The organism is Solirubrobacter ginsenosidimutans, from assembly GCF_027587205.1.
Map to the genome: position 1 here is coordinate 1 of NZ_JAPDOD010000041.1, position 54581 is coordinate 54581.

Genomic DNA, 54581 nt, shown 5'->3' on the forward strand with positions numbered 1-54581 from the left:
GCCCCGCGACGCCGCCGCGGCCGCGCGCGTGGCTCAGCGCCACGCCGCGCACGGGCCGCACGGCGACGTTGCGTCCCGCGACGCCGCCCACGCGCCCGCCGCGCCACTTCCCGCCGACCTGCTCTACGGCCGTCTGCTCGCCTCCGCCGCCCAGCACCTGCTCGGCGCCGGCCCGCCGCCCACGGCGCGGTTGCGCCTCGCCGACGGGCGCAGCGAGCCGTTGCACGTGGACCGCTGGGTCGCACCCGCCGATGCCGTGGACCTGCAGATCCTCGCCGACGTTGAGGCGCCCGTGCTCGACCTCGGCTGCGGGCCCGGGCGTCATCTGGCCGCGTTGCGGGCGGTCGGGAAGCGCGGGCTCGGCGTCGATCTCTCCCCCGTCGCGGTCCGGCTCGCCCGCGGGCGCGGCGCCGAGGTGATCAACGGGTCGCTGTGGTCGCAGGTCCCGCGCGCGGGCACCTGGAGGACGATCCTGCTGCTGGACGGCAACATCGGCATCGGCGGGGCGCCGATCCTGCTGCTGCGCCGCTCGGGCGAGCTGCTGGCCGCGGGCGGGGCGATCGTCGTCGAGGTCGATCCGCCAGGCGCGCCGACGCACCGTGTCCGCGTCCGGCTGGAAGCCCCCGGCGGCGTCGTGTCGGAGTGGTTCCGCTGGGCGCGGGTCGGTGTGGACGGCATCGCGAACGTCGCGCGGCGGGCCGGCTTCGAAGCCACCGAGACCCGGACGCTCGCGGGCCGCACCTTCGTAACGCTCAGACGCGCGTAGAGGACTCCCTCCAGCATGCCCTCCGCTCCCCCAGGCCCGTTCCGCCCGGGCTTCTGGCGCTCGCCCCTGCGCGGCCCGTGGCTGACGTCGGCGCTCGGATCGATCCTGCTGATCCTGATCGCGATCGTCGCGACCACGGGCTTCCTGTCGCACGCGGCGTACATGCCGGACCTCGGGCACAACGCGATCGTGCCGAAGGACCGGGACCTGCCGTGGATCGCGTCGTTCTTCGACTGGCCGACCAGCCCGAGCTGGCTCTACGGACTCACGCAGGGTCTGCACACGAACGTCGGGCTGATCGCGATCCCGTTCCTGCTGGCGAAGCTGTGGTCGGTCATCCCGCGGCTGTTCTCGTTCCCGCCGGTCACGAGCCCGGCGCAGGCGATCGAGCGGCTGTCGATCGCGCTGCTGGTCTCCAGCAGCGTCTTCGAGCTGGCGACGGGCGTGATGAACGCGCAGTACTGGTACCCGTTCAAGTTCAACTTCGTCGTCGCGCACTACTACGGCGCGATCGTCTTCGTGACGTCGCTGGTGCTGCACGTGGTCGTGAAGCTGCCGGTGATCGCGAAGGCCTACCGCGAGCGTGGCGTGCTCAAGCCGCTGCGCGACGACCTCGCACGCACGAAGCCGGAGCCACGCGACGACGACGGCCTCGTCACGCCGAACCCCGCCGAGCCGACGCTCTCGCGCCGCGGCCTGTTCGCCTTCGCCGGCGCGGGTGCGGCGACGCTGCTGGTCGCCAACGTCGGCCAGTCCGTCGGTGGGCCGCTGCGCAAGCTGGCCTTCCTGGCGCCGCGGCGCGAGATCGTCCCGGGCGACTTCCCGGTCAACAAGACCGCCCGCGCCGCGCGGGTCACCCACGCGATGACCGGCGACGGCTACCAGCTCAAGCTCCGCGTGGGCGATAACGAGATCGCGCTCTCGCGCGAGGACCTCCTGGCGCTCCCCCAGCGGACGGCGAAGCTGCCGATCGCCTGCGTCGAAGGCTGGACGACCCGTCAGGAGTGGACCGGCGTGCCGCTCTCGCTGCTGGCCGAGAAGGCCGGCGCGCCCGGCGCGAGCCAGGTGCTCGTCGAGTCGCTGCAGCCCGCGGGCGTGCTGCGCCGCGCCGCGCTGACCGGCGGGCAGATCGCCGCCGAGGACGCGCTGCTGGCGCTGAAGGTCAACGGCCATGACCTCTCGCTCGACCACGGCTACCCCGCGCGGATCATCGTCCCGGCGCTCCCGGGCGTGCACAACACCAAGTGGGTGGGCGAGCTGACGTTCACGCCGAGGGCCGCCTGATGCGCGCCCGCTACGGCGCATCGCCGGTGCATCTGCTCGCCCACCTGATCCTGCTGCCGATCGTCGCCTGGGCGCTGCTGAGCGTGCTCGACTTCCGTGCCGCGTCCAACGTCGTCCTGTGGTTCATCGCCGCGGTGATCCTGCACGACCTGATCCTGCTGCCGGCGTACTCGACCCTCGACCGGCTCGCCCAGGGCCTCACCCGCGACGCGATCAACTACGTCCGCGTGCCGGCCGGCCTCTCGCTGCTGATGCTGCTGGTGTTCTGGAGCACGATCCGCGGCAAGGGCACCGGCAACTTCCACTACGCCAGCGGCCTCAACTACCACGGCTACTTCTCGCGCTGGCTGGTCGTCACCGCCGCGCTGTTCGCGCTCAGTGGCGCGCTGCTGCTTGCAAGACGGGCCGGCTTGAAGCGACGTACTCCACCGTCCGCCCCGTCTTCGACAGCGTGATCGACAAGCGGCTCTTGTCGAAGCGGATCGCGTACGGTCCGCCGATCACGTGGACGCGGCGGACCAGCTCGAAGCGCGGGCGCAGGTGAAAGACGAGCAGCGCGTCGCCCTTGACGTCGGTCACGTAGGCGAGCTGCGCCCCGTCGGTGGTCAGATCGACCGGCCCGATCCCCGCGCCGGTACGGCCGAGCCGCTTGAGCGTGCGCGCGTCGTAGACCTCGAGCACCCGCTCGCGCCCGCACAGCACCGCGACGCGCATCCCGCCGTCCAGCAGCGCGACGGCCGTCGGCTCGCTCCCGGTCCGCGCCGATTTCCCGTCCGCCCGCCACAGCCGGTCGTGCGCGGGGTCGACCGAGAACTGCCCGGCCTGCTGGGCGCCCTCGACGGCGCCGGCGGGCGCCGGCAGCTGCGCCGCGGCCTCCGAGCCACAGCCGGCCAGGCCGAGTACCGCCAGGATCAGCGCTAGTTGCCGCACGCGTCGAAGATAGTGCCCTGGCTGGGCATGGCGGCGATGGCGGCGACGGTCGTCATCGGATTGTCACTGGATGCGAGCGGGACGCAGCTCGGCGTGCCGCACCCGCCGTTCATCGGCGCGTACGGGCCGCAGGCCGATGTGCTCGAGCTCGTCACGATCCCGTGCTTCGTCGCGGCGGTGCTGCTGGTGCCGTGGCTCCTGAAACGGCGCACCGCCGTCTTCACCGCCGGCCTGTTCGTCTTCACGCTGATCCTGCGCGTGACGCTCAACACCGGCCGCGGCGGGACGCATCAGCTCGACCGGGCGCTGTTCGTCGGCCCCAAGGGCGAGGGCAAGAACGAGTACGTGCCGTCACTGGCGGCGTTCGACTACGGCCCGCGGTTCGTGCTCGATCGCTTCGCCGAGCTCGTGCCGTCGCTCCCGGTGCACTCGGCCGGCCACCCGCCCGGCCTCCTGCTGACGATGTACTACCTCGGCCTGGACACGTCGCCGAAGCTCACCGCGTTCATCATCGGGGTCGGCGCGCTCAGCGCGCCCCTGACCTACGTGCTCGCCAGGCGGCTCTACGACGACCGCGTCGCGCGCATCGCCGGCGTCCTCGCCGCCTTCGCCCCCGCGATGCTGCACTTCGGCGCCACCAGCGCCGACGCCGTGTACCTCACGCTCGGCCTGGTCGCCGCGATCGGGCTCCTCTCCAAGCGTCCCTGGGTCGGCGCGTTGGCGCTCGCCGTCGCGAGCCTGTTCGCCTGGTCGCTGCTGGCGGTCGCCGCGTGGGCGGCGATCCTCGTCCTCGCGCGCGACGGCCTCAAGCCCGCGCTCAAGCTCGGCGCGATGACCGGCGCGATCCTGCTCGCCTTTCACGCGCTTTTCGCCGCCGCCACCGGCTTCGACCCGCTCGGCACGCTGCACGCCACGAGCCGCGTGTATGAGGTCGGGATCGCGTCACGGCGCCCCTACGCCTACTGGCTGTTCGGCTCCCCCACCGCGTTCCTGCTGATCGTCGGCGTCCCGATCGCCTGGCTCGCGCTCAAGCGACTGGGACAGGCCAAGCCCGAGGCGCTCGCGATCTTCGCCGTGCTCGCCATCGCGAGCGTGCTCGGCTTCACCAAGGCCGAGACCGAGCGCATCTGGCTCTTCCTCGCCCCGTTCGTGATCCTCGCCGCCGCCCCGCTCGTCCGCCGCCCGCAGCTGTTCGTCGCGCTGCTGGCGTTTCAGGTCGTGACCTACGAGCTGGTGTTCGACACCTTGTGGTGAGCGACCTTCGGCGAGCGGCCGAAGAGCAGCTGCGCGTCGCGCCAGAGCGTCCAGTGCGCGACGTAGGCGTCGTCGAGGCCGTCGGCCTCGGCCGCGCCGCCGGCCCGGCGCTGTGCCGGCCCGGTCAGGCCCGGCGCCATCAGGCGTCGCGGGCCGGTGTAGCCGGCGCCGGTGCCGGGAGCCAGCGCCCGTGGCCCGACGAAGCTCAGGCGCCCGCGCAGGACCGTCAGCAGCAGCGGCAGCTCACGCGCGCCGACGCGCTCCAGCCCACGCCCGACCGCCCCGCCGGGAAGTGCCCCGAACCGTCGCAGAACGACGGTGCGCCCGTTGCGACCGAGCCGCTCGCGCTTCTCGAACCAGCCGTCGCCCGCCAGCCCCAGCAGCACCAGGACGACGATCAACACCGGCAGCAGCGCGACCAGCATCAGCGTCGCCAGGAGGACGTCGGCAAGCCGTTTGAGCGCAAGCGAAACGCGGGCACGGGGCTTCGCGAGCCGTTGCGCGGCTCGTGCGACGTCCGGTGACCGGTCTTCTTTGCGCTCCATCGCTTGCGTCGACACAGCCCTCTCCCCTCACGGGTTCATCTCGGGTTATCCCAGATCAGCCCTTCTGTAGGAAGCACAAACCGACATATGTTCGGTAGGAACCGGAAATTGGTCTCAGGTCGATTCGAGCGGTCGCAACTCCTCTGCGTAGGAGAGCGAGTGCCGTCGCAGCTCGCCGCCGGGGAGGACCTCATAGGCGCCCATCCGCCACAGGGGTGGGGAATACGCGTGAATTGTGACCGCCGGACGCTCCCCCGTGTGGCGCACGCGATGGATGTCGGCGGCGCTGAAATGGAAGGCGTCGCCCTCGGTGAACGTCCGTGTGACCGGCGGACCACCGAGTGCGAGGCGATCTTCGGCGACCTCGCCCTTGACGACCGCGACCGCCCCACCGGAGAGGTCGTGGTCGTGAAAGCCGGTGTCCTGGTCGTCCATCCAGCAGATCAGCCAGACCGCGACGTCGTCGTCGCGGCGCAGCTCCTCGTAGTGCCGCTGGTCGGGGGAATGCTGCACGAGGTGCTCCCAGACCGCCGGGTCGGCGGCCAGGTCACGGACGAGGGACTCCAGGGCGGAGCCGTCGAGCTCATTCATACGAAGCGCTCCGGGTTGGTGACTGCGATGGCGTGCTCGGCCGCGGCGCCCAGCGCCGCGATGGCGACCGGTTCGATCACCGGCCGGTCCGAGCCGTAGAGCAAGCGGTCCACGCCGACGACGCGGAGCATCGCGTCGAGGGCTCGCGGACCGTAGGACGAGGTGTCGAAGGCCGTCAGCGGGTCGTGCACGGCGTCGACCGGGCCGCCGCGGGCGGCGAGCCGCTCGGCGTGCAGCGGCGCCAGGCCGGCGAGCATCGCGAACACGACGCGCAGCTCGCGGTGCGCGGGCCTCCCCCACTGGGCCCAGGCGTGCCAAGCGGTCGACATCTCGGCGACGTACGCGGTGAGCGCCGGAAACCAGGCGGGCGAGCCGGCGGCCGGGCCGGGATGGACGAAGAGCGGCGCTGCGCTCGCGCTCAGCGCCTCGAGCGCCGGGCCGAGCCGCTCGATCCCCGCGGCCGAGCTGAGCGCCCCCGCCGGCAGGGAGAGACCGACCGCGCCCGCGTCGAGGAGGGCTTCGACGCGGGCCGCGGTCGGATCGCCGAGCACCAGGCCGCCCCACAGCTCAAACGGCGCGCCCGCCTCCAGGACGCCGGTGTGGAACGCGTCGAGCAGCGATTCCGCTTCCCCGACAGGAAGCGATTCGATGCCCAACGGCGCGGACGGTGCGACGACGACGCGTTGCAGCCGGTCGGCCGCGGCGAGTCGTGTCCGTACCCCGACGTCGTGGGTGTGGGGATCGAACGGCGCGGGCGCATCGCCCTCGAGCTCGAGCACCCACGTGCGCCCGTCACGGCGCAGCCGGGGGGCGACCGTGCGCCGCGCCAGGGAGGAGAGCAGGCCATCCGGCCAGAGGTGCTGGTGGATGTCGGCGCGGCGCGCGGTCACGCCGGAGAGGATACACGACTAATTCGGTCGAGTATCAGGTATTTGTCCGGTCGACCATGACCGAGGTGGCTTTGACGGCCGCGGTGGCGGGCACGCCGGGTGCCAATCCGAGCTCCTCGACGGCGTCGCGGGTGACCGCCGCGACGAGCGTGAACGGGCCCGCCTCGATCTCGACCAGCGCCATCACGCCGTCGACCTCGACAGACTTCACGATGCCCGGGAAGCGGTTGCGCGCGCTCAGGTGATGGCCGGTCGGGCGGCGGCGCGGCGTGGCGGAGAGCCGCTCGACCTCCTCGGACGGGACGAGCCGGCGGTTGCGCTCGTCGCGCGTCGTCTTGATCTTCCCCGTGCGGTCCCAGCGGCGCAGCGTGTCCGTGGAGACGCCGATCGCCCGCGCGGCGTCGCCGAGCGTCAGGTCGGCCATGACGGCAGCACGCCCTCGACCCGCTGCGCGCCCTCAGGCGTCAGCTCGACCTTCCAGATCGGCGCCTCGGCCTTGACCCGGTCGATGAGCGCCCGCGCGCCCGCGAACGCCGCGCCCCGGTGGGCCGCGGAGGCAGCGACGATCACCGACGGCTCGCTCAGCGGCACGGTGCCGGTGCGGTGCACGAGCGCGACCGCGCAGAGCCCGTGCCGGGCGGCCTCCTCCTCCCCGATCGCTTGCAGCTTTGCGCGCGCCATCTCGACGTAGGCCTCGTAGTCGAGCGCCTCGACGTCGCGGGTCATGCCCTCGAAGCAGACGACGGCCCCGGCCCGCGGGTCGCGCACCGCGGCGGAGACGGCGCCCAGGTCGAGCGGCCGATCGGTGATCTCCACCAGCCGGACGGGGCCGGCGCCGCCGCTCACCGGCGGGATCAGCGCGACCTCCTGTCCCGCGTGGATGCGCTCGTCGGCGCACGCGTATTCCATGTCGAGCGCGACGATGCATTGCCCCGGGAGCAGGTCCATCGCGGCGAGCACGTCGCTCGCCCGGGCGTCGTCGGGGAGGTCGAGCTCGATGTGGTCCGCACCCGCGCGCTCGCGCAGGCCGGCGAAGAGGCGGACGGTGATGATCACTCCCCGTACCATATGAACTGTGGACGGTGCATTGACTCACCTGGACGCGGCCGGCAACGCGCGCATGGTCGACGTGAGCGACAAGAGCGAGACCTCGCGCTGGGCACGGGCCCGTGCCGTCGTGCGTATGTCGCCCGACGCCGCCGCGCGGGTCGCCGCCGGGGACGCGCCCAAGGGCGACGTGGCCACGGTGGCGCGGATCGCGGCCATCCAGGCGGCCAAGCGCACCGACGAGCTGATCCCGCTCGCCCACTCGCTCCCGCTCACCCACGTCGAGCCGACCGTCACCGTCGATGTCGAACAGGGCACCGTGACGCTGGTCGCCGAGGCGCGCGTCGCCGCCCGCACCGGCGTCGAGATGGAGGCGATGGTCGCCTGCAGCATCGGCGCGCTGGCCGTCTACGACATGGTCAAAGGGATCGAGCCAGGCGTCGTGATCGAGCGCATCGAGCTACTCGACAAAACCGGCGGCAAGTCGGACTTCCACCGATGAGACCTCAGCTCGTCGACGGGCACGGCCGCGACATCGGCGACGTCCGCATCTCGGTCACCGATCGCTGCAACTTCCGCTGCCAGTACTGCATGCCCGCCGAGGGCCTGCCGTGGCTGGACCGCAAGGACATCCTCACCTACGAGGAGATCGCGCGCGTCGCGGGACTGCTGGCCTCGATGGGCGTCCACGACGTGCGCCTCACCGGCGGCGAGCCGCTCGCCCGCCGCGAGCTGTGGAAGCTCGTCGAGATGCTCAGCGCCGACGGGAACATCCACGACCTGTCGCTGACCACCAACGGCTACCTGCTCGAGCGTCAGGTCGAGCAACTCGTGCGCGCCGGCCTGCGCCGCGTGAACGTGTCGCTGGACGCGCTCGCACCGGACCGCTTCTTCCAGCTCACCCGCCGCAACTCCCTGCAGCAGGTGCTGAGCAGTCTCGCCGCGGCCGAGAAGTACCCCGAGCTGCGTCCGATCAAGGTCAACGTCGTCGCGCTCAAGGACTTCACGGAGGACGAGGTCGTCGCCTTCGCCGAGTTCGCCCGCAAGCACCCGTACGAGGTGCGCTTCATCGAGTTCATGCCGCTCGACGGCGATCGCAACTGGTCGCGCGACCGCGTGCTCCCCAACGCCGAAGTCCGGCGGCTGATCCACGCCGCATACCCCTTGAAGGACCTCGGACGCGAGCGCCACGGCACGTCGCGCCGGTGGGAGTTCGCCGATGGGCAGGGCTCGATCGGCTTCATCTCGCCCGTGAGCGAGCCGTTCTGCGGCGATTGCAACCGGATCCGGATCACCGCCGAGGGCGAGCTGCGGACCTGCCTCTTCTCGATGACCGAGACCGACCTGCGCGAGCCGCTGCGCAACGGCGCGTCCGACGCTGAGCTGGAGGCGCTCATCCGCGCCGCCGTGTGGGAGAAGGAGCTCAAGCACCACGTCAACGACGAGGGCTTCGTGCAGCCGCTGCGCACCATGTCGCAGATCGGCGGATGACCCTGGCCAGCGGTCACCGCGGGACCACCCGCGGGTCTCAGGGGCCCCCGTACGGCGGGGGTACGTCATGAAGGATTTCGCCGAGGCGCTGGCGCTCGTCCTCGAGGGGATCGAGCCGCTCGCGAGCGAGCAGGTCGCGCTGCCCGAGGCGATCGGGCGCGTCATGGCGGCCGAGGCGCGCGCCGCGATCGATCTCCCCCCGTTCGACCGCACGGCGATGGACGGCTTCGCGGTGCGAGCGCAGGACACCGCGCCGGGCGCGGAGCTGCGCGTGATCGGCGACCTGGCCGCGGGTGGCGGGACGATCACGCTCGAGCCCGGCACCGCCGCGCGGATCTCGACCGGCGCGGCGATCCCGCCCGGCGCCGACTCCATCCTGCGCGTCGAGGACGCCGAGGTGCGCGACGGCACCGTCGTCGCGGCCGTCGCGGTCCGTCATGGCCTGCACGTGCGCCGCCGCGCCGAGGACGTCCACGCCGGCGACGTGCTCGCCCGCCCCGGCGACGTCCTGACCGTCCCCCGGCTCTCCGCGCTCGCCTCCGCCGGCGTCGCGACGGTCGACGTTCCCCGCACGCCGCGCGTCGACGTGATCGTGACGGGATCTGAGCTGCTCCCCCCGGGCGCGCCGCCTGAGCCGGGCAAGATCTACGAGTCCAACTCGCTGGCGGTCGGCGCGATGCTCGCGGCCGTCGGCTCGCGGCTCGTGCACCACCCGCCGGTGATCGACGAGTTCGACGCGACCCGCGCCGCGATCGAGGCGGGCCTCGAGGGCGACATCCTGATCGTTTCCGGCGGCGTCTCCGTCGGCCCGCACGACCACGTCAAGCCGGCCTTCGAAGCGTGCGGCATCGAGGAGGTCTTCTGGCGGGTGCGGATCAAGCCCGGCAAGCCGCTCTGGTTCGGGCGCCGCGGTTCGACGCTCGTGTTCGGCCTCCCGGGCAACCCGCTGTCGGCGATCGTCTGTACCGCGCTGTTCGTCCTGCCGGCGCTGCGGCGCCTGCGCGGGGAGAGCGACCCCGGGCCGCGCTTCGACCGCGGCCGCCTCGGCGAGTCGGCCGGCCCGTCGGACAACCGCACGACGTTCCTGATCTCCAAGCTGGTCCCGGGCGAGGACGGCATCCCGGTGGCGTGGCCGACGGAGCGCCAAGGCTCGCACATGACCGGCGCGCTGGGCGAGAGCGACGGCTTCGCGGTCGCGCCGCACGGCTCGGGCTCGCTCCCGGCGGGCGCCGAAGTCGACCTCCTGCGCGTCTAACGGGCTTCGAAGACGCTCACGGGACCCGCGGGCGTTTCGCTCACCAACCCGTAGCCGGCGGCCTCCAGCAGGCGCGCGTACTCGTCGCGGGTGCGCTCGCGCCCGCCCGTCGCGACCAGCATGTTCAGGTCGGAGAGCTTCCCCGCGGGCTCGGCGTTGGGCGGGCCGAGCCGGCGCTCCAGGATCAGCACGGCCGAGCCCGCCGGGGCGGCGCGGCGAATGCTCTGAAGGATCGCCACCGAGGTCTCGTCGTCCCAGTCGTGCAGCACGGACTTGAGGATGTAGGCGTCAGCACCACCGGGGACGGCCTCGAAGAAGCTGCCGCCGACGATCCGGCAGCGCTCGCCGAGGTCGACGCCGGCGACGACCCCGGGCCGGTCGAAGAGGATGCCCCGCAGGTGCGGGTGGTGGGCGAGGATCGCGGCCAGGAGCGTGCCGCGGCTCCCGCCGATGTCGGCGACGACCTCGAATTGCCCGAAGTCGTACGCGGCGAGGACCGACGCGGTGACGCGGGCCGCGAGCGCGGTCATCGCGGCGTCGAAGATCCCGGATTCCTCGGGATGCTCGGCGCGGTAGGTCCACACGTCCACGCCATGCACCGCCGCGAACGCGTTCTCGCCGGTCCGGACGCTGTGCAGGAGCTGCGACCAGGCGCTCCAGTGGTAGGGCCGGCCGATGAACGCGGCCCAGCCCGCCGCCGAGTCCGGCACGTCGGTGCGCAGGCCCTCCCCGAGCGGCGTGAGCGCGAACCGGTGGTCGGCGTCCTCGTGCAGGATGCCCACGGCGGCGAGCGCTCGCAGCAGCCGGTACAGCGCGGGAGCGTGGGCGTCGGTCGCCACGGCCAGGTCCTCCGCATCGCGCGCGCCGCCGGCCAGCCGATCGGCGATGCCGAGCGTCGCGGCGACGTGGATCGCCTGGGACAGCTGATAGCCGTTGATCAACCGCAGCAGGTCATCCATGTCACGACCATCCCATGTCCGGCGTTGCGATGCATCGGCTCAAGCGGTTAAGGTCCGCTGACATGGGACGGTTGGGGGACTGGCTGCGCGGGCGGCGGACCAAGGAGACGGCGCCTGCGACGGCGGTCGAAGCGCAGACGAACGGGCATTCGGCCTCCGACGAGCTGGTCGAACACCTCCGCGCCGCGTTCCCGGGCGCCGAGATCACCGTCAGCTCGCACGACCCCAAGCTCTCGGACCTGACGGGAGGCGATCCCGTCGAGCGCCTCGAGCGGCTCGCCGCCCTGCACGCCTCCGGCGCGCTCACCGACGAGGAGTTCGCGGCCGCTAAAGCGCGTCTACTCGGCTGAGCGCGTACTCCTCGACCATCCGGCGTTGGACCGGGGTGAGTGCGGGGAGCGCCTCGCCGCGCTCGAGTCGCGTGGCAGCCTGGGCCAGTGTGAGGCCCGTGCCGGTGAGGATCTGGCCGATCAGCGGCGGGACGTCGCCGCCGCAGACGCCGGTGTCGCAGTCGCTCATCCCGCGGTCGCCTCCGGGTCGGGGTCCGGCGCGGCGGTGAGCGCCGCCTCGGGCGCCGCGTTGCCTGCCTGGAACGCGGCCGCGCTCGGGCCGTCATCCGGCGCGGTCGCCCGCTCCGTGAGCGCCGCCTCTGGCGCGGCCTCGCCCGCGGCGATGGCGGCGCCGCTCGGGCGCTGGTCGAGGCGCGCGAGCTCGTCCGGCGTGTCGACGTCGACCGCGCTGGCCAGCCCGCCCGCCTCCCAGCGGTGGACGTTGAAGCGGGCGAGCAGCTCGCGGGCGCCGGCGTCGCCGCCGAGCTCGGGCACCGCGTCCATCACGGTGCGGCTGAGCACGACCGGGTGGCCGGGCGCGCCGTCGTAGAGCGCGCGGACGGCGTCGTATCCCTCGAGCTGCACGAGCGCGCCGGTGATCACCTCGGGCGTGATGAACGGCTGGTCGCCGAGCGTGATCGCGATCGCGTCGGCGTCCGCGAGCACGGCGACGCCGGCGCGCAGCGAGTAGCCCTGGCCCTGGGCCCACTGCTCGCAGATGACGACCGCGGCGTCGCCGAAGTCGATCGCCGCGCGGATCGCGTCCGCGTCGTGGCCGAGCACGACGACCACGCGCTCCAATGCGGCGTTCATCGTGTCGACGGCGTGTTGCAGGAGCGGCTTGCCGCGCAGGTCGGCGAGCTGCTTGGTCTGCTCACCGAAGCGCGTGCCGGCGCCCGCGGCGAGGATCAGCCCCGCGGCGTTCACGCGGTCCCTGCCTCCATCAGGTCGGCCAGGGTCTCCAGCGACGAGATCGAGTTGCCCGGCAGCAGCCGGTCGACGTGCGGCATCGCGGCCTTCATCCCGCGCGTGAGCGGCTCGTAGCGCGGGTCGGCGGCCAGCGGGTTCAGCCAGATCACCTTGTGGGCGGTGCGGGCGAGGCGCGCCATCTCCTCCGAGAGCTGGTCCGGCTCGCCGCGGTCCCAGCCGTCGGAGAGCAGGATCACCATCGAGCCGCGGCCGATCCGGCGCCCGTGCTCGCGGTTGAGCTCGGCGATCGCCTCGCCGATCCGCGTTCCTCCGGACCAGTCGGTGACCGCGGAAGCCGCGCGCATCAGCGCGCGATCGCTGTCGCGGCCGCGCAGTTCGCGGGTCACGCGGGTCAGCCGGGTGCCGAAGACGAAGGCCTCGACGCGAGCACGCGCCGCCACGCACGCCTGCATGTACTGCAGCAGCATCCGCGAGTGCGGCGCCATCGAGCCCGAGACGTCGCAGATCAGCACCAGCCGCCGAGGCCGCAGCGCCTGCTCGCGGTAGCGGCGCTCCAGCAACTCGCCGCCCGTGCTCAAGGAGACCCGGATCGTGGCCCGGAGGTCGTGCTCGTCGCGCCGGCGTTTCGTCGGCACCGTGCGCCGGGAGCGCCGCTTCGGCCCGCGCAGCGCGATCCGCGCCAGCAGCCGCCGCGCCATCGCCCGCTCGGCGTCGGTGTAGGCGCCGAAGTCCTTCTCGCGCAGCAGCTCCTCCTCGCTCCACGCCGCCGGGGCGGGTGTGAGGTCGGCGGCGGGCGCCTCGTCGCCCTGCGGCGGCACCGCGACCCGCGGCAGCGCCTGCTTGGCGATCTCCCCGAGCTCGTCGAGCGCGTCCGGCGCGGTGTCGGAGCCGAAGACGATCGTGAACGCCGCGGCGAAGGACTGCAGCTCGGCGCGGGTCGAGCACAGCGCGGTGCGCAGGGCGAAGAAGACCTCGGCGCGGTCGGACGCGTCGATCGCGGCCAGTGCGCGCTCGGCCGACAGGACCTCGCCGAGCCCGACCCGCGCGCCCTCGGCCCGCATCACGGCGGCCAGCCGGGCGACCTGTCCGGAGAGATGCTCGCCCATGACCGCCAAGGCGGCCGCGTCTCCCGTCTCGTACTCCGCCAGCGCCAGCGCGGCGGTGCGGATCGACGCCTCGTCGGCCTTCTTCGCCAGGCCGCGCGCGACGACGTTCGCGCGCGCCTTCTCCGCGATCTCCGCGTGGCCGGAGGCGATGCGCGCGTCGTCAGGCACCCTCGAGGACCCGGTCGCGGCGCACCCGGTCGATGTCCTCGCGGACCTTCAAAGCGACGCCCAGCGTGTCATCCAGCGAAGCGGAACCGTTGCCGTCCAGCGCCAGCAGCGCCCGCGCCCAGGTGATCGTCTCCCCCACCCCGGGCAGCTTGTAGAGCTCGCGCTCGCGCAGCGTCGCGACCGCCGCGCACACCCGCGCGGCGACCTCCTCGGGCACGCCCGGGAGCCGCGTCTTGACGATCTCCGCCTCGCGCTCGGGCGTCGGGTAGTCGATCCAGTGATAGAGGCAGCGGCGCTTGAGCGCGTCGTGCAGCTCGCGTGTGCGGTTGGACGTCAGCACGACCAACGGCCGGTGCGCGGCGGTGATCGTGCCCAGCTCCGGGATCGTGATCGCGAAGTCGGCCAGGAACTCGAGCAGGAAGGCCTCGAACTCGTCGTCGGCGCGGTCGATCTCGTCGATCAGCAGCACCGCCGGCCCGCCGTCGTGCTCCAGCGCCTCGAGCAGCGGCCGGCGCAGCAGGAACTCGGGCCCGAACAGCTCACGCGGCGCCGCACCCGCCTCGGCGGCGCGGATCGCGAGCAGCTGGCGCTGGTAGTCCCAGTCGTAGACCGCGTGGTGGAGGTCGATCCCCTCGTGGCACTGCAGGCGGATCAACGACGCGCCCATCGCGGACGCCAGCGCGCGCGCCACCTCGGTCTTGCCCACACCCGCCTCGCCCTCCAGCAGCAGCGGCTGCTCGAGGGCGAACGCGAGATAGGCGGACGTCGCGAGCGCCTGGTCGGCGAGGTACCCCTCGCCCGCCAAGGCCCGCGAAACGTCCTGCGGTGTGGTGAAACTCACCCGTTCATTGTGACGCGGCCGTGATCGCCCGCTTGGTCAGCACGCGCGCCAGGTGGCGCTTGTAGTCCTGCGAGGCGTTGAGGTCGGCGGGCGGCTCGGTGCCGTCGGCCGCGTTCTCGGCGGCCGCGGCGATCGTGTCCGCGGTCAGCGGCTGGCCGCGCAGGGCGTCCTCCACCGCGGTCGCCCGCAGCGGCGTCGAGCCCATGTGGGTCAGGCCGACGCGCACGTCCGCGCAGGACCCGTCGCCGCCCTTCTTGATCAGTGCGGAGACGGCCACCATCGCCCAGTCCTCCTGGCGGCGATTGAACTTCTCGTAGCCATACCCGTAGCCCTCGAGCGCGGGAATTCTGACCTCCGTCAGAATTTCGTCCTCGGCGACGACCGTCGTCAGGTAGTCCTCGAAGAAGTCCGCGGCCGCGACCTCGCGCTCGCCGTCCGGACCCCGCAGGATCACCGAGCCTTCGTGGGCGAGCATGATCGCGGGCAGGTCGGAGGCCGGGTCGCCGTGGGCGAGCGTGCCGCCGATCGTGCCCATGTTGCGGACCTGCTGGTCGGCGATCGTCGCCGCTGCGGCGGACGGGAGGCCGAAGCCGCCGGTCGCCACCGCATGGTGGCGAACCATGGAGCCGAACGTGATGACGCCGCCCGAACGGTTGACGCCCCGCAGCTCCTCGACGCGGCGCAGATCGACCAGCAGCGTGGGCGCCGCCAGCCGGAGCTTCATCAGCGGGATCAGGGAGTGGCCGCCGGCGAGCAGCTTGGCGTCCTCGCCGCCGTCCTTGAGCGCAGCGAGCGCTTCGTCGAGCGTCCCGGGCGCAACGTAGTCGAACTCAGCGGGGATCAAGACTTCGCCTCCTGGATTTCTTCCCAGATCCGCATGGGACTGAGCGGCATGTTCAGGTACGTGACGCCGAGCGGGCGCAGCGCGTCGATCACGGCGTTGGTTACCGCGGGCGACGCGGCGATCGTGCCGGCCTCGCCGATCCCCTTGACCCCGAGCGAGTTCACCGGCGACGGCGTCTCCGTGCGATCCAGGTCGAAGGACGGCACGTCGGCGGCGCTGGGCAGCGCGTAGTCGGCGAAGTTGCTCGTGACGAGCTGGCCGTCCTCGGTGTAGTGGATGCGCTCGAACAGCGCCTGGCCGATCGCGTGAACGATCCCGCCGTGGACCTGACCGTCGATCAGCTTCGGGTTGATCGCCGGGCCGCAGTCGTCGATCGCGACGTACTTGACGACGTCGACGTTGCCGGTCTCCGGGTCCACGTCGACCACGCACGCGTGCGCGCCGAACGGGAACACGAAGTTCTCCGGGTCATAGAACGCGAGCTCCTCGAGCCCCGGCTCCATGCCTTCCGGCAGGTTCTCGGGGATATAGGCGGCGCCGGCGATCTCGCCGAGCGTCATGCCCTTGTCCGGTGAGCCCTTGACGGAGAACTTGCCCTCGGTGAGCTCGATGTCGTCGACCGCGGCCTCGAGCTGGTGGGCGACGATCCGGCGCGCCTTGTCGGCGACCTTGGCGGTGGCGCGGGCGACGGACTCGCCGCCGACCGCGGTCGAGCGCGATCCGTAGGTGCCCAGCCCCTGCGGGCCGGTCCCGGTGTCGCCGTGGATCACCTCGACGTTGGCCGGGTCGGTGCCGAGCCGGTCGGCCACGATCTGGGCCATCGTCGTCTCCAGCCCCTGGCCGTGGGGCGAGGTGCCGGTGTAGACCGTGACCGCGCCCGTGAGGTGCACGCGCACCATCGCGGACTCCCACAGGCCGGTCTGCAGGCCGAAGCCGCTCGGGCCGGTGACCCTTGACGGCGCCAGGCCACAGATCTCCGTGTAGGTGGAGAAGCCGACGCCGCGCAGCTTGCCCGCGGGCGCCTCGGCCTTGATGGCGTCGACGTCGAGGTGGGTGAGCAGGAGGTCCAGCGCGGCCGGGTAGTTGCCGGAGTCGTAGACGACGCCGAGCGCGGTCTCGTGCGGGAAGCTGGCCGGGTCCATGAAGTTCTTCCGGCGGAGGTCGAGCCGGTCCATGCCGAGCTCGGCCGCCAGCTGGTCGATGCAGACCTCGATCATGTGCGTGGCCTCGGGGCGCCCGGCCCCGCGGATCGCGTCGGTCGAGACCTTGTTCGTGAAGACGCCGATGATGTCGGTCTGGACCGCCGGGATGTCGTAGACGCCGCTCATCACGAACGCGCCCAGCGACGGGATCGTCGGCGTCAGCAGCATCAGGTAGGCGCCGAGGTCCTGATAGATCGTGGTGTGGAAGGCGGTGATCTTGCCTTCCTTGGTCGCGCCGATGCGCACGTGGGCGACCTGGTCGCGCCCGTGGTGGGTGGCGAGCATGCCCTCGGTGCGCGACTCGACCCACTTGATCGGCCGCTCGAGCTTGCGCGAGGCCCACGCGAGCGCGATCTCCTCGCCATAGATCTGCAGCTTGGAGCCGAAGCCGCCGCCCACTTCGGGGGCGATGGCGCGCACCTTCTCCTCGCTGATCCCGAGCTGGAGGCCGAGGAAGAGCCGCAGGAAGTGCGGGACCTGCGTGCTCGAGGTGAGCGTGAGCGACCCGGCGCGGTAGTCCGCGAGCACGCCGCGGGGCTCGATCGCCGCGCCCGCGGTGCGGTGATTGACCACCCGGCGCTCGACGATCACGTCGGCGGCCGCGAAGCCCGCCTCGAGGTCCCCGCCGCCGAGCGACCACTCGTGGCACTTGTTGGTGCCGAGCTCCTCGTGCACGAGCGGGGCACCGTCGTCGAGTGCCGTCTCGAGGTTGACGACCACTGGGAGCGGGTCGTATTCGACCAGGACCTGCTCGGCGGCGTCGACGACGGCGTAGCGATCGGAGCCGATCACCAGCGCGACGGGGTCGCCGACGCAGTTGACCTCGTCCTTGGCGATCGACCAGTGCGGCGGGTTGTTGACGTTGATCCCGGGCGGAACCCAGGCCATCGGCAGCGGGGCTTCGAGGTCGAGGTCGTGGCCGGTGAAGACCGCGTGGACGCCGGGATAGTCCTTGGCCGCGGACGTGTCGATCGAGACGATCTTCGCGTGCGCCTCGGGCGAGCGGACGAACGCCGCCCACAGCTGCCCGGTGACGTTGATGTCGTCGATGTAGCGCGCGCGGCCCATGATCAGCCGCGGGTCCTCCTTGCGCTTGATCGCCTGGCCGACCCAGGGCGCCGCCGCGACGGCGCTCATGACTCGGAGGCCGCGAGCACGGCCTTGACGATGTTGTGATAGCCGGTGCAGCGACAGAGATTGCCCGCCAGCGCCTCACGGACTTCGTGCTCGTTCGGCTTCGGGTTGCGCTGGAGCAGATCGGCCGAAGCCATGATCATCCCCGGCGTGCAGTAACCGCACTGCAGGCCGTGGTGCTCCCAGAACGCCTCCTGGAGCGGGTGCAGCGCGCCCTCCTGGCCCATTCCCTCGATCGTCTTGACCTCGGCGCCGTCCGCTTGGACGGCGAGCAGCGTGCACGACTTGACCGCTTCACCGTTGAGATGCACCGTGCACGCGCCGCAGTTGGACGTGTCACAGCCGACGTGGGTGCCGGTGAGGCCGAGCGTTTCACGCAGGAAGTGGACCAGGAGCAGGCGAGGTTCGACGTCGGCGCTCTGCCGAGCACCATTGACGGTCATTGAGACCCGTAGAGAACCAGCCATGTGTCTCCTCCCAGTCGGAAAACCGGGCGGATCATATTGCTCGCCGGTGAGCGTGCGCTAGGTGGTGGCGCGGCGGCGGTGATACGCGAAGGTCAGCTGCGCCAGGATGAGGCGATCCTCGGTCTCGATCTCGACGAAGCTCAGCGACACGTCGGTGTCGGTCTCACGAACCGTCGACGCGGTGGCCTTGATCTCGCGATTGGCCTGGACGAGACCGATCACGACGTCGTGCAGGTCCGCCGGCTGGTAGGACGACTGGCGGGCGACGCGCAGTCCGCCGGCGCTGATGTCGCGGGTGAAGGTGGTCTTCGGCGGGCTGTCGGGGTCGCCGAGCGGGCGCAGGTGGGCGGGCAGGACGAGCGGCGCGCGCGAGAACGTCCGGCGCTGGCCGAGCCGGAACGGGTCAAGCAGGGTCGCGACGAGCTCTCCGTCGGTGCCGGCCGGGCGGACCTCGGCCTTGAGGGCCTGCAGCGAGCCGCCGGCGTCGATCAGGAGATAGGTGGTCAGGTGGCCGGGCGCGAGCGCGTCCTCCGGCAGCGGACCGCTGGGCGCGAGAACGACGTCGGAGCCGGTGAACCCGACCACGAGGCAGGGCACAGCCTCGTCGCCTAGATCGAGCTGGGCTGGTTGTCCCTCGCTGAGCGCGCTTGCAAATCCCGTAGCCATAGGTTCTTCCCAGACGCTGTATCGGCCACACGCCGTCGCGGGTTTAGAGGCAATTCCTTCAGGTGCGCTGCGTCAGGCTGAACCAGTTGCCGAAGGGGTCGCGGAACAGCGCTTCGACGCCGTAGAAGCGCTCGGCCGGCTCCTGCAGGAACTCGACGCCCTTGGCCTTCAGCGCGTCGTAGGTGGCGCGGCAGTCCGCGGTGGCGAACACGCCGCTGCCCATCGCGCCCTTGCCCACCAGCGCCTTGATCTGCTCGGCGGCCTCGGGCGGCATCATCGGCGGTCCGGGGACGAGCAGCACGATCTCGAGGTCGGGCTGGCCCGCCGGGCCGACGCTGAGCCAGCGGAACGTGTCCATGGTCTGGTCGGCGCGGACCTCGAAGCCGAGCGCGTCGCGGTAGAACGCGAGCGCCTCGTCCTGGTCCAGGACCCAGATCGTCGCGTGGGAAAGCCGGGTGATCATGGCCGCGACGCTAATGCCGGCCGTGTCACTCCGCTTCCGGAAAACTGCTCTTGCGGGTCCACATGAGCGTGAAGCAGCCCGGGATCATCGGCGGCGGCGCGCCGCGGTGGCGGTCGCGGTAGGCGGTCGGCGTCTCGCCCATGATCTCCCCGAAGGCGGTGCTGAACCAGCCGATCGAGGTGAAGCCGACATCCAGGGCGATCTGGGTGACGGGCGTGTCGGACTCCCGGAGCGCGTCGGCCGCGCGCTCGATCCGGCGGCGCTGCAGATAGCGGTGGGGCGTCTCGCCGAACTCGCGCTTGAACTGGCGGATGAAGTGCGCCTCGGAGGCGAGCGCCGCGCGGGCCAGCGTGGCGATGTCCAGCGGTTCCGCGTAGCGGCGGTCGATCTCGTCCTTGGCGGCTCGCAGGTGGTTCACGGCGCGAAGGCCACCTCGCCGTCCGGTGCGCAGAACCGCGCCGTGCGGAGCGCTTCTTCGCGGATGGCGCGGTGGTCGAAGTCGGTGTGGGGCGTGATGAGCAACCGCGGGCCGTCCATCCGCCAGCTGGCGGCGACGCGGCCGTCGACGGTCACCGTGCAGGCGCCGCTGAGCGTGAGTTTGAGCGGCTGGATCTCGGGCGGGATGATCCGGTCGCGGTCGGCGTAGGCCAGCAGCGGCTGGTCCCAGTTGCCCAGGAAGCGCGGCGGGAGCTTCGTCTTCGCGGGTGGGAGCGGCTGATCCGGGAGGTCGATCAGCTCGCGGCCCTGCTCGTCGCGGTAGGCGAGGGTCGCGACGTCCTCCCACGGGAACTCGCGCTGGGCGACGCCGGCCCAGTCGGCGACGTCCTTGCGGGAGGCCGGGCCGAAGGCGGTCAGATAGCGGGTGAGAACGAGCGCGGCGGCCTGTTTCTGGTCCGGCAGCGGGCGCGGGTCGAGCACGAACCGCGCGTTGCGGGTGCTGTCGCGCCAGTGGCCGGCGGGCGGGAGGAACGTGAGCGGGAGCAGCGTGCGGGCGTAGAGCAGCGGCATGTTCGGGTCCGGCGGGGCGCCATCGTGGGTCGCGATCCGCTCGCGCAACTCGACGTTGGTGCGCGGCGTCTGCAGAAACGCGGTCAGGTCGGCGGCGATGCGCTCCTCGTCGAGGTCGGGGTGGCGCTTGCGCAGTGTCCGCATCCGGTGGTGGCGGCACAGCTGCGCGTAGGCCGGGAAGTCCTCGGCGTGCGCCAGATGCAGCGTCATCCGCATCAGCGTGGCCTTCTTGACCTGCCCGTGGTCGATCGCGGCCTCGAGCGCGGCCTGCGTGAAGCCCTCCAGGCGGGCGGCGAGCGCGATGTGCGGCGCCGGTGGGTGCTGGCCCTGCAGCGGTGTCAGGCGGCGGATCGCCTCGGCCGGCTTCAGGCTTTGTCGCTCGATCAGGAACTGGCGCGCTGCGGTCGCCGCCGTGAGCTCTTCGCGTGTCAGGACCCGCATCGGCCGCAGCGTAGGCTGAAGCGCATGGCCCTCGCCTTCACGCTGCCTGACACCGACGGAACCCCGACTTCGTTGCACGGCGACGGCGCGCCCGCCGCGGTCGTCGTCTTCACCTGCAACCACTGCCCGTACGCGCTCGCGTGGCACGAGCGGATCCAGGACGTCGCGCGCGACTACGCCGACCGCGGCGTCCGCGTGCTGCAGATCAACGCCAACGACGCGGTCAAGCACCCGCGCGATTCGCTCGCGGCGATGCAGGCGCGGGTCGCGGCCGGCGAGTTCGCCTCCCCCTACCTGCACGACGAGACGCAGGAGGTCGCCCGCGCGTGGGGCGCCAAGACGACGCCGGACGTGTTCGTCACGGATGCCTCGGGCGTGGTGTACCGGGGCGCGCCGGACGCCGATCACGGCGACCCGTCGCTGAACGCCGCGTGGCTGCGCGCCGCGCTCGACGACGTGCTCGCCGGCCGTTCGGTCGCCAACCCGGAGACCAAGCCGGTCGGTTGCTCGATCAAGTGGAAGTAGCGCTCCTCTACTGGGACGGCTGCCCGTCACACCCGGCGGCGCTGGCGCAGTTGCGCGCGATCCTCGGCGAGGAGTTTCCTGTGACGGTCCGTGAGATCGTCGACGAGGAGCAGGCGATCGCGGAGGGATTCCCGGGCTCGCCGACGATCCGGGTCGACGGCGAGGACCTGTTCCCGATCGACGACCCGCCCGGTCTGTCGTGCCGGATCTACCGGCTCGCCGACGGCCGCTTCTCCCCCACCCCGGATCCCGGCGAGTTACGCGAGGCGTTGGCGCGAGTACGCTCGGCCGGGTGACGGGACGCCGCGCACGGAAGGCGCTGTGGAAGGAGATCCGGCGGATCGCGGAGGCGGATCTGGCCCTGGTGGCGGAGGAGATCCGCGACCTCGAGGCCGAGGCTGAGGGCGACGCCTACTACCGCGCCGTCGGGCTGCACGCGCGCGCCGAGTCGCAACTCGCGACGGCCGGGACGCTCACCGAGCTGCGCGACGTCGCCAGGCTCGCGGCGGAAGCGCGGCACCAGATCGCGTGTGCGCGGGCGGGTGAGGAGCTCACGCCACGGCCGCTCTGCCTGTTCGACCCCGCGCACGGCCCGTCCGCGCGGGAGGTCGTGTTCGCCCGCACCGGCGGCGCGCTGGAGAGCGTCCCCGCGTGCTCGGCATGCGCCGAGGAGGTCGACGCGGGCCGCGCGCCCCTCAGCCGCAAGGTGATGGTTTCCGGCCGCCCCCAGCCGTACTACCGCAGCCCCGCCCACGTCGGCTACTACGGCAGCGGCGACGAGACCTTGTCCGACCTGCTGGTGTTCGACCTCTCGACCGCCGCGCTGGCCGACCTCGGCCTCGGCCTGTTCGACCTGGCCGGCTGGCCGGACCTCGGGGTGTAGCTCGCCCTCCCCCTAGGTGGTCTCCCGCCACGCCGTTGCGGGGAGACCGTGTGGGACATGCCCCACCCACCCTTGCGTTCAAGTCGTACACCGGGGACAGTCCCCGGTGTACGACATGTATCCAAGCGGTATACCGGGGTCAGACCCCGGTATACGAGATGTATGCATGCGTGGGTGCTGGTCGTGGTGGCGCTGGCGGGTGTGGGGTGCGGCGGCGGGTCCGGTCGGCCTCGGGCGACGGCGTCGCCGAGCGCGACGAAGACACCGGTGGCCGCGCGTGCCTCGGTGCCGGTCGTTGCCGGGCCGTGGTCGGCTCCCGTCAAGGCGCGGCGGACGCCGCTTCGCTGTCCGGTGTCGAGCTCGCGGGCGGGGTGGCCGAGCCGGGTGCTGGCGCTGGGCGACGGGACGTACGTGAAGGTGTGGGGGCGGCGGCCGCGGCTGGCGACGGTCGACGCGCGCGGGCACCTGCTCGGGCAGACGGAGCTCGGCGCGCGGCGGGTGAGCGGCGAGCGGGCGCTCGCGTGCGGGCGGGGCGGGCAGACCGCGGTGGCGTGGACGGAGTACCGCCGCGACGGCACGGCCGCGCTGAAGCTCGCACGTCGCGGCGACGCGGTCACCTTGGACGTCGTCCGCGGGTTCTATGACGACCTGCCGATCGGTGACGTGACGCTGGCGTTCGCGCCGGACGGCTCGCTGCTCGTCGCCTACTCGATCTTTCACGAGGTCCGTGCCGTGGTCGTCGCGCCCTCGGGCGATCCGGGCGCCCCGTTCAAGCTCGGCCCCGCGTTCGAGGTCACGCAGGTCGCGGCGGAGATCGCCGCCAATGGGCGAGCGGTGATCGCCTGGACCACGATCGACGCGGGTGAGGAACGCAACGAGCACCGCCGGGTCTATGCCGTGACGGGCCGGCTCGAAGCGCTCGCGCCCGCGCAGCTCGTGCACCGTGCGGCCCATCTGAACGCGATGGCGATGACCGGTCAGCCGGGCACGGAGCTGCGCCTGAGCGTCGCGCGCAATGGCCGCGCGCTGCTCTTGTGGGGCCTCGACCACCCGGAGCAATTCTCGGAGTCGTACTCGCTGTGGGTGGCGGAGGCCGGCCCGGCCGGATCCTTCGGGCGCTCTCGCCAGCTTGTCGGCAACGGCGTTCCCGGCGACGTGGCGATGCGGTCGGACGGCACGGCGCTCGCGGTCTGGACGAACTCGGCGGGGCTGCGGGCGAGCGTCCACGCTCCCGGCCGCCGCTTCACGGCGCGTGAACCAGTCCTCGACGGCCGCATCGGCGAGCCGCGCGCGTCGTTCGTCGACGTCCGCCCGCGGATCGCGTGGGAGAACGCCTTCAGCGTCCGCGCAGCGCCGTGAGCGCGAACAGCACGCCCGAGACCGCGGTCGCGAGGTTCAGGCTCGAGACACCCGGGGACATCGGCAGCGCGAGGCGGGCGTCGGCGCGGGCCAGCAGCTCGTCGGAGAGCCCGTCGCGCTCGGTGCCGAACGCCAGCACCGCCCGCTCCGGCACGGCGGCCGACAGCGGCTCGCCCGTGGGATCGAGCGCGATCAACGGCCGGTCACCGGTCCTGATCACCCGCGAGCGAGCGACGGGAAGCGCGAAGTGCAACCCCGCCGAGCCGCGCAGCGCGTCCGGGTGCCACGGATCCTGGACGCCGGTGGTGATCACCCCTGCCGCGCCCGCCGCCGCGGCCACCCGCACGCACGCGCCGAGGTTGCCGAGGTGGCGCGGCTCCTCGAGCAGGATCACCGGCGCCGGGCCGGGCAGCGCGAGGATCCCGTCCGGGTCGGGCTGGCGCGGGCGGCGAGCGACCGCCAGCACCTGTGCGCGCGGCACCACCGCGGCCAGCTCCGCCTCCGAGACGACGGTCGGATCGAGCGCGATGTCCGGCGCGAGCCGCGCGATCAGCGCCGCCACCTCCGCCGGATCGGCCGTCCACACGCCCAGCAGGTCCGCGCCGAAGCGCACCGCGTGCTTGATGGCGTGAAAGCCCTCGAGCACGACGACCCCCGGGTCCCGGCGCGACCGCGCGACCTCGTCGAGCCTCATCGGCGCAGGAACCGGACGCGGTCGGCCGCGACCACGCGCGCACCGAGCGCGGCCGGAAGGCTGTAGGTCTCGCCGGCGGCCGACCCGTCGAGCGTGGCGACCGCGTCACCGAGCTGCACCTCCCAGGTCGCCATGTAGATCCCGACAGTGCGTGCGACCGGCTCCGCCACGCCCAACAGCGCGGCGAGCTCGAGCGCCGGAACCGGCGGGCTGAACTCCAGCGACGCGCCCGGCGCCAGCGAGTCGACGGCTTCGAGACCGACGGCGGGCCGTTCGACCGGCACGAGCACCTCGCGCCGCCCCAGGTCCGCCGCCGTCGTCACCGGCGCCTCGTGGTGCATGTCCCACGCGAACGTGCAGAAGAACGGCGCGTCGGGCGCGAGCGAGCCGTACAGGGGCGTCCGCACGAGCTCCTCGAGCGGGACGCCGTGCTGCGCTGCGAGCTCGCCGACGGTCACGCCGCGAGCATACGAGGCGCGGCGAAAGCAAGCTTGATCGGGCACAGCCCGATCAAGTTGACGTTCGCGCCGCGGGGCGGCCCCGACCGGAGGCGCAGGTCGGGGCCGCATCGAACCTCGTGACCTCACAGAGACCCCGCCCCCGGCCGGGGGAGTCGGCCGGGGGCGGGTGGGGACCTCATCTGGGGAGGGAGGCTTAGAGCCGGTCGCGCCAGCCGACGGCCGCCGAAGCGACGTCGCCCAGGGCGTCGGTCAGGCCGCGGCGGTCGCCGGCCGCGCGGGCCTTGTGGAGCGTGCGAAGCGCATTCGCCATCACGGCCGGTCCGGTCGGGCCGGCCTCACGCAGGCGTGCCAGCTCGCCGCGGGTCAGCTGCCGCGGTTCGCCGCACACGAGCGTCGCCAGTTCACGCGCACGACGCTCGGCCGCAGCCGCGCGCTCTTCGGACGCGCGTGCCGCCGACATCGCCGCGCCCACGGCCGCAGAATCCGTCGAAGCTTCCGCCAGCAGGCGCTCCGCCGCGCGAGCGCGCGCCTCTGCGTCAGCAGCGCGCACCTCAGCGGCACGAGCGGCCCGGCGGGCCTCGTGCGTATCCGCGACCGCGGCCTGGGCCTGGTCGTATGCCGCTCGCACCCGAGCGTTGGCGTCCGCGGTGAGCATCTCGACCTGCTCGCCGGCCTCGCGTTCGACGACCTGGACACGCTCACGCGCGCCACGGGCACGGCGCTCGCGCTCACCCGCACGGCGGGCACGCACTCGCGCATCACCCAACTGGTCTTCGGCACGATCGGCACGACGCTCGGCCGCAGCCACCTCACGTTCCAGTGACGCGATACGGCGCTCCATGGTGCGGATGCGCTCCGAGGACTCGAGCAGCGCCTCGTCGACGCTGCGGGGAGCCTGCGGCTCGCGCTGCTCCATGGCGGGACGCGCGACCCCGGCCGGGCGACGGCGCGGACCGGAGCGGTGGGGCTCCAGGCCGGCAGCACGCACGGCGGCGTCGAACGACCCGTCGAACGGGCGCTTGGCGGCATTGGTCGAGGGCCAGATCCCGTCGCGGTACCGCTCGATGCGCCATTCCTGCGCGCGCCAGCGGGCCAGCGAGGGGTTCCAGTCAGCAGAGCACGGAGGCTCGCCGAAACGGACGTTCCACTCGAGGATCTTCTCGATGATTGTCTCGCGGGTCCAGCGCGTCACTCGACGCCCTCCCGCGGTGTTCGCGGAAGGGGGCAAAGGACGCTCCGTTTCCGCTAGTAGCCGCTCGGCTGCTGGACGTTGATTCGCGCGGCGAGGGTCGCCGGCAGGCTCAGCTCGCGCCGCCACGACTTCGTACCCGTGGGGACGGGCATGAAGGCATCGTTGTGGGCGGCGTAGACGGCCATTGCTCAAACCAAAGTACAGGCTCAAACGGCTCTCGTCCAGCCCTTTTCACGGTCGCTGGGTTCGAACCCTGCGAAGCTGACCGCCATGCCCACTGAGGTCGCCCCGGGCGTCCACCGGCTCGGCAACGCGTTCGTCAACTGCTACCTGATCGAGGATGGCAACCAGCTGACGCTCGTCGATGCGGGCATGCCGGGCTTCCGCTCGCAGCTCGACGAGCACCTGCGGTCGCGGGGCCGCAGCGTCGGCGACATCGCCGCGGTGATCCTCACCCACGCGCACGGCGACCACGTCGGAATGGCCGAGCGCGTCCGGCTCGACGCGCCCGCGCCGGTGTACGTGCACGTCGCGGATGAGCACATGGCCCGCACGGCCAAGATCCACACGCGCGACGGCAGCCTCCTCCCCTACCTGCGGCGCCCCGCGGTCTGGAAGCTGCTCGCGATGGGGGTGCGCAACGGCGCGGTCCGGCCGACCAAGATCCGCGAGCTGACGACCTTCACCGACGGCGACCTCGACGTCCCCGGCCGCCCGCGCGTGATCCCCACGCCGGGGCACTCCCCCGGGCACGTCGCGTTCCAGCTCCCCGACCGCGGCGTCCTGCTCGCCGGCGACGCGCTCTGCACCTACAACCCGCTCACGGGCACGCGCGGGCCGCAGGTCCTGCCGAAGGCGTTCGCCCACGACGCGCTGCAGGCGATCGCGTCCCTGTCCGCGCTCGAGGGCATCGATGCGGGCGTGATGCTGTTCGGCCACGGAGAGCCGTGGACGGACGGGCCCTCCTCAGCAGTCGCTCATGCCCGAGAAGTCGGCGTCACATAGCGGCTCGCGCTTCTACCCTGATCACGCGCAAGTTGAGCACTGAGTCGTCCACTTCTGAGCATCCGCTCGTCCCGCTCGCGCCGCCGGTGACCACCCCTGGTCCCAAGCGGCGCTGGTCGCCCCTGTCCGTTCTCGGGATCGTCGTGTCGATCGTGGCGCTCGCCGGCGTGGTCTGGTGGGCGTCCAAGCAGCAGGCGCCGCAGCTGCCCAGCACGCCGGCCGAGATCGCCGCGCTGATCGGCGCGATCGCGCTCTACGCCCTCGCCACCGTGGTCCGCGCGGAGCGCTGGCAGCGGCTGCTCGAGGATGAGGGCGCGAGCCCACACCGCGCCGATACGTACTCCCTGACGGTGGTCGGCTACATGGGCAACAACGTCCTTCCCGCGCGCGCCGGCGACGCGATCCGCGTCGTGCTCATGGCCCCGCGCGCGAACACGTCCAATCGCACCGTGGTCGGCACGCTGGTGGCCGAGCGCCTGCTCGACGTCGCCGTGCTGCTGGTCCTGTTCGTCGTCGTCGGCTACGGGCTGCTGGGCGAGGTCGGCGGCAATTCCGTCGAGCTGATCGCGCTGGTCGCGATCGTCGGGATCAGCGCCGTCGGGGTCGGCTGGCGGTTCATCCGGCGCAACGAGAAGCTCCACGGCATGCTCGCGCCGATCGCTTCGGCGACGCTCGGGCTGCGCAAGGCGCACCACGGGCTCCGGCTGCTCGGCCTCACGTTCGTCATCTGGGGGATCGAGGCCGGCGTGTGGATGGCCGTCGGCGCCGCGGTCGGGTTCGGCATGACGCCGATCGAGGGCCTGTACCTCGTCGCGCTGGCCAGCGTCTTCTCGATGATCCCCTCCGGGCCGGGCTACGCCGGCACCCAGGATGCCGCTGTGGCGATCGGCATCAAGGCGATCGGCGGGACAGGCGGGGTCAAAGTCGGCTACCTCTTGATGTTGCGCTTCGTGATCGTCGTGCCGATCACGTTGCTGGGACTGATCCTGATGATCACCCGCTACGGCGGGCTGAAGAAACTGCGCTCCATGCGCGCCGAAGCCAAGGGCTAGAGACACCAGATGACCGACATCGCCGCTCCCGCGGCCCCACAGCGAGAAGAGACGACGTCGGCCCGTCGCGGCCCCGCGGCCTGGTTCGCCCGCCAGCAGACGAGCGAGCTGGTGGCGTGGGGCGTGCTGTTCGCCGCCGCGATCGTCGTCCACGTGATCGGCCTCGGCAACCGGCCGTTCCATCACGACGAGAGCCAGGACGCGTACTTCTCGTACCTGTTCCGCCAGACCGGCGACTACCAGTACAACCCGCTGCTGCACGGCCCGCTGCGCTTCTACCTGACCGGGCTGATGTACGTGCTGTTCGGCGACTCGAACTTCACCGCCCGCCTCGCCCCCGTGCTGATGGCGCTCTCGATGGTCCCGATGTGCTGGCCGCTGCGCCGCCTGATGGGCCGCCCGGCGGCGTTCTGCGCCGCGGCGCTGTTCGCGTTCGGGCCCAGCTACCTCTACTTCGGCCGCTTCGCCCGCGAGGACATCTACGTCGCCGCGATCACGCTCGGCCTGCTGGTCTCGATCTGGTGCTACATCGACCGGCCGCGCAAGTACCACCCGGCGATCATCGGCGCCTTCCTGGCCGCGTCGTTCGCGACCAAGGAGACGACGTTCATCACGGTCTTCGTGATGGGCTCGTTCTTCCTGTTCTCGTTCGCGATCCCCGCGTGGCGGGAGGAGCTGATCGGCGCCCTCAAGCGCGCGGGCTGGGAGGGCTGGGGCTGGTTCCTGGCGGCGTTCGCGGGGCTCTTCACGATCCTCTTCACGACGTTCCTCACCCACCCCGGCGGGCTCTGGGACGGCATCTACACCGGCCTGAAGTACTGGATCGACCAGCACGGCGTCGCCCGCGGCGGCGAGCCCTGGCAGTTCTATTCCACGGTGCTGATCACGATCGAGTGGCCGGCGCTGATCCTCGGCGCCATCGGCGCCGTCTCGCTGTGGCGGCGCAAGCCCTACTTCGCGGCGTTCCTGGTCTGGGACTTCGTCCTCTCGCTGATCGTCTACTCGTGGGCGGGCGAGAAGTTCGCGTGGCTCGTGCTGCACCCGCTGCTGCCGGTCATCCTGCTCGCGGGCGTGGGCCTGCAGGCGATCTGGTTCACCCGCGGCACGCTGCGTTACGTCGGCCTCGTGGGCGCGGCGATCGCGCTCTTCTACGTTGGCCTGGCGTCCTGGTGGGTCAACGTCGACCGCGGCGCCGACCCGCGCGAGATGCTCGTCTCCACGCAGTCCGCACCCGACGTCAAGAAGGTCGCCGACCAGGTCCAGGCGCTGGCCGACAGCCGCGGCCCCGGAAAGCCGCCGCTGACGGTCACGATCGACTCCTCGCAGGGCGCGACGTTCCCCTACGCCTGGTACTTCCGGCACCTCTCGGTGGGCTACATCGACCTCGCGCAGCAGAACGCGCCGCCGCCCACGTCGGACGTGGTCGTGATGACCGACGAGGCCCACGCCCGCCTCCAGAACGCCCTGCAGGCCTACGACGGCCGCCAGTTCCAGTTCCGCATCTGGTGGGTGCGCGACTACGGTGCGATCCGCCCCGGCAACCTCTTCTCCTACATCACGCAGCGCAAGGTCTGGAACCCCACGGGCGGGATGAAGGAATGGCTCTACGTCAAGAAGGGCCTCTGAGCTCCCACACCGTGGTGCCGGCGCGCGAGTAGACCTTGCGGCCGAGTTGGTCCCACTTGGCGACGCCCGCGTCGCCATAGGTGGTCTGCTCGATCGGGCCGAAGACGACGTACTTGATCCCGTAGCGGTCGATCAGCGGCTGCGCGACCTGGGCGTCCGGGGTGGTGTAGAGCGTCTGGACGTCGGTCGAGCGCGTGCCCGGGTCGTGCTGCCACTGGACCTCGTGGCCGGCCCAGCCGATCACGGTCGAGAGGCCGGTGAAGGTCGAGATGCGGCCGTGGCCGAAGGCGGAGTAGTCGTCTCCGAAGGCCTCCAACACGACTGAGTCGCCCGGCGCGTTGTCGCGCAGCCAGTCGATCGCGCCCGGGTCGCCCGGGGACTTCGCCGCAAGCCACTTCAGGCCGTCCAGCGACGGTGCGTTCGCGAACCCGCCGGTGCGCGCGTAGGAGCCCGCGTAGGGGAAGACGAGCCCGAGGATGATCAGCACCGCCGCGACCGCCACCCAGAGCGTCCACGCCCACCGCGGCAGCCACGCGCCCGCCCACGGCAGCGCACAGCCCGCGGCCAGCCCGAGCAGCAGGAACGCCTGGTAGCCGGCCTTGAAGACCGTGTTCATGCGGAACAGCGCCGACCCGTCGAACGCGTCCTTGAGATAGAGGATCTCCGGGATCAGCAGCAGCGCCGCGCCGCCGGCGATGAGGATCCAGAGGAAGCGCTCCGGCGCGGTCAGATCGCGCTGCAGGACGGCGCCGATCCCGATCGCCATCGCGATCCCGGCGACCATCGCGCCCGCCAGGTCGTCGGTCGCGAGCACGGAACCGACGACGAGGCTCGCCACCGCGCCGAACCCGAGCCAGCGCCAGCGGTTCGGCGAGCCGAAGATGCGCGCCGCGAACGCGGGCACCAGCGGCCAGGCGAGAATCGCGTAGATCAACGCCATGTCGCCGAGCCACTTGCCGAACGGCCGGCGCACGTGGACGAAGCCGATCCCCTTCGCCTCGGGGTCGAAGTTCAACAGGAACGGCAGGATCAGGACGAAGCTGGCGACGATCACCAGCCCCAGCCACACGATGGGATAGCCCTTGCGGTGCTTCCCGTCCGAACGGACCCACGTGATCACCGATGCAGCGAGAATCCCCGCCGCGACGGGGTACGACCAGGAGTTGATCGCGTACAGCGCGCCGATCGCGAGCCCGATCGCCAGCGCCTCGAGCACGGCTCGCCACACGACGTCCCCACGCGGGCCGCGAAGGGCGACCTGGAGCGCGAACGCCAGCGCAAGCACCGTGAACGGCAGCGCCAGCACGTGGGCGTGCAGATCGCCGAGGATGAACGAGAACGACGGGAACTCGTTGATCGTGTCCGGGATCACCCGCGACGGGTCGAACCAGGCGTAGTCCTTCGGCGGGTCGACGGCCTTGATCCACGTCCTGACGCCCGCGAGGTTGCCGAGGATCGTCACCAGCGCCGCGGCCACGAGGCCGGCGGCGACGGGGCCGCCGCGCGGCGCGCGGGCGCCGAGCGCTTCCCGTCCCGCCGCCCACAGCGTCCCGCTGAACGCGTAGACCGCGGTCGCCGTGAGCCCCATCAGCAGGCCCCACGAGAGCAGGTAGCCCGTGTCGGGCGCCAGGCCGAGCACCTTGATCGGCCACGCCAGCACGACGTGCCCGAAGTAGTAGTAGTTCAGCGTCTCGCCGCTCATCCAGGGGTCGTGCGGCGGGAAGTGGCTCGACTGGTTGATGGCGTTGATGAACCCCATGTCCATCGGCTTCTCGGTGTTCCAGACGTCGGGCGCGAACGACGCCAGCAGGACGCCCAGGGCGTAGACGACCGCGAAGACCGCCTCGCCGCCCCAGAAGAGCCGCCGCCGGACCGGGTCCTCCAGCGGCAGGGCGAGCCGCAGCAGCCGCCGGGACTTGCGTCCCTCGCCCTCCAGTCGCGTGCCGAGCGAGTGCAGCCGCAGCGCCACCAGCACGCTGACCACGGCCAACAGCACGAGGACGCCGACGATCAGCGGCACGCCGTAGCTGACGACGTGCAAGGACGCCGCCATCCAGATCAACCACGTGACGAGCAGCAGCCCGAGCACCTTCGAGAAGCCGAGACCGGCACCGGGAAGCCGCCCGAGCACGAGCGCAGCGAGCGGCGCGGCCAACAGGCCCACCACTTCGATCAGAAGGAAGAGCCCGAGCGCAGCGAGCATCGCGGCCGAGGAGGGTACCTTGGTCGGCCATGTCGCTCTACGACCTCGTCTCCTCGCTCTCACTTAGGATCGACGGATACACGCTCGAAGGCCTCGCCCGGACGGTCTCCTCCGGCTTCGAACGCAAGTCCACGATCATCGTCCTGACGGGCGGCGGTGAGGAGGGTCGCGGCGAGGACGTGACCTACGAGGCGGGCGCCCACGACGCCCAGCAGGCGGCCGGCCCGGTGCTCGACCTGACGGGCGAGTACACGTTCGACAGCTTCTCGGAGCATCTGGCGACGCTCGACCTGTTCCCGGGCTACACGCCGGAGCAGGCGGTCTACCGCAACTACCGGCGCTGGGCCTTCGAGTCCGCCGCGCTGGACCTCGCGCTGCGCCAGGCGAACACGTCGCTGCCCGAGGCGATCGGCCGCCGCGCCGAGCCGATCACGTTCGTCGTCTCCTCGCGCATGGGCACGCCGCCGACGATCGACCCCGTCACCCGTCGCCTCGCCGTCTACCCCCGGTTGCGCTTCAAGCTCGACGCCACGCCGGACTGGCCGCAGGAGCTGATCGAGCAGCTGCAGGCGACGGGCGCGGTGGACTCGATCGACTTCAAGGGCGCCTACAAGGGCACGCCGGTCGACGTCACGACCGACCCCGCCTTCTACAAGCACATCGCCGAATCGTTCCCGGACGCCTGGCTCGAGGATCCCGACCTCGACACCGAGGACGCGCGCAACGCGCTCGCGTCCCACCAGGACCGGATCACCTGGGACGCGCCGATCCACTCGGTCCAGGACATCCTCGACGCACCGGTGATCCCGCGCACGGTCAACCTGAAGCCGTCGCGCTTCGGTTCCGTGAAGGCGCTGTTCGAGGGGTATGAGTTCTGCGAGCAGCGCGGGATGGGCGCCTACGGCGGCGGCCAGTACGAGCTCGGCGTCGGCCGCGGGCACATCCAGTTGCTGGCCGCGCTGTTTCACCCGAACGCGCCCAACGACATCGCTCCCGGCGGCTACGACGACCTCGATCCCGAGCCCGCTTTGCCTGAGAGCCCCCTGAACGTGGACCCGGCGCCGCTGGGTTTCCGGCGCAACGTAAACTGAGAAGTCGCCATGCCGCCCAAGCCACGTCAAGTCCGCATGGAGTCCAAGTCGGCTCTGAATGCGATGCAGCAGCTCGAAACCCGCTCCGACGAAGAGCTGGAGAAGGAGACCCGGTTCAAGGCCGCCGCGCAGGCCATCCTGGGCACGCGCGCGGCGGAGCGCATGGATGCGGCGAAGTCCCGCGAGCATTTCCGCGCCGCGATCGCCGCGTCACGCCCGCAGGAGCGGTTGCAACTGCGCCGGATGGCCGAGGCCTCGCTGGCCCTGGCCGAGCGCCGCGCCGGTGATCTGAAGATCGCGACCGAGAAGCTCGGCGGCACGCCGCCGACGAACCGCCAGCTGCTGATGCTGCGGATCATGGGCGTGATCGCCCCGCCGCCCAGCGCCGGCCTCCCGCGCCGGATCGGCGGTGTCCTGCTCGTGATCCTCGCGATCGTGCTCGTGATCGCCCTCGGCACGGGCATCGTCTGGGTCATCTCGCAGCCGTTCGGCGGCGGACTGGGCAACACCGTGTGGTTCTACGGCCTCCTGCTGGTGGTGGTCGTGCTCGGCGTGCTCGCCGTGGTCGGCAGGCGCCGGCAGCGAGCCGCACGGGCCAAGGCCGCGGAGCAACGCGCGGCTGCTTACGGCGGCAAACGCTAAAGACGGCTCACGTTTTCCGGTGGCGGCGCGTTCTAACGACGTGCTGCCACCGTTCTGGACGCTTGTACAGACCCACGGCGACGAGCTGCTGGTCCACGCGCGCCGCATGGCGGGCGACGGCGCCGCCGAGGACGTCCTGCAGGACGCGCTGCTGCGCGCGCTGCGGGCCTATCCGAAGCTGCGCCACGCCGACCACCTGCGCGCCTGGCTCTACCGCGTGACCACCTCGGCGGCGATGGATCACCACCGCGCCCGCAAGCGCGAAGTGGTGACCGACGAACCGCCAGTCCAAGCCACTCTCGACGCGTACGACGACGGCGCCTTCGAGAGCCTGATCGAACCGCTGAACGAGACCGCCCGCACGGCCCTGCGCCTGCGCTTCGTCGACGACCTCGACTACGAGGGCATCGCGACGGAGCTCGGCTGCTCCACGCTCGCCGCGCGCCAGCGCGTCTCGACCGCCGTCCGCACCCTCCGGGAGAGCATCGCATGACCCCACTGCCCGAGTCACTGCTGGAGTCCGTCGCCGCCGCCGCGGTGCGCGAAGGACTCGCCGACGCCATCTTCACCCGCCTGAGCACGCCGCTCGGCAAGCTGCTGGTCGTCCAGGGGCCCGAGGGCCTCGCCCGCATCGCCTTCCCGGAGGAGGCCGAGGATCACGTGCTCGCGGAGATCGCGAGCGTCTTCGGCCCCAACGTCATCGGCTCCGACCGTGAGCTGACCGGCGAGCGCGACGCGCTCAGCGAATATCTCGAGGGCGACGCGACCACGCTCGAACTGCCCGTCGACCTGCGGCTGGCGCGCGCGCCGTTCCGCCGCGCCGTGCTCGAGCGCCTGCGCCAGGTGCCGCGTGGGGAGACCGTCAGCTACGGCGAGCTCGCCGCGCGCGCCGGCAACCCGAAGGCCTCGCGTGCCGTAGGGACGGCCTGTGCGCGCAATCCCGTCCCGATCGTCGTCCCCTGCCACCGCGTCCTGCCCAGCACGGGCAGGCTCGGCAACTACGCGGGCGGGCCGGAGCGCAAGCGCACCCTGCTCGCGCTCGAGGGAATTACTTCTCGCTGACCGTGACCGACTTGATGATCACCTGGGCGGCGGGCTGACCGGAGTTCGGATCCGCCTGGATCCCACCGATCTTGTCGGCGACGTCCATCCCCTTGGTGACCTTGCCCAACAGCGCGTAGTCGGGCGTGAGCTGGCCGGCCTGATCGCCGGTGACGATGAAGAACTGCGAGCCCGACGTGCCGGCGGGTTCGGCGCCCGTCTTGGCCATCGCGACGATGCCCTTCGTGTACTTCAGGTCCGAGGCCGGGGCCTCGACGACCGAGTAGCCCGGGCCGCCGGACCCGTCGCCGGCGGGGTCGCCGCCCTGGATCACGAAGTCCGGGACGACGCGGTGGAACGTCGTGCCGTCGAAGAACTTCTTGTCCGCCAGGTACTTGAAGGAACCGCCGGTGATCGGCGAGTCCTTCGAGTCCAGCGTGACCTCGATGTCCCCGCACGTCGTGGAGATCGTCGCGACGTAGGTCTTGGACTTGCTCAGCTTCTCGGTCGGCTTCTTGAGCGGGTCGACCTTCTTGGGCGCCGGCTTCTCGACGTCCTCACAGCCCTCGGGCAGGAACTCGTTGGCAGCGGCGGCGGTGGGCGTCGCCGTCTCGGTGGCGGCGGCCTCGGGAGTCGAGGTGGCGGTCGCTTCGCCGTCCTTGGAATCGCCGCAGCCGGCGGCGGCGAGGGCGATGGAGGCGATGAGGACGGCGAGGAGTCGTTGCACGGCGGGCAAGGATAATGCCGCCGCGTGACACTTAGCCCTCGAGTTCGTCCGTACGACAACGTCCTCCTCGACCTGGACGGCTGCGTCTGGGTCGGCGACGAAGCCCTCCCTGGCGCGGCGGAAGCCGTCTCCGCGCTACGCGAAGCGGGCAAATCGATCCTCTTCTTGACCAATGACGTCCGGCACGCACCAGAAGGATTCGTGCGCAAACTCTGGAAGCTCGGGGTCCAGGCGTCGCTGGACGAGGTGCTGTCGGTCGGGTCCGCCGTGCAGTTCTTCCTGGCCGAGAACTTCTCCGGCACGGCGTACGTCGTCGGCGCCCAGGCGCTGGTCGACCATGTCGCCGACGCCGGGCTGCGGATCGTCAACAACACGCCGTTCGCCACCCGCGCGGACGTCGTCGTGGTCGCCGGCCACGACGACGTCGTCTTCGAGGAGCTCAAGGTCGCCACGCAGGCCGTGATGCGCGGCGCCGCCCTGATCGGCGCGACGCGTGACGCGAACTTCCCGATGCCCGACGGCGCCTGGCCCGGCACCGGCGCGATCCTGGCGGCCATCGAGGTCGCCTCCGGGCGCACGGCCACCTTCGTCATCGGCAAGCCCGAGCCGGGGATGTACGCGGCCGCGCTGGACCGGCTCGACGGCGGGCGGACGCTCGGGGTGGGTGACCGGCTGGACGTCGACGTCGCCGGCGCGCGCCGCGCTGGGCTCGACTCGGCACTGGTCCTGACCGGCGCGACGTCGCGCGAGCAGGCCGATGCCGCACAGCCCCGCCCCACCCACGTCGCCGATTCGCTCGGCGACCTCGTACTAGGGTGAGCGGGCCTTGATCTCCGGCCCGGTCTGCCTGATCGTCAACCCACACGCCGGCGCCGGACGCGCGCTGAAGCTGCTGCCCACCGTGGAGGCGGAGCTGCGCGCGCAGGGCAGGCAGTTCCGCGTCGAGCGCACGATGAGCATGGACCACGCCCGCGAGCTGGCGCGCGACGCGGCCGCCAGGGACGAGGTCGTGGCGGCGATGGGCGGCGACGGCATCACCGGGGCGATCGCGGGCGAATTGCGCGACGGCAAGGGCGTGCTGGCGGTCTTCCCCGGCGGGCGCGGGAACGACTTCGCGCGCAAGCTCCAGATCCCGTTCGACCCTGCCGAGGCGGCGAAACTCCTGCTCACGGGCGTCGAGCGGCCGATCGACCTGGCCGAGGTGGGCGGGACGACCTATCTCGGCATCCTCAGCGCCGGCTTCGACTCCGAAGTGAGCCGCATCGCCCTCGAGACGCGCCTGAAGCTCGGCACGTTCGTCTACACCTACGGGGTGCTCCGCGCGATCCTGAGTTGGAAGGAAGCCGCCTGGGACGTCGTCATCGACGGCGAGCCGCACGCCTTCCCGGGGTACTCGGTGGCGGTGTGCAACAGCGGCGTGTTCGGCGGCGGGATGTTCCTCGCGCCCGATGCCTCGCTGGACGACGGCCTGCTCGACATCGTCCTGATCGCCCGCCAGTCCAAGCGCGCCTACCTGCGCGGCCTGCCGCGGGTGTTCAAGGGCACGCACTTCCAGGACCCCGCCGTCAGCCTCATCCGGGCCCGCGAGGTCACGTTCAGCGCCGATCGCCCGTTCACCGCCTACGCGGACGGCGACCCGATCGCCGAGCTGCCGGCGACGATCCGCGCGCTCCCGAAGGCGCTGCGGGTGGTGGCGCCGCGATGATGCGCCTGGCCGCCGGGGTGGCCGCCGCGAAGGCGGTCGGCACGCTCGCGCGCACCGCCGGTCGCGGCGGGGGAACCTCGCTCCCGGGCAAGGTCCTCACCCGCGTCGAGCCGCACGCGATCGGCCGCCTAGCTCGCCGGCTGGAGCGCGGCAGCGTCGTGATCTCGGCCACCAACGGCAAGACCACGACCGCGGCGATGGTCGCCTCGATCCTCGAGCGCACCGGCGCGCGGCTCGTCCACAACCGCGCCGGGGCGAACATGGCGGGCGGCATCGCGACGACGCTGGCCAACGCTTCGCGCAAGGGTGGGCGGGCGCTCGCCGGCGACTTCGGGCTCTTCGAGGTCGACGAGTTCTGGCTCGGGCCCGTCGTCGAGGAGCTCGAGCCGCGCGCGATGCTGCTCGGCAACCTCTACCGCGACCAGCTCGATCGCTACGGCGAGCTGGAGACGATCGCGGACCGCTGGGCGGTCGTGGTGGCGGCGCAGGCCGGCGCCACGACGCTCGTGCTCAACGCCGATGACCCACTCGTGGCCGACCTGGGCCGCGTCCACGAGGCGCCGCCGTCGCAAGGCGCCGGCGGGCCGCCGTGGGATGAGGCCGAGCTGTTGCCCAGCGCGGTCTTCTTCGGCGTCGACGACGACTCGCTCGCGCTGCCCGAGCTCCAGCACGCGAGCGACTCCAAGCACTGTCGCCGCTGCGGGCACGCGTACACCTACGAAGCCGTCTACCTCGCGCACCTCGGCCACTACCGCTGCCCCAACTGCGGCCAGACGCGCCCCGAACCGACCATCGTGGCCACCGACGTCGAGCTGCGCGGCATCCGCAGCGCCGCGTTCACGCTGCGCGGCGCGCGGATCGAGCTGCCCCTCCCTGGGCTCTACAACGTCTACAACGCGCTCGCGGCGGCGGCGCTCACGCTCTCGCTCGGGGTCGAGCTGGAGGACGTCGTCGGCGGGCTGGAGGCGGTCGCCCCCGCGTTCGGCCGCGCGGAGACGCTCAACCTCGGCGGCCGCAAGGCCAGCCTGCTGCTGGTCAAGAACCCGGCGGGCGCGAACGAGGTCCTGCGGACGCTCGCGCTCGAGGAGGGCGAGCTGGACCTGTTCGGCGTGCTCAACGACCGGATCGCCGACGGGCGCGACGTCAGCTGGGTGTGGGATGCCGACTGGGAGCTGCTCGTCGGACGCGTGCGGCGCTTCACGTGCTCCGGCACCCGCGCGGCGGAGCTGGCGCTGCGGATGAAGTACGCGGGGATGGACGAGGCCTGCCTGCACGTCGTCGACGACGTCGAGCAGGGCCTGGACGCGGCGCTCGCCGACGGCGACGGCCCGCTCTACATCGTCCCCACCTACACCGCGCTGCTCGAGCTGCGCGACGTGCTGACCAAGCGCGGCCACCTCGAGGCCTACTGGAGATGAGTTTCGACGACGTGGTGTGGCACGACGTGGAATGCGGGCGCTACGACGCCGACCTCGCGCTCTGGGGCGAGCTGGCGGAAGGCGCCGAGCACGGGGTGCTCGACGTCGGCGCCGGCACCGGGCGCGTCTCGCTGCCGCTGGCCGCGGCCGGCCACCAGGTGACGGCGCTCGACATCGATCCCGAGCTCCTCGGCGCGCTGCGTGAGCGTGCGGCCGCGGCGGGCGTCGAGGTCGCGACGCTCGCCGCCGACGCCCGCGACTTCACGCTCCCCGAGCCCGTCAGCCTGATCGCGGTGCCGATGCAGACGATCCAGCTGCTGCCCGAGCGCGACGGCTTCTTCGCCTCCGCGCGGCGGGCGCTCGTCCCGGGCGGGCGGGTGGCGATCGCGATCGCCACCGACCTCGAGCCCTACGACGGCGCTCCCCCGCTCCCCGCGCCGGACCTCGGGCAGGCGGGCGGTTGGACCTACGTCTCTCAACCGATCGCGATCCGGATCGACGGCGACCGGGTGCTGATCGAGCGCATCCGCCAGATGGTCGGCCCGGCCGACGAGCGTGAGGCGTTCCAGGACGTCATCACGCTCGCGATCGTCACGCCCGGTGGGCTGGCGGAGGAGGCGGCGCGGCACGGTCTGGAGGCCGAGGAGCTGCTGCACATCCCCGAGACGCCCGAGCACGTCGCATCGCAGGTGGTGGTCTTCCGTGGCTGACGCGCTGCGCGTCTGCGCGCTCTATCCGGAGCTGATGAACATCTACGCCGATCGCGGCAACCTCGCACTGCTGCAGAAGCGCTGCGGGTGGCGCGGCCTGGGGTTCGAGCTCTCCGGCGCCGGCCTCGACGATCCGCTGGACCCGGACGCCCACGATCTCTTCTACATCGGCGGCGGCCAGGACCGCGACCAGGCGCTCTGCGCCGAGGATCTGGCGACGGTCAAGCGCGACGCGCTGCACGCCGCGGCCGCCACCGGAAAGGTGATCTTCGCCGTCTGCGGCGGCTACCAACTGCTCGGTCACGCGTACGAACTCGGAGGTGAGCGGCTTCCGGGCGTCGGCCTCGTCGACCTCGAGACCGTCCGCGAGGACGGGCCCCGGCTGATCGGCAACGTCGCGATCGAAGTCGACCTCGGCGGGCTGCCGCGGGTACTGGCCGGATTCGAGAATCACGGCGGCCGGACCCGCCTGGGAGCGTCGGAGCGCCCACTCGGCCGCGTCCTCGCCGGTCATGGAAACGACGGGCGCTCGGGGTTCGAAGGCGTCCGCGGTGGTCCGAAGGGCACGGTCGTCGGTACGTATCTGCATGGCCCGCTCCTCCCCAAGAACAGCTGGTTCTCCGACTGGCTCACCGCCACCGCGCTGGGACGGGACGCCTCGGAGCTCAGCTCACTCGACGACAGGCTGGAAGACGCAGCACATCAGGCCGCGCGGCGCGCCGCAGGTCTCTGAGTGCGGAAGCCCATCAATCCGGTGGGGTAGCATCCGCCGCCCCCTCCCCGGGATTGCCTCTTTGACCAGATCCGACACCGCCCAGCCCGAGGGGCCGTCCGGCTACCGCGAAGCCATCGACCTGGAGTTCGCGGCCGCGACCAAGCAGTACGCCGGCACTGACAGCCCCGCCGTCGACGCGCTCTCGCTCAAGGTCCCCGCCGGGGAGATCTGCGTTCTCGTCGGCCCGTCGGGCTGCGGCAAGACCACCGCGATGCGGATGGTCAACCGGATGATCGACATCACCAGCGGGGACATCCTCGTCGGCGGGCGCAGCGTCAAGGACCGCGACGTCGACGACCTGCGGCGCGAGATCGGGTACGTGATCCAGCAGATCGGGCTCTTCCCGCATCGCACGATCGGCGACAACATCGCGACCGTGCCCAGGCTCCTGGGCTGGGACAAGCACCGCATCAACGCGCGGGTCGAGGAACTGCTGGACCTGATCGACCTGCCGCCCGAGATGCGCAAGCGCTACCCGGCGCAGCTCTCCGGCGGGCAGCGCCAGCGCGTCGGCGTGGCCCGCGCGCTCGCCGCCGACCCGCCGCTGATGCTGATGGACGAGCCGTTCGGCGCGATCGACCCGATCAACCGCGACCGCCTGCAGAACGAGTTCCTGCGCCTGCAGGCCGTGGTCAAGAAGACGATCGTGTTCGTCACGCACGACATCGACGAGGCGATCAAGATGGGCGATCGGATCGCGATCCTGCAGGTCGGCGGCAAGCTCGCCCAGTACGCGCCGCCCGCCGAGCTGCTGCTCAACCCCGCGAACGCGTTCGTCGACGACTTCGTCGGCGCCGACCGGGCGCTGAAGCGGCTCTCGCTGATCCGGGTGAGCGAGATCCCGCGCTCGGCGCTGGGCAACGCCAACGGCGGCATCGAGATCCCGGACGACACGCCGTTGCGCACCGCGCTGTCGGAGTTGCTCGGCCGCGGCGAGCTGCACGGCCGCGTGGTCGACGAGCACGGCGAGGCGGTCGGTTCCCTCTCAGTCGACGCGATCGCCCGCCTGGCCGCCGGGGAACGCCTGTGATCCTCGCCCAGCTCAAGATCGGCGACCGCAGCGCCGCCGACTCCTGCGTCGAGAACAACGGCTTCTGCCCGAGCTGGATCGCCCACAACCTCGACCGCTACAAGCAGCCGCTGATCGACCACATCGAGCTCACGCTGATCGCCGTCGTGGTCGGCTTCGTGATCGCGTTCTCGCTCGCGCTGCTCGCCCATCGACGGCGCTGGCTGGTCCCGCCGATCACGCAGATCACCGGCATCCTCTACACGATTCCGAGCGTCGCGTTCTTCTTCTTGCTGCTGCCGCTGACCGGGCGCGGCAAGGTGACCGCGCTGATCGCGCTCGTCTCCTACACGCTGCTGATCATCTTCCGCAACGTGATCACGGGCCTGAACAGCGTCCCCGCCGAGGCGCGCGACGCGGGCCGCGGCATGGGTCTGACGCAGAACCAGCTCCTCTGGCGCGTCGAGCTGCCGCTCGCGCTGCCGGAGATCATGGCGGGCCTGCGGATCGCGGTCACGACCACGGTCGGCCTCACCTCGCTGGTGTTCCTGGCCGGCGCGGGCGGGCTGGGCGGGGCGATCTTCGCCGACATCCAGTTCCAGTCCAACGTGGTCGTCGCGGGCGGCCTCTGCGTGCTGCTGGCGCTCGTGTTCGACCTCCTCGTGCTCGCGCTCCAGAAGGCGCTGACGCCGTGGACGAGGGTTGCTCGATGACGCTCACGTTCGCCGCTCTGGGCGAGTTCGGGGACGCGATCTCCTTCATCTTCACCTCGCGCGAGCACCAGCGCGGGTCACCCGTCGGCGGATCGCACAACCTGCCGCTGTTGTGGGAGCACCTGAAGGTGTGCGGCGCGGCCATGGGCGTGGCGTTGCTGATCGCGCTCCCACTCGGACTGATCCTCGGCCACACCGGCAAAGGGTCCTTCCTGGCGATCTCGGTCTCGAACATCGGCCGTGCCGTGCCGAGCATCGCATTGATCGCGCTCTTCATCGCGTTCTTCCCGGGCAGTCCCGAGTTCCTCAACGTCACCTTCGCGCTCGCGCTGCTGGCGATCCCGCCGATCCTCACCAACGCCTATGTGGGGGTGCAGCAGACCGATCGCGACTCGGTCGACGCGGCGCGCGGGATGGGGATGTCGAACGGCCAGATCATCCGCTCGATCGAACTGCCGCTGGCGCTGCCGCTGATCTTCGGCGGCATCAAGACATCGACCGTCAACGTCATCGCCACCGCCACGATCGCGCCGCTGGTCGGCGTGGTCACGCTCGGCGACCCGCTCGTGGCCTTCTCGGTCTACGGGCGCGAGGGCCAGATCGGCGCCTCGATCATCGTCGCCGCACTGGCGATCGGCGCCGAGGTCGGCCTGTCGGCCGTCCAGCGCGCCGTGACGCCGGCCGGCATCAAGCTCCAGCGTGGCGAGGAGGGCCGCGCGCGAGCCCGCTTCGGTCTAACCAAGAGGAGGATTCAGACCGCGCCATGAGAAGATCCACGACCGCATTGGCCGCCGTTCTGGCGGCCCTGACCGTATTCGTCGCCGCCTGCGGCGGGGACGACGAGCCCAGCTCCAGCGGCGCCGCCGCGACCAGCACCCCCGAGGCCACCCAGGCCGCGGACACCGGTGCCATCGCCAAGAACGACGCCAACAGCGCGATCTCCTTGAAGATCGGCTCCAAGAACTTCACCGAGCAGAAGGTGCTGGGCGAGATCTACGCCCAGGGCCTCGCCGCGGCCGGGTACACCACGTCGACCGACCTCAACCTGGGCGATCAGGACACGGCGCTCGCCGCGCTCAAGGGCGGGCAGATCGACGCCTACCCCGAGTACACCGGCACGGCGCTGACCGCGTTCTACAAGAAGGACGCGGCTGACCTGCCCAACGACGCCCAGGCGGCCTACGAGGAGCTCAAGGGCCTCTTCGCCCCCGACGGGATCACCGCGTTCCCGCCGACGCCGTTCACCAGCTCCAACGAGGTCGCGGTCACCGCCGACACGGCCTCGAAGTACAGCCTCACGAACATCTCCGACCTCTCGAAGGTCGCCGACCAGCTGACGCTCTACGGCACACCTGAGTGCCGCAAGCGCATGGACTGCCTCCTGGGTCTGGAGCAGGTCTACGGGCTGAAGTTCAAGAAGTTCGTGCCCGTCGATCCCGCCCAGCGCCACGAGGTGCTCGAGTCGGGCCGCGCCGACGTCTCGATCGTCTTCACGACCGACCCGCAGATCAAGCGCAACAAGGAAGTCCTGCTCAAGGACGACAAGGGCATGTTCCCGCCCTACAACCCGACGCTGCTGATGAAGACCGCGACGGCCGACAAGGCCGGCGCCGACCTGCCGAAGGTCATCGATCAGATCCAGAAGCCGCTGACCGACGACGCGATGCAGGAGCTCGACGCCCGCGTCGACCTCGACAAGAAGGACCCCGCCGAGGTCGCCAAGGAATACCTCTCCGAGACCGGCCTCGTGAAGTAGCGCATGTGACATTCGTCCGCGCGGGTCTGTTTCGCGGAGGTGTGGGGGATACTCGAGGGCTATGGACGCCTTCGAGATCCCCCGCCTGCGCGGCGTGACTCACGCGTACGCGTTCTGGGGCGCGCTCGTCGCGGCCGCGGTGTTGATCGTCCTCACGCCGGGTGGCATGCCGCGCGCGTCGGCAGCGATCTACGGCGCCGGCCTGTGCGCACTGTTCGGCGGCTCCGCGCTCTACCACCGCTGGCGCTGGAACCCGCGCTGGCGCCCGATCCTGCGGCGGATCGACCACAGCACGATCTTCGTGTTCATCGCCGCGTCCTACACCCCCGTCGGACTGCTCATTCTGTCCGGGACGACGAAGTGGGTGGTGATGATCACCGTCTGGGCCGGCGCGCTCTGCGGCGTCGCGTTGAGCGTGGCGTGGATCACGGCGCCGCGCGCGCTGTGCGCCGCCTGTTACGTGGCCCTCGGTTGGGTCGCGGTGGTCGCGTTCCCGCAGATGGCCGCGTCGCTGCCGGTCGCGCCGCTCGTGCTGATCATCGTCGGCGGCGTGCTCTACACCGCCGGCGCGGTGATCTTCGCCCTCGGGCGCCCGAACCCGTGGCCGCGGGTGTTCGGGTTCCACGAGATCTTCCACGTGTTCGTGATCCTGGCCGCCGTGGTGCACTTCGTCGCCATCTCGGGCTGGGTCGTCATGCACAACGCCTGACGGCGAGAGCGGTCTTCGGTGGTGGTGGGTGCGGGGCGGTGCGGGGATGACGAACTGCATGTCCGGTGAGGGAGCGGGCGGTCGCGGTGAGTCGCGAGGGTGTTCCCGCACGCCGATCACCCGATGGACCACGGATTGCGACGGGGTGCTGCCGGAATGTTGCCTGTGGGGAAACATTCCGGACGCACCCCCACCAACGCGCCACATCGAACAGTGCGAACTGATCGAGACTCGCGAGCGGACCCTCAAACGCGCACGGTCGACCATGACGACCGGGAAAGGGCGTGTGCGGGACACACTTTCAGTACCACGCCCGTAACTGTCGGTATCCCCGCGCGGCAAATCGGGCCAACAGAGCCGAGCCGGGTGGCGGACTGACGGCAGCCCGGGACGGGGGGCGCGCCACTCCCCCTCCCCACCCGGCGCAGTTGACGTTCGTGCACCTCGCCGTCGACGATTTCGCCGCGCGTTGCGGGGTCCCGACGGCGTTCCGCCGTCGGGATTGGTTAGCTGCTCGCGATGGCCGTCATCGCTTCAGTCGACGAACTCGCGATCCAGCTCCTGCACCCCGACGCGCGGCCCCCGGCGCGCACCCGCTCAGGCGACGCCGGGTACGACCTCGCGTGCGTGGAGCCCTTCGAGCTGGCCCAGGGCGAGCGGGCGATGGTGCCCACCGGCGTCGCGGTCGCGATCCCGCCGGGGATGTGCGGCCTCGTGCTCCCGCGCTCCGGGCTGGCGATCAAGCACGGGATCTCGTGCGTCAACGCACCGGGTCTCGTCGACCCGAACTACCGCGGCGAGCTGCGGGTCATCCTCATCAACCACGGCACCGAGCCGTTCTCGGCTGAGGCGGGCGACCGGATCGCGCAGCTGCTGATCGTGCCGTTCGCGTCACCGGTCCCCGTCGTCGTCGAGGAGCTCCCCGACGGCGGCGACGACCGCGGCACCGGCGGCTTCGGCTCTAGCGGCCGTTGACCGCGTAGCGGCCGTAGCGCTCGGCGACCACCGTCGGGATGCGGGCGGTGACGCGGACGCCCTCGGGGGTGTCCTCGCGCTCCATCTCCCCCGCGACCTTGTGCAGCTCGGACAGCAGCCCGCCTTCCGAGAACGGGACGAGCAGCTCGATGTCCTGCAGGGTCTTCTCGAACTCGGCGACGATCCGCTCCTGGAGGTCCTCGAGGCCTTCGCCGGTGGCGGCGCTCACGAGCGCGGCGTCCGGGTGGCGGAAGCTGAGCTCGCGGCGGCGCTCATCGTCGAGGATGTCGGCCTTGTTGAGGACGAGCATGCGGGGACTTGAGCCCGCGTCGATCTCCTCGAGGACGTCCTCGACCGCGCGGGTCATGGCGACCAGCTCCTCTTCGGGAGCGCTGGCGTCGACGACGTGCAGGACGAGGTCGGCCAGCTTGGTCTCCTCCAGCGTGGCCGCGAAGGCGTCCACGAGCTGATGCGGGAGCTTGCGGATGAAGCCGACGGTGTCGGTCATCAGGACGGTGCGGCCGTGCAGCTGGAGCGTCCGGGTCGTCGGGTCCAGCGTGTGGAAGAGCCGGTCGCGGACGCCGACCTCGGAGCCGGTCAGCGTGTTCAGGAGGGTGGACTTGCCCGCGTTGGTGTAGCCGGCGAGGGCGATGTTGGACAGGTGCGCCCGCTCGCGCTCGGCGCGCTGGGTCGCGCGCGTGGCCTTGACCTGCTCCAGACGGCGCTTGAGGACCGTGATCCGGTCGCGCGCGAGGCGGCGGTCCGTCTCGATCTGCGACTCGCCCGGGCCGCGGGTGCCGATGCCGCCGACGCCGCGCCCGGCGCCGAGGCGCTCGAGGTGCGTCCAGAGGCCGCGCATGCGGGCCATGTTGTATTCGAGCTGGGCGAGCTCGACCTGCATCTTGCCCTCGGCCGTGTTGGCGTGGCCGGCGAAGATGTCGAGGATGACCGCGGTGCGGTCGATCACCGGCACGTCGAGCTCGGCCTCGAGGTTGCGCTGCTGGCGCGGCGTCAGCTCGTCGTCGGCGACGACGAGGTTCGCGTCGGCCTCCTTGAGCGCCGCCTTGACCTCGGCGACCTTGCCGGAGCCGAGGTAATGGTTGGGGTGCGGCTTGTCGAGCTTCTGCGTGAGGGCTCCGACGGTGGCGACACCCGCGGTCCGCAGCAGCTCCATGAGCTCCTGAAGGTCTTCGTTCTCCGGTGTCGCGGCGATGCAGTAAGCGCGCTGTTTGGCCCTGCCGGCATCGGGCGGCGGGGCGAAGCGGGACTCGGCCGTGCGGCCGTTACGAGAGCGTTCCAAGACCTTCCATTCTAGAGTCTGAAGACGTGCCCGTCGCGGAGCGCCTCGCGGCGCGGACCCTGGAGCTGATCGACATCCCGAGCGAGTCGCACGGGGAGGCCGCGCTCGCCGCGCATATCGCGTCCGTGCTGCGCTCCGGCGGCGCGGAGGTCGTTGATCTCGGCGACTCCTGCGTCCTCGCCTACCCGAAGGACACACGCCCGCGGGTCCTGCTCGCCGGCCACCTGGACACGGTGCCCGCGCAGGACAACCTGCCGGGGCGGATCGACGAAACGCGCGTCCACGGCCTCGGGGCGAGCGACATGCAGGGGGCGCTGGCGGTGATGCTGGAGCTCGTGCTCGCGAAGGCGCCGTACGCGGCGCTGTTCTTCCCCCGCGAGGAGCTGCCGTCGACCGAGTCGGCGCTGACGCCGCTGCTCGAGCGCGAAACGCTGGACTACGACTTCGCGGTCGTGATGGAGCCGACCGACAACGAGATCCACGCGGGCTGCGTGGGCAACATCAACGCCACGTGGGTCTTCCGCGGGCGTTCGGGACACTCCGCGCGGCCCTGGCACGCCGACAATGCGATCCACCGCGCCGCGATCGGGATCGCCGCGCTCGCGTCGGCGCCGATCCTCCCGGTCACGTTCGAGGGCCTGACGTTCTACGAGGCCGCGTCGGTCACGCGCGTGGACGGCGGGATCGCGATGAACGTGATCCCGGAGACCTGCACCGCGCACGTCAACTTCCGCTACGCGCCAGGACGGACGCCCGAGCAGGCCGAGGACCGGCTGCGCGAGCTGACCAGCGGCCTGGGCGAGCTGACGATCACCGGCAACTCCGGCTCGGGTGCCGTCGCGACCGATCACCCCGTCGCCCGGCGGCTGATCGAGGTCGGCGCGCTGCGCGTCGCGCCCAAGCAAGCCTGGACGCCGGTCGCCGAGTTCGCCGCGGCCGGCTATCCCGCGATCAACCTCGGCCCCGGCGCACCCGCCCAGGCGCATCGCCGTGACGAGTCGATCGAGATCGCCGCCCTGGCGCGGTCCTATGAAGTGCTAGAGGCCTTGGGCCGATGAGCGTGCGTCTCTCCCCCGTCCTCGCCGGACTCGGCACCTACCCCTTCGTGCGGCTCGAGCAGGCCCGCGCGCGGCTGCGCGCCGCCGGCGTCGACATCATCGACTTCGGGATGGGCGAGCCGCGCGAGGAGACGCCCGCGTTCATCCGCGAGGCGCTCGCCGCCGCGATCACGCCGCTGGCGCCGTATCCGAGCGCGGTCGGGCTGCCGGAGCTGCGCGGCGCGATCGCCGGCTGGGCATCGCGGCGCTTCGGTGTCGACTTGGACCCGGACACCGAGGTCATCCCGACGCTCGGCAGCAAGGAAGCCGTTTTCGCGCTCGCGAATGTCTTCGCCGGTGACGTGGTGGCCGTCCCGACGCCGTCCTACCCGGTGTACGACCGCGGCGCGCTGTTCGCGGGCAAGGCGGTGCTCGAGCTGCCGCTGAAGGAGTCAAACGGCTGGCTGCCCGACCTCGACACGGTCGACTGGTCGGGCGTCGGCGTGCTCTGGCTGAACTACCCGAACAACCCGACCGGCGCGCGCGCCCCGCTCGAGTTCTATGAGCACGCGGCCGCGCTGGCGCGCGAGCACGGGTTCGTCCTCGCCTCCGACGAGGCGTACTCGGAGCTCTACTTCGAAGGCGATCCGCCGATCAGTGCGCTGCAGATCGCCGATCGCTCCCACCTGGCGGTGTTCAACACGCTCTCGAAGCGCTCGTCGATGCCGGGCTACCGCTCCGGCTTCGTCGCGGGCGACCCGGACATCGTCGCCGCGCTGAAGAAGTACCGGCCCAACGTGGGTGTGGCGCCGCTGGAGTTCGTCCAGCGCGCCGCGATCGCCGCGTGGACCGACGAGGCGCACGTGGAGGCGGTGCGGGAGCGCTACCGGGCCAAGCGCGAGGCGCTGCTGCCGACCCTGGAGGCGCTCGGGCTGCGCAACGCCGGCGGCGACGCGACCTTCTTCCTCTGGCTCGACGCCGGACCCGACGCCGAGGCGCTCGCCGCGCGCTGGCTCGAGGCCGGCGTGGTCGTCGCGCCCGGCTCCTTCTTCGGCGCGCCGGGCTACCTGCGCGTCGCGCTCGTCCCGCCGCCCGAGGCGTGCGCCCGCGCCGCCGAGATCATCCGGGGCCTTGGCTGAGCTGTACCGCAATCGCGAGCGGGCCGAGTCCTTCGGGTCGATCGCCCGGCTCTACGATCGCTACCGCCCGACGTCGGCGCCGGAGTTCCTCGACGAACTGGCCGCGCTGAAGCCGGGGCGGGTGCTGGACGTCGGCTGCGGGACCGGGAAGGTCGCGCGCGAGCTGATGAACCGAGGGCTGGACGTGCTGGGCGTCGAGCTCGACCCACGGATGGCGTCGATTGCCCGCGAGCACGGCGTCGAGGTCGAGATCTCCGGCTTTGAGACCTGGGACGACCGCGGGCGGACCTTCGACCTGATCACGTGCGGCGACGCGTGGCACTGGATCGACCCGATACGCGGCTGGCGCAAGGTCGGGCGGGTGCTGCGGCCGGGCGGGACCGTGGCGCGGTTCTGGAACCACTACGAGGTCGACGAGCCGCTGAAGTCCGCGTTCGAGGCGGTGATCGGACGTGTCGCGCCCGAGCTGGCGGACGTGCCCACCTCGCGCACCGCGACGGCAGACGACGATCCGCGGGTCGAGCACCGTGTCTATCCGTGGGTGCGCACCTACAGCGCCGACGAGTGGGTGGCGCTGGCCGCGACCTACAGCGCGCACCAGATGCTCGAGCCTTCCACGCTTGCGGAGCTCCAGCGCGCGCTGCACGCCGTGATCGTCGAGCACGGCGGGACCGTCGTCGCCCGCGGCCGGACGGACGTCAGTCGTTCGCGTGCAATGCCGCGTTGAGCCCTGACCAGTTGCCGGAGCGCGGCAGCGCCTCGACCGTTCCGGTGCGCGAGTTGCGACGGAACAGCAGGCCGTTGGCGCCGCTGAGGTCACGGCCCTTGACGACCTCGCCGTCGGGCAGCGTGATCAGCGTTCCGGCGGTCACGTAGAGCCCCGCCTCGACCGTGCAGTCGTCGCCGAGCGAGATGCCGATCCCGGCGTTGGCGCCGAGCAGGCAGCGCTCGCCGATGCTGATGACCTCCGAGCCACCGCCCGAGAGCGTGCCCATGATCGAGCTGCCGCCGCCGACGTCCGAGCCGTCTCCGACGATCACGCCCGCGGAGATCCGGCCCTCGACCATCGAGTGTCCGAGCGTCCCTGCATTGAAGTTCACGAAGCCCTCGTGCATGACCGTCGTTCCGTCCGCCAGGTGCGCGCCGAGGCGGACGCGGTCGGCGTCGGCGACACGGACGCCCGAGGGCGTGACGTAGTCGGTCATCCGCGGGAACTTGTCGAGGCTGAAGACCTGCAGCGGGCGGCCTTCACGCCTCGCTTGCAATTGCACGCGGGTCAGGTCGGCGGGATCGACCGGGCCGAGGCTCGTCCACGCGACGTTCGGCAGCGCGCCGAAGATGCCGTCCATGTTGATCTCGCGGGGCTTGACCAGGCGATGGCTGAGCAGGTGCAGGCGCAGATAGGCGTCGGCGGTGCCGCTGGGCGGCGCCTGCAGGTCCTCGATGGTGGTGACGATCGCCGCTTGGCGCGTGCCGCGCAGCTCGTCGGTGACCTCCTCGAAGTCCAGCGGCGCTCCGGCATGGCCGAGCTGCGGCGCGGGATAGAAGACCTCGAGGATCTTGTCGTGGGCGTATGTCGCGATTCCGGCGCCCCAGGCGCTCATAGGACACCTCCGGTCCGTGGGTGGGCGGGGACGACATCCGCGTGCGGGTCCTCGCCTGCGGGTTGCCAGGGTCTCATGCCTTCTCCTTGAACGATTCCACGTGGTCCGCCGCGAAGGCGTCGATGTCGCGCGGGTCGCGGTCCAGGACGTCCTTGACGCCGGACGTGACCATCTGCGCGCCGCCGCTCGCGTAGACCTCGAACAACTCTTTGAGTCCTTCCGCGTTCCACGGCGGGACGCCCGCGCGGACGAGCTCGCGCTTGAGCGTCTCGACGGGGATCTCCTCGACCTCGATGTCGCGGCCGGCGGCCTTGAAGAGCCGTACGGCCTGATCGCGGTAGGAGACGGCCTCGGGGCCGCTGAGGCCGTACGCCTTGCCCTCGTGGCCGTCCTCGGTCAGGGCGACCGCGGCGACCTCGGCCACGTCGCGGGCGTCGACGATGCTGAACGCGGCATCCGGCACCGGCGAGTAGAACGTGCCGCCGATCACCCGCGAGCCCCATGCCAGCGTGTTCTGCATGAACCCCGTCGGCCGCAGCAGCGTCCAGGCCATCCCGGACTCCTTGAGCGCCTGCTCGACCTTCGCGTGGGTGCGGGCGAAGCGATTGGGCGCCTCCGGGTTGGCGCCGATCACGCTGAGCTTGACGATGTGCTTGACGCCGGCTTCCTTCGCGGTCTCCAGGAACGCCTGCTCGAACTCCGATTGCATCGGGCTCATCGGGCTCACCAGGTAGGCCCGCTCGACGCCTTCCAGCGCGGGCCCGAGCGTGCGCGGGTCGCCGAGGTCGCCGGTGGTGGGCTCGAAGCCGAGGTCGCGCAGGTGGTGGGCCTTCGTCTCGTCGCGGACGAGCGCGCGGGCCTCGGCGCCACGGGCCTTGAGCGCACGCAGGACCTCCATCCCGGTCGTGCCGGTCGCTCCGGTCACCAGCAGCATCACTCGGCCTCCATGTCTCTCGTGAACTCCTCGCTCAGTTCGCCGCGGTAGATCGGTTTCGCCCAGCCGGTCAGGTCGACGTGCAGCGCTTCGTCGACGTCGACGACCAGCTCTCCCCCGTCGAGCTGGACGGTGACCGGCGAGTCGCCGCCCCGCAGCACGTGGGCGACGGCGGCGCCGGACGCCCCGGTGCCGCTCGAGAGCGTCTCCCCGACACCGCGCTCGAATATGCGTGCGCGGATCGTGTTCGAGGTGACCTCGTGCCAGAAGCTCACGTTGGTGCGGTTGGGGAAGATCGGGGCATTCTCGATGTGCGGGCCGAGCTTGGCCAGGTCCAGCGCGTCCGGATCGGGCACGCGGATCGCGCACTGCGGATTGCCGATGGCGACGTGCTGGAAGCGGAACGTCTGGCCGTCGACCTCCAGCTCGCCCTGCCCGTCCGCGGGCCCTTGCGGGAAGTTCGGCGAGGTGAGGTGGGCGCGGCCCATGTCGACCTTGCAGGTCGTCGGGCTCGTGATCGTCGGCCGGATCTCCCCCGCCAGCGTCTGGAGGCTGAACGTGTCCGCGTCCGTCCAGCCGCTGCGGCGCAGGTAGAGGATCGCCTCGCGCGCGCCGTTGCCGCTCAGCTCGGCCTCGGAGCCGTCGGGATTGAAGATCCGCAGGCGGGCGACGTAGCCCGGCTCGTCGGGTTTGGTGAGCACCAGGACGCCGTCCGCGCCCGGTCCGAAATGCGGGTCGCAGAGCAGCTGGATCTGGCGCGGAGTGAGCTCGGCCTCCTCGAGGATGAGGTAGTCGTTGCCCAGCGCTTGCCACTTTTCGAACTGCATATGAACGTCAGATCATGGCGACCAGCTCGGCGGCGACGTCCTCCGGCGTCCGGTCAGTGGTGTCGATCAGGTGCGCGCCCGGCAGCTTGCGCAGCCACGTGACCTGGCGCTTCGCGTATTGGCGGGTCTTGGTCTTCATGCCTTCGACGTCGCCGTCGAGCAGCTGCTGGAACCCGAGCGCGGCCCGCGCGGTGCTGGACGCGCCGGCGGCCTGCGCGCGCTCTACCTCTTGACGTGCGCCGGCGGCGATCATGGCGTCTATGCGCTGGTCGATGCGGGTGTTGAGCGCCGCGCGGTCCATCGTCAGGGCCGCCAGCAGCGTGGGATGGCGGGTGTTCGCGGTCCACAGCTCACTCGGCGCGTTGGCGGGCGGCGGCGGCTCGTGACCTGCCGCGAGCAGCTCGTGGCTTCTGAGGATGCGCTGGCGGTCGGTCGGCTCGATGCCCGCTCGAATGGCTTCGGGGAGCGCTTCGTGGAGCTGTTGGAGCGGCCGTGGGTCGTTCGCGAAGCGCTCTCGGATCGCTTCGTCGACGGGCGGGCGGAGGTCGAGCTCGGCCAGCGCCGCGCGGAGGTACAGGCCGGTGCCGCCGACGACGATCGGCCTTTGCCCGTTGTGCAGCAGCTCGTCGATCTCCGCGTGCGCGCGGCGGGCGTAGGCGCCGGCCGAGAAGGTCTGGGTGATGGGGACGAAGCCGAGCAGCCGGTGCTCGAGTTCTTGCTGTTGCTCGGGGCTTGCCGCTCCGGTGAGGATCGGCAGACCTTCATAGACCTGCATCGCGTCCGCGGAGACGGCGACGGGATGCTCTCCGCGTGCGCGGAGTTCGTCGGCGAGCGCGATCGCGACCGCGGTCTTCCCGACGCCGGTGGGTCCGAAGACGGCGATGAGGAGCGGCGACGGGTCGGCTGACACGGCGAGCCAGTATGGCCGGGTCGCGCCCGGCTCCCCGGCGCCGGGGTGCAGGCCGCGCAGTATCGTCAGCGAGATCATGGGCGTCCGCATCGGCACCGGCCTCTCGACCGTCCCGGACCCTCGGATCGCGGCGCTCGAAGCCGCGTCGGCGGCCGCGGTCGAGCTCAACGGCGCCGTCTGCGAGCTCGCCGTCGTCTTCGTCTCCGGCAACCTGCTCTCGGCACCCGAGGCCGTGCTCGCCGCCGTGCACGAGATCCTCGCCCCGGACGGGTTGATCGGATGCGGCGCGGGCGGCGTGATCGGCCACGGGCGCGAGATCGAAGGCGGGTCCGCGGTGTCGGTGTGGGCGGCGAGTCTCGGCGACGGCACGGCGACGACGTTCCACGCGACCGTCGAGGAGCTCGAGGAGGGCACCGGCGCGCTGACGGGCATGGCGGACCTCGTCGGCGCCGACGGCGCGATCCTGCTGGCCGACCCGGTGACCTTCCCCACCGACGCGGTGCTGCGGTTCCTGACCGAGTCCTCGCCGATGCTCCCGCTGATCGGCGGCCTCGCGTCCGGGCGCACCCTCGACGACGAGTCGGTCCTCTTCTTCGGCGAGGAGGTCGTGCGCGACGGCGCCGTCGGCATCCGCCTGGACGGCGTCGAGGTGCTCCCGATGGTCTCGCAGGGCGCCGCGCCGATCGGGCCCGAGCTGACGATCACCGCCGGCGAGGGCCACGTGATCGGCGAGCTCGCCGGCAAGCCCGCCCTCCAGAAGCTGCGCGAGACGATCGAGGAGCTCCCGCCCGAGGACCTGCGGCTCGTGCAGGGCGGGCTGCTGGTCGGCATCGTCGTCGACTCCAACAAGCCCGACTACCTGCAGGGCGACTTCCTCGTCCGCGGGCTCGTGGGCGCCGACCCGGAAACCGGCCAGGTGGCGGTCGCCGCCGACGTCCACCCCGGCCAGGTCGTGCGCTTGCACGCCCGCGACGCCGAAAGCGCCGACCACGACCTCCGCGAAGCCCTCTCGATCCGCATGACCGCACTCGGCGGTCGCACCCCGGCGGGCGCGCTCGTGTTCGCCTGCAACGGGCGCGGGCGCAGCATGTTCGGCCGCGCCGACCACGACGCCGAGGCGATCGCGGACGCGCTGGCCGGCGCCCCCGCCGCGGGGTTCTTCGCCGCCGGCGAGATCGGCCCGGTCGGCGGCGGCTATTTCCTGCACTCGTTCACCGCGACCGTCGCGGTCTTCGCATGAGCGGCGCGAGTCGTCGCGCGGCGGCGCCGCTGCACGACCGTGGCGCCGTCTGGAGCGTTGGCGCGTGAAGCTCGACGGCGCGCGCGTGCTGCTGACCGGTGCGACCGGCGGGCTCGGGCAGGCGATCGCGCGTGGCCTCGCGGCGCGCGGGGCGACGTTGATCGTGACCGGCCGGCGTGCCGAGGTGCTCGAACCGCTCGCGGCCGAACTGGGCGCGCGGGTGATCGTCTCCGACCTCTCCGAGCCTGACGCCCCGGCGCGGCTGCTGGAGGAGGCGGGTGAGGTCGACGTGCTCGTCGCCAACGCCGGGCTGCCGGGCAGCGGGCGCTTGCACTCCTTCACCCCCGAGCAGATCGACCGCGCGCTCGACGTCAACCTGCGCGCCCCGATCCTGCTCGCCCACGGCCTGACCGAGTCGATGGTCGCTCGCGGCCGCGGGCACCTCCTGTTCATGTCCTCGCTCTCCGGCCGGGCGGCTTCGCCCGGAACCTCGATCTACGCGGCGACCAAGTTCGGGTTGCGCGGGTTCGCCCTCTCCCTGCGCGAGGACCTCGCGCCCACGGGCGTCGGCGTCTCCGTGATCCTCCCCGGCTTCATCAGCGACGCGGGGATGTTCGCCGACTCCGGCGCCAAGCTGCCCCCGTTCGTCGGTACCAAGCGCCCGGAGGACGTCGCGCGAGCGGTCGTGAAGGCGATCGAGGCAAACCG

The 54581-nt window shown here is 71.7% G+C and carries 64 protein-coding genes (1 of these 64 running past the window's edge); 35 read left to right on the forward strand and 29 right to left on the reverse strand.

Going from position 1 to position 54581, the window contains the following annotated elements; genetic code table 11:
• The 3 genes from OM076_RS32315 to OM076_RS32325 all read left to right on the forward strand — a co-directional run.
• Positions 1-766: methyltransferase domain-containing protein (locus tag OM076_RS32315; protein ID WP_270044275.1), on the forward strand; the 766-nt coding region annotated here is incomplete at its 5' end.
• A gap of 15 nt (positions 767-781) precedes the next feature.
• Positions 782-2050 (forward strand): molybdopterin-dependent oxidoreductase, encoded by a 1269-nt coding sequence (locus OM076_RS32320; RefSeq protein ID WP_270044276.1) that lies wholly within the window; start codon positions 782-784, stop codon positions 2048-2050.
• On the forward strand, positions 2050-2505 hold the full coding sequence (locus tag OM076_RS32325; RefSeq protein WP_270044277.1) for a hypothetical protein: 456 nt from the start codon (positions 2050-2052) through the stop codon (positions 2503-2505). The genes OM076_RS32320 and OM076_RS32325 overlap by 1 nt, the downstream gene beginning before the upstream one ends.
• On the opposite strand, the gene OM076_RS32330 is transcribed toward OM076_RS32325, so the two are convergent.
• The gene (locus OM076_RS32330) at positions 2426-2980 is read right to left on the reverse strand and encodes a YncE family protein (protein ID WP_270044278.1); all 555 of its coding nucleotides are present in this window, start codon (positions 2978-2980) and stop codon (positions 2426-2428) included. The genes OM076_RS32325 and OM076_RS32330 overlap by 80 nt on opposite strands.
• A gap of 12 nt (positions 2981-2992) precedes the next feature.
• Here OM076_RS32330 and OM076_RS32335 point away from each other — a divergent pair, with 12 nt between their 5' ends.
• On the forward strand, positions 2993-4234 hold the full coding sequence (locus tag OM076_RS32335; RefSeq protein WP_270044279.1) for a hypothetical protein: 1242 nt from the start codon (positions 2993-2995) through the stop codon (positions 4232-4234).
• Here OM076_RS32335 and OM076_RS32340 read toward each other — a convergent pair.
• From OM076_RS32340 to OM076_RS32360, 5 genes are all read right to left on the reverse strand, one after another.
• Entirely contained in the window at positions 4204-4794 is a 591-nt protein-coding gene (locus tag OM076_RS32340; protein WP_270044280.1) for a sugar transferase, read from the reverse strand. The two genes, OM076_RS32335 and OM076_RS32340, sit on opposite strands and share 31 nt — an antisense overlap.
• Positions 4795-4893: 99 nt before the next feature.
• Positions 4894-5370, reverse strand: a complete 477-nt coding sequence (locus OM076_RS32345) for a cysteine dioxygenase (protein ID WP_270044281.1) — start codon at positions 5368-5370, stop codon at positions 4894-4896.
• Positions 5367-6260 carry an amidohydrolase family protein gene (locus tag OM076_RS32350; RefSeq protein ID WP_270044282.1) on the reverse strand — a complete coding sequence of 298 codons (894 nt, stop codon included), beginning with the start codon at positions 6258-6260 and terminating at the stop codon, positions 5367-5369. Before OM076_RS32350 ends, OM076_RS32345 begins: the two co-directional genes overlap by 4 nt.
• Positions 6261-6294: 34 nt before the next feature.
• The gene (locus tag OM076_RS32355; RefSeq protein ID WP_270044283.1) at positions 6295-6684 is read right to left on the reverse strand and encodes a TOBE domain-containing protein; all 390 of its coding nucleotides are present in this window, start codon (positions 6682-6684) and stop codon (positions 6295-6297) included.
• On the reverse strand, positions 6672-7316 hold the full coding sequence (locus tag OM076_RS32360; protein ID WP_270044284.1) for a molybdenum cofactor biosynthesis protein: 645 nt from the start codon (positions 7314-7316) through the stop codon (positions 6672-6674). Before OM076_RS32360 ends, OM076_RS32355 begins: the two co-directional genes overlap by 13 nt.
• Before the next feature lie 64 nt (positions 7317-7380).
• On the opposite strand from OM076_RS32360, the gene moaC reads away from it, so the two are divergent.
• The 3 genes from moaC to OM076_RS32375 all read left to right on the forward strand — a co-directional run bounded on the left by moaC (position 7381) and on the right by OM076_RS32375 (position 10053).
• Positions 7381-7809, forward strand: a complete 429-nt coding sequence (gene moaC / locus OM076_RS32365) for a cyclic pyranopterin monophosphate synthase MoaC (RefSeq protein ID WP_372518112.1) — start codon at positions 7381-7383, stop codon at positions 7807-7809.
• Complete coding sequence (gene moaA, locus OM076_RS32370) at positions 7806-8798, forward strand: GTP 3',8-cyclase MoaA (RefSeq protein ID WP_270044286.1); 993 nt, start codon at positions 7806-7808, stop codon at positions 8796-8798. The genes moaC and moaA overlap by 4 nt, the downstream gene beginning before the upstream one ends.
• A gap of 67 nt (positions 8799-8865) precedes the next feature.
• Positions 8866-10053: a molybdopterin molybdotransferase MoeA gene (locus OM076_RS32375; protein WP_270044287.1), complete on the forward strand. Its 1188-nt coding sequence runs from the start codon at positions 8866-8868 to the stop codon at positions 10051-10053.
• Here the strand turns inward: OM076_RS32375 and OM076_RS32380 are convergent.
• The gene (locus OM076_RS32380; protein WP_270044288.1) at positions 10050-11012 is read right to left on the reverse strand and encodes a methyltransferase; all 963 of its coding nucleotides are present in this window, start codon (positions 11010-11012) and stop codon (positions 10050-10052) included. The two genes, OM076_RS32375 and OM076_RS32380, sit on opposite strands and share 4 nt — an antisense overlap.
• 62 nt (positions 11013-11074) lie before the next feature.
• Between OM076_RS32380 and OM076_RS32385 the strand changes: the two genes are divergently transcribed.
• Positions 11075-11362: an SHOCT domain-containing protein gene (locus tag OM076_RS32385; protein ID WP_270044289.1), complete on the forward strand. Its 288-nt coding sequence runs from the start codon at positions 11075-11077 to the stop codon at positions 11360-11362.
• On the opposite strand, the gene OM076_RS32390 is transcribed toward OM076_RS32385, so the two are convergent.
• From OM076_RS32390 to OM076_RS32440, 11 genes are all read right to left on the reverse strand, one after another.
• Positions 11340-11531, reverse strand: coding sequence for a hypothetical protein (locus OM076_RS32390; RefSeq protein ID WP_270044290.1), 192 nt, complete (start codon positions 11529-11531; stop codon positions 11340-11342). The genes OM076_RS32385 and OM076_RS32390 overlap by 23 nt on opposite strands.
• Positions 11528-12268 carry a nucleotidyltransferase family protein gene (locus OM076_RS32395; RefSeq protein WP_270044291.1) on the reverse strand — a complete coding sequence of 247 codons (741 nt, stop codon included), beginning with the start codon at positions 12266-12268 and terminating at the stop codon, positions 11528-11530. Before OM076_RS32395 ends, OM076_RS32390 begins: the two co-directional genes overlap by 4 nt.
• Positions 12265-13545, reverse strand: coding sequence for a vWA domain-containing protein (locus OM076_RS46440; RefSeq protein WP_270044292.1), 1281 nt, complete (start codon positions 13543-13545; stop codon positions 12265-12267). Before OM076_RS46440 ends, OM076_RS32395 begins: the two co-directional genes overlap by 4 nt.
• Complete coding sequence (locus OM076_RS32405) at positions 13538-14386, reverse strand: AAA family ATPase (protein ID WP_270044293.1); 849 nt, start codon at positions 14384-14386, stop codon at positions 13538-13540. Before OM076_RS32405 ends, OM076_RS46440 begins: the two co-directional genes overlap by 8 nt.
• Before the next feature lie 4 nt (positions 14387-14390).
• Positions 14391-15230, reverse strand: a complete 840-nt coding sequence (locus OM076_RS32410; RefSeq protein WP_270044294.1) for an FAD binding domain-containing protein — start codon at positions 15228-15230, stop codon at positions 14391-14393.
• Entirely contained in the window at positions 15227-17569 is a 2343-nt protein-coding gene (locus OM076_RS32415) for a xanthine dehydrogenase family protein molybdopterin-binding subunit (protein WP_270044295.1), read from the reverse strand. The genes OM076_RS32410 and OM076_RS32415 overlap by 4 nt, the downstream gene beginning before the upstream one ends.
• A complete protein-coding gene (locus OM076_RS32420) occupies positions 17566-18009 on the reverse strand; it encodes a (2Fe-2S)-binding protein (RefSeq protein ID WP_270044296.1) in 444 nt (147 codons plus the stop codon). Before OM076_RS32420 ends, OM076_RS32415 begins: the two co-directional genes overlap by 4 nt.
• An 81-nt stretch (positions 18010-18090) precedes the next feature.
• Positions 18091-18630: a PilZ domain-containing protein gene (locus tag OM076_RS32425; protein WP_270044297.1), complete on the reverse strand. Its 540-nt coding sequence runs from the start codon at positions 18628-18630 to the stop codon at positions 18091-18093.
• 127 nt (positions 18631-18757) lie between these two features.
• Positions 18758-19162: a VOC family protein gene (locus OM076_RS32430; RefSeq protein ID WP_270044298.1), complete on the reverse strand. Its 405-nt coding sequence runs from the start codon at positions 19160-19162 to the stop codon at positions 18758-18760.
• A gap of 25 nt (positions 19163-19187) precedes the next feature.
• Positions 19188-19580, reverse strand: coding sequence for a helix-turn-helix domain-containing protein (locus OM076_RS32435; protein ID WP_270044299.1), 393 nt, complete (start codon positions 19578-19580; stop codon positions 19188-19190).
• On the reverse strand, positions 19577-20611 hold the full coding sequence (locus tag OM076_RS32440; protein WP_270044300.1) for a winged helix DNA-binding domain-containing protein: 1035 nt from the start codon (positions 20609-20611) through the stop codon (positions 19577-19579). The genes OM076_RS32435 and OM076_RS32440 overlap by 4 nt, the downstream gene beginning before the upstream one ends.
• A 24-nt stretch (positions 20612-20635) precedes the next feature.
• Between OM076_RS32440 and OM076_RS32445 the strand changes: the two genes are divergently transcribed.
• The 4 genes from OM076_RS32445 (at position 20636) to OM076_RS32460 (ending at position 23378) form a co-directional block, all read left to right on the forward strand.
• A complete protein-coding gene (locus OM076_RS32445; RefSeq protein ID WP_270044301.1) occupies positions 20636-21136 on the forward strand; it encodes a thioredoxin family protein in 501 nt (166 codons plus the stop codon).
• Entirely contained in the window at positions 21127-21432 is a 306-nt protein-coding gene (locus OM076_RS32450) for a hypothetical protein (protein WP_270044302.1), read from the forward strand. The genes OM076_RS32445 and OM076_RS32450 overlap by 10 nt, the downstream gene beginning before the upstream one ends.
• On the forward strand, positions 21429-22019 hold the full coding sequence (locus OM076_RS32455) for a hypothetical protein (protein WP_270044303.1): 591 nt from the start codon (positions 21429-21431) through the stop codon (positions 22017-22019). Before OM076_RS32450 ends, OM076_RS32455 begins: the two co-directional genes overlap by 4 nt.
• 162 nt (positions 22020-22181) lie before the next feature.
• Positions 22182-23378 (forward strand): hypothetical protein, encoded by a 1197-nt coding sequence (locus OM076_RS32460; RefSeq protein ID WP_270044304.1) that lies wholly within the window; start codon positions 22182-22184, stop codon positions 23376-23378.
• On the opposite strand, the gene OM076_RS32465 is transcribed toward OM076_RS32460, so the two are convergent.
• From OM076_RS32465 to OM076_RS32480, 4 genes are all read right to left on the reverse strand, one after another.
• Positions 23356-24072, reverse strand: a complete 717-nt coding sequence (locus tag OM076_RS32465; RefSeq protein ID WP_270044305.1) for a TrmH family RNA methyltransferase — start codon at positions 24070-24072, stop codon at positions 23356-23358. The genes OM076_RS32460 and OM076_RS32465 overlap by 23 nt on opposite strands.
• Positions 24069-24530, reverse strand: coding sequence for a hypothetical protein (locus OM076_RS32470; protein WP_270044306.1), 462 nt, complete (start codon positions 24528-24530; stop codon positions 24069-24071). Before OM076_RS32470 ends, OM076_RS32465 begins: the two co-directional genes overlap by 4 nt.
• A 196-nt stretch (positions 24531-24726) precedes the next feature.
• On the reverse strand, positions 24727-25725 hold the full coding sequence (locus OM076_RS32475) for a hypothetical protein (protein WP_270044307.1): 999 nt from the start codon (positions 25723-25725) through the stop codon (positions 24727-24729).
• A gap of 53 nt (positions 25726-25778) precedes the next feature.
• Positions 25779-25910 carry a hypothetical protein gene (locus OM076_RS32480; RefSeq protein ID WP_270044308.1) on the reverse strand — a complete coding sequence of 44 codons (132 nt, stop codon included), beginning with the start codon at positions 25908-25910 and terminating at the stop codon, positions 25779-25781.
• A gap of 85 nt (positions 25911-25995) precedes the next feature.
• On the opposite strand from OM076_RS32480, the gene OM076_RS32485 reads away from it, so the two are divergent.
• From OM076_RS32485 to OM076_RS32495, 3 genes are read left to right on the forward strand one after another with little or no spacing between them, the layout of a single operon-like run.
• Positions 25996-26730, forward strand: coding sequence for an MBL fold metallo-hydrolase (locus OM076_RS32485; RefSeq protein WP_270044309.1), 735 nt, complete (start codon positions 25996-25998; stop codon positions 26728-26730).
• Between the two features lie 32 nt (positions 26731-26762).
• A complete protein-coding gene (locus OM076_RS32490; RefSeq protein ID WP_270044310.1) occupies positions 26763-27782 on the forward strand; it encodes a lysylphosphatidylglycerol synthase transmembrane domain-containing protein in 1020 nt (339 codons plus the stop codon).
• Positions 27783-27791: 9 nt separating this feature from the next.
• Positions 27792-29408, forward strand: coding sequence for a flippase activity-associated protein Agl23 (locus tag OM076_RS32495; RefSeq protein WP_270044311.1), 1617 nt, complete (start codon positions 27792-27794; stop codon positions 29406-29408).
• On the opposite strand, the gene OM076_RS32500 is transcribed toward OM076_RS32495, so the two are convergent.
• A complete protein-coding gene (locus tag OM076_RS32500) occupies positions 29392-31611 on the reverse strand; it encodes a DUF2298 domain-containing protein (RefSeq protein ID WP_270044312.1) in 2220 nt (739 codons plus the stop codon). The genes OM076_RS32495 and OM076_RS32500 overlap by 17 nt on opposite strands.
• Positions 31612-31640: 29 nt before the next feature.
• On the opposite strand from OM076_RS32500, the gene OM076_RS32505 reads away from it, so the two are divergent.
• From OM076_RS32505 to OM076_RS32520, 4 genes are all read left to right on the forward strand, one after another.
• The gene (locus OM076_RS32505) at positions 31641-32702 is read left to right on the forward strand and encodes an enolase-like domain-containing protein (protein ID WP_270044313.1); all 1062 of its coding nucleotides are present in this window, start codon (positions 31641-31643) and stop codon (positions 32700-32702) included.
• A gap of 63 nt (positions 32703-32765) precedes the next feature.
• Positions 32766-33344 (forward strand): hypothetical protein, encoded by a 579-nt coding sequence (locus tag OM076_RS32510; RefSeq protein WP_270044314.1) that lies wholly within the window; start codon positions 32766-32768, stop codon positions 33342-33344.
• 19 nt (positions 33345-33363) lie between these two features.
• Positions 33364-33837 carry an RNA polymerase sigma factor gene (locus OM076_RS32515; protein WP_270044315.1) on the forward strand — a complete coding sequence of 158 codons (474 nt, stop codon included), beginning with the start codon at positions 33364-33366 and terminating at the stop codon, positions 33835-33837.
• On the forward strand, positions 33834-34406 hold the full coding sequence (locus tag OM076_RS32520) for a methylated-DNA--[protein]-cysteine S-methyltransferase (protein WP_270044316.1): 573 nt from the start codon (positions 33834-33836) through the stop codon (positions 34404-34406). Before OM076_RS32515 ends, OM076_RS32520 begins: the two co-directional genes overlap by 4 nt.
• Here the strand turns inward: OM076_RS32520 and OM076_RS32525 are convergent.
• The gene (locus OM076_RS32525; protein ID WP_270044317.1) at positions 34393-35112 is read right to left on the reverse strand and encodes a peptidylprolyl isomerase; all 720 of its coding nucleotides are present in this window, start codon (positions 35110-35112) and stop codon (positions 34393-34395) included. The two genes, OM076_RS32520 and OM076_RS32525, sit on opposite strands and share 14 nt — an antisense overlap.
• A 24-nt stretch (positions 35113-35136) precedes the next feature.
• On the opposite strand from OM076_RS32525, the gene OM076_RS32530 reads away from it, so the two are divergent.
• The 11 genes from OM076_RS32530 (at position 35137) to dut (ending at position 44882) form a co-directional block, all read left to right on the forward strand.
• Positions 35137-35931 (forward strand): HAD-IIA family hydrolase, encoded by a 795-nt coding sequence (locus OM076_RS32530; protein ID WP_270044318.1) that lies wholly within the window; start codon positions 35137-35139, stop codon positions 35929-35931.
• A 7-nt stretch (positions 35932-35938) separates the two neighbouring features.
• Entirely contained in the window at positions 35939-36817 is an 879-nt protein-coding gene (locus tag OM076_RS32535) for a diacylglycerol/lipid kinase family protein (protein WP_270044319.1), read from the forward strand.
• Complete coding sequence (locus OM076_RS32540; RefSeq protein WP_270044320.1) at positions 36814-38235, forward strand: MurT ligase domain-containing protein; 1422 nt, start codon at positions 36814-36816, stop codon at positions 38233-38235. Before OM076_RS32535 ends, OM076_RS32540 begins: the two co-directional genes overlap by 4 nt.
• Complete coding sequence (locus tag OM076_RS32545; protein ID WP_270044321.1) at positions 38232-38945, forward strand: class I SAM-dependent methyltransferase; 714 nt, start codon at positions 38232-38234, stop codon at positions 38943-38945. The genes OM076_RS32540 and OM076_RS32545 overlap by 4 nt, the downstream gene beginning before the upstream one ends.
• Entirely contained in the window at positions 38938-39678 is a 741-nt protein-coding gene (locus OM076_RS32550; RefSeq protein WP_270044322.1) for a type 1 glutamine amidotransferase, read from the forward strand. Before OM076_RS32545 ends, OM076_RS32550 begins: the two co-directional genes overlap by 8 nt.
• 61 nt (positions 39679-39739) lie before the next feature.
• On the forward strand, positions 39740-40750 hold the full coding sequence (locus OM076_RS32555; protein WP_270044323.1) for an ABC transporter ATP-binding protein: 1011 nt from the start codon (positions 39740-39742) through the stop codon (positions 40748-40750).
• Positions 40747-41442: an ABC transporter permease gene (locus OM076_RS32560; RefSeq protein WP_270044324.1), complete on the forward strand. Its 696-nt coding sequence runs from the start codon at positions 40747-40749 to the stop codon at positions 41440-41442. The genes OM076_RS32555 and OM076_RS32560 overlap by 4 nt, the downstream gene beginning before the upstream one ends.
• Complete coding sequence (locus tag OM076_RS32565; RefSeq protein WP_270044325.1) at positions 41439-42209, forward strand: ABC transporter permease; 771 nt, start codon at positions 41439-41441, stop codon at positions 42207-42209. Before OM076_RS32560 ends, OM076_RS32565 begins: the two co-directional genes overlap by 4 nt.
• Positions 42206-43198, forward strand: coding sequence for an ABC transporter substrate-binding protein (locus OM076_RS32570; RefSeq protein WP_270044326.1), 993 nt, complete (start codon positions 42206-42208; stop codon positions 43196-43198). Before OM076_RS32565 ends, OM076_RS32570 begins: the two co-directional genes overlap by 4 nt.
• Positions 43199-43259: 61 nt before the next feature.
• Positions 43260-43907: a PAQR family membrane homeostasis protein TrhA gene (gene trhA / locus OM076_RS32575; protein ID WP_270044327.1), complete on the forward strand. Its 648-nt coding sequence runs from the start codon at positions 43260-43262 to the stop codon at positions 43905-43907.
• Positions 43908-44426: 519 nt separating this feature from the next.
• Positions 44427-44882: a dUTP diphosphatase gene (dut, locus tag OM076_RS32580; protein ID WP_270044328.1), complete on the forward strand. Its 456-nt coding sequence runs from the start codon at positions 44427-44429 to the stop codon at positions 44880-44882.
• Here the strand turns inward: dut and hflX are convergent.
• Positions 44869-46182, reverse strand: a complete 1314-nt coding sequence (gene hflX / locus OM076_RS32585) for a GTPase HflX (protein WP_270044329.1) — start codon at positions 46180-46182, stop codon at positions 44869-44871. The genes dut and hflX overlap by 14 nt on opposite strands.
• 26 nt (positions 46183-46208) lie before the next feature.
• On the opposite strand from hflX, the gene dapE reads away from it, so the two are divergent.
• From dapE to OM076_RS32600, 3 genes are read left to right on the forward strand one after another with little or no spacing between them, the layout of a single operon-like run.
• Positions 46209-47240 (forward strand): succinyl-diaminopimelate desuccinylase, encoded by a 1032-nt coding sequence (gene dapE, locus OM076_RS32590; RefSeq protein ID WP_270044330.1) that lies wholly within the window; start codon positions 46209-46211, stop codon positions 47238-47240.
• Entirely contained in the window at positions 47237-48358 is a 1122-nt protein-coding gene (locus OM076_RS32595; RefSeq protein WP_270044331.1) for a pyridoxal phosphate-dependent aminotransferase, read from the forward strand. Before dapE ends, OM076_RS32595 begins: the two co-directional genes overlap by 4 nt.
• The gene (locus tag OM076_RS32600; protein WP_270044332.1) at positions 48351-49085 is read left to right on the forward strand and encodes a class I SAM-dependent methyltransferase; all 735 of its coding nucleotides are present in this window, start codon (positions 48351-48353) and stop codon (positions 49083-49085) included. The genes OM076_RS32595 and OM076_RS32600 overlap by 8 nt, the downstream gene beginning before the upstream one ends.
• On the opposite strand, the gene dapD is transcribed toward OM076_RS32600, so the two are convergent.
• The 4 genes from dapD to miaA all read right to left on the reverse strand — a co-directional run bounded on the left by dapD (position 49057) and on the right by miaA (position 52711).
• Positions 49057-49962, reverse strand: a complete 906-nt coding sequence (gene dapD / locus OM076_RS32605) for a 2,3,4,5-tetrahydropyridine-2,6-dicarboxylate N-succinyltransferase (protein ID WP_270044333.1) — start codon at positions 49960-49962, stop codon at positions 49057-49059. The two genes, OM076_RS32600 and dapD, sit on opposite strands and share 29 nt — an antisense overlap.
• A gap of 73 nt (positions 49963-50035) precedes the next feature.
• The gene (locus OM076_RS32610; RefSeq protein WP_270044334.1) at positions 50036-50896 is read right to left on the reverse strand and encodes an SDR family oxidoreductase; all 861 of its coding nucleotides are present in this window, start codon (positions 50894-50896) and stop codon (positions 50036-50038) included.
• Positions 50896-51723 carry a diaminopimelate epimerase gene (gene dapF, locus OM076_RS32615; protein ID WP_270044335.1) on the reverse strand — a complete coding sequence of 276 codons (828 nt, stop codon included), beginning with the start codon at positions 51721-51723 and terminating at the stop codon, positions 50896-50898. Before dapF ends, OM076_RS32610 begins: the two co-directional genes overlap by 1 nt.
• A 7-nt stretch (positions 51724-51730) precedes the next feature.
• Entirely contained in the window at positions 51731-52711 is a 981-nt protein-coding gene (miaA, locus tag OM076_RS32620; protein WP_270044336.1) for a tRNA (adenosine(37)-N6)-dimethylallyltransferase MiaA, read from the reverse strand.
• Between miaA and OM076_RS32625 the strand changes: the two genes are divergently transcribed.
• Both OM076_RS32625 and OM076_RS32630 read left to right on the forward strand, forming a co-directional pair.
• On the forward strand, positions 52710-53873 hold the full coding sequence (locus OM076_RS32625; protein ID WP_270044337.1) for an FIST signal transduction protein: 1164 nt from the start codon (positions 52710-52712) through the stop codon (positions 53871-53873). The genes miaA and OM076_RS32625 overlap by 2 nt on opposite strands.
• 64 nt (positions 53874-53937) lie before the next feature.
• On the forward strand, positions 53938-54581 hold the 5' portion of the coding sequence (locus OM076_RS32630) for an SDR family NAD(P)-dependent oxidoreductase (RefSeq protein ID WP_270044338.1). The gene runs 148 nt beyond the window's last position; the window shows 644 of its 792 coding nt (coding positions 1-644); the start codon lies at positions 53938-53940; its stop codon lies off the right edge, out of view.

Coding starts and splice junctions, on each gene's coding strand:
- OM076_RS32345 (WP_270044281.1), bottom strand. CDS start 5,370: ATGAATGAGCTCGACGGCTCCGCCCTGGAGTCCCTCGTCCGTGACCTG.
- OM076_RS32390 (WP_270044290.1), bottom strand. CDS start 11,531: ATGAGCGACTGCGACACCGGCGTCTGCGGCGGCGACGTCCCGCCGCTG.
- OM076_RS32430 (WP_270044298.1), bottom strand. CDS start 19,162: ATGATCACCCGGCTTTCCCACGCGACGATCTGGGTCCTGGACCAGGAC.
- OM076_RS32320 (WP_270044276.1), top strand. CDS start 782: ATGCCCTCCGCTCCCCCAGGCCCGTTCCGCCCGGGCTTCTGGCGCTCG.
- OM076_RS32380 (WP_270044288.1), bottom strand. CDS start 11,012: ATGGATGACCTGCTGCGGTTGATCAACGGCTATCAGCTGTCCCAGGCG.
- OM076_RS32385 (WP_270044289.1), top strand. CDS start 11,075: ATGGGACGGTTGGGGGACTGGCTGCGCGGGCGGCGGACCAAGGAGACG.
- OM076_RS32570 (WP_270044326.1), top strand. CDS start 42,206: ATGAGAAGATCCACGACCGCATTGGCCGCCGTTCTGGCGGCCCTGACC.
- OM076_RS32420 (WP_270044296.1), bottom strand. CDS start 18,009: ATGACCGTCAATGGTGCTCGGCAGAGCGCCGACGTCGAACCTCGCCTG.
- dapF (WP_270044335.1), bottom strand. CDS start 51,723: ATGCAGTTCGAAAAGTGGCAAGCGCTGGGCAACGACTACCTCATCCTC.
- OM076_RS32375 (WP_270044287.1), top strand. CDS start 8,866: ATGAAGGATTTCGCCGAGGCGCTGGCGCTCGTCCTCGAGGGGATCGAG.
- OM076_RS32415 (WP_270044295.1), bottom strand. CDS start 17,569: ATGAGCGCCGTCGCGGCGGCGCCCTGGGTCGGCCAGGCGATCAAGCGC.
- trhA (WP_270044327.1), top strand. CDS start 43,260: ATGGACGCCTTCGAGATCCCCCGCCTGCGCGGCGTGACTCACGCGTAC.
- OM076_RS32465 (WP_270044305.1), bottom strand. CDS start 24,072: ATGAGGCTCGACGAGGTCGCGCGGTCGCGCCGGGACCCGGGGGTCGTC.
- OM076_RS32485 (WP_270044309.1), top strand. CDS start 25,996: ATGCCCACTGAGGTCGCCCCGGGCGTCCACCGGCTCGGCAACGCGTTC.
- moaA (WP_270044286.1), top strand. CDS start 7,806: ATGAGACCTCAGCTCGTCGACGGGCACGGCCGCGACATCGGCGACGTC.
- OM076_RS32610 (WP_270044334.1), bottom strand. CDS start 50,896: ATGCTGCTGGTGACCGGAGCGACCGGCACGACCGGGATGGAGGTCCTG.
- OM076_RS32520 (WP_270044316.1), top strand. CDS start 33,834: ATGACCCCACTGCCCGAGTCACTGCTGGAGTCCGTCGCCGCCGCCGCG.
- OM076_RS32445 (WP_270044301.1), top strand. CDS start 20,636: ATGGCCCTCGCCTTCACGCTGCCTGACACCGACGGAACCCCGACTTCG.
- OM076_RS32480 (WP_270044308.1), bottom strand. CDS start 25,910: ATGGCCGTCTACGCCGCCCACAACGATGCCTTCATGCCCGTCCCCACG.
- OM076_RS32540 (WP_270044320.1), top strand. CDS start 36,814: ATGATGCGCCTGGCCGCCGGGGTGGCCGCCGCGAAGGCGGTCGGCACG.
- OM076_RS32625 (WP_270044337.1), top strand. CDS start 52,710: ATGGGCGTCCGCATCGGCACCGGCCTCTCGACCGTCCCGGACCCTCGG.
- OM076_RS32595 (WP_270044331.1), top strand. CDS start 47,237: ATGAGCGTGCGTCTCTCCCCCGTCCTCGCCGGACTCGGCACCTACCCC.
- OM076_RS32440 (WP_270044300.1), bottom strand. CDS start 20,611: ATGCGGGTCCTGACACGCGAAGAGCTCACGGCGGCGACCGCAGCGCGC.
- dut (WP_270044328.1), top strand. CDS start 44,427: ATGGCCGTCATCGCTTCAGTCGACGAACTCGCGATCCAGCTCCTGCAC.
- OM076_RS32510 (WP_270044314.1), top strand. CDS start 32,766: ATGCAGCAGCTCGAAACCCGCTCCGACGAAGAGCTGGAGAAGGAGACC.
- OM076_RS32565 (WP_270044325.1), top strand. CDS start 41,439: ATGACGCTCACGTTCGCCGCTCTGGGCGAGTTCGGGGACGCGATCTCC.
- moaC (WP_372518112.1), top strand. CDS start 7,381: ATGGTCGACGTGAGCGACAAGAGCGAGACCTCGCGCTGGGCACGGGCC.
- OM076_RS32505 (WP_270044313.1), top strand. CDS start 31,641: ATGTCGCTCTACGACCTCGTCTCCTCGCTCTCACTTAGGATCGACGGA.
- miaA (WP_270044336.1), bottom strand. CDS start 52,711: ATGATCTCGCTGACGATACTGCGCGGCCTGCACCCCGGCGCCGGGGAG.
- OM076_RS32325 (WP_270044277.1), top strand. CDS start 2,050: ATGCGCGCCCGCTACGGCGCATCGCCGGTGCATCTGCTCGCCCACCTG.
- OM076_RS32460 (WP_270044304.1), top strand. CDS start 22,182: ATGCATGCGTGGGTGCTGGTCGTGGTGGCGCTGGCGGGTGTGGGGTGC.
- OM076_RS32355 (WP_270044283.1), bottom strand. CDS start 6,684: ATGGCCGACCTGACGCTCGGCGACGCCGCGCGGGCGATCGGCGTCTCC.
- OM076_RS32545 (WP_270044321.1), top strand. CDS start 38,232: ATGAGTTTCGACGACGTGGTGTGGCACGACGTGGAATGCGGGCGCTAC.
- dapD (WP_270044333.1), bottom strand. CDS start 49,962: ATGAGCGCCTGGGGCGCCGGAATCGCGACATACGCCCACGACAAGATC.
- OM076_RS32495 (WP_270044311.1), top strand. CDS start 27,792: ATGACCGACATCGCCGCTCCCGCGGCCCCACAGCGAGAAGAGACGACG.
- OM076_RS32500 (WP_270044312.1), bottom strand. CDS start 31,611: ATGCTCGCTGCGCTCGGGCTCTTCCTTCTGATCGAAGTGGTGGGCCTG.